Source organism: Sulfurovum sp. (assembly GCF_036568385.1).
Lineage (GTDB): Bacteria > Campylobacterota > Campylobacteria > Campylobacterales > Sulfurovaceae > Sulfurovum.
The window spans coordinates 1-57,671 of sequence record NZ_DATCSP010000064.1 but is presented as its reverse complement, the minus strand read 5'-3'; the positions used below and the strand labels follow the sequence as shown (position 1 = coordinate 57,671).

The 57,671-nt window shown below is 45.3% G+C and carries 58 protein-coding genes and 1 pseudogene (1 of these 59 running past the window's edge); 32 read left to right on the top strand and 27 right to left on the bottom strand.

The features are described from left to right. From proB to VIM88_RS07185, 3 genes are all read left to right on the top strand, one after another. A protein-coding gene (gene proB, locus VIM88_RS07195; RefSeq protein ID WP_331862210.1) for a glutamate 5-kinase crosses the window boundary here: on the top strand, positions 1-127 show its 3' end. Its footprint begins 647 nt before the window's first position; 127 of the gene's 774 nt are visible here — the last part of the coding sequence; its start codon lies beyond the left edge, outside the window; the stop codon is at positions 125-127. Between the two features lie 371 nt (positions 128-498). Beyond that, complete coding sequence (locus tag VIM88_RS07190) at positions 499-882, top strand: hypothetical protein (RefSeq protein WP_331862209.1); 384 nt, start codon at positions 499-501, stop codon at positions 880-882. Between the two features lie 38 nt (positions 883-920). Continuing rightward, positions 921-1,520: a trimeric intracellular cation channel family protein gene (locus VIM88_RS07185; RefSeq protein ID WP_331862208.1), complete on the top strand. Its 600-nt coding sequence runs from the start codon at positions 921-923 to the stop codon at positions 1,518-1,520. Positions 1,521-1,539: 19 nt separating this feature from the next. Here the strand turns inward: VIM88_RS07185 and VIM88_RS07180 are convergent, their stop codons facing one another. The 3 genes from VIM88_RS07180 to VIM88_RS07170 form a co-directional block, all read right to left on the bottom strand. Beyond that, positions 1,540-2,031, bottom strand: a complete 492-nt coding sequence (locus tag VIM88_RS07180) for a YcxB family protein (protein WP_331862207.1) — start codon at positions 2,029-2,031, stop codon at positions 1,540-1,542. Between the two features lie 108 nt (positions 2,032-2,139). Then, complete coding sequence (locus VIM88_RS07175) at positions 2,140-2,739, bottom strand: NAD(P)H-dependent oxidoreductase (RefSeq protein WP_331862206.1); 600 nt, start codon at positions 2,737-2,739, stop codon at positions 2,140-2,142. Between the two features lie 13 nt (positions 2,740-2,752). Beyond that, the gene (locus tag VIM88_RS07170; RefSeq protein ID WP_331862205.1) at positions 2,753-3,460 is read right to left on the bottom strand and encodes a DUF4412 domain-containing protein; all 708 of its coding nucleotides are present in this window, start codon (positions 3,458-3,460) and stop codon (positions 2,753-2,755) included. 127 nt (positions 3,461-3,587) lie between these two features. Between VIM88_RS07170 and VIM88_RS07165 the strand changes: the two genes are divergently transcribed. Together VIM88_RS07165 and katG are read left to right on the top strand one after the other, a co-directional pair. Then, positions 3,588-4,595 carry an NAD(P)/FAD-dependent oxidoreductase gene (locus VIM88_RS07165; RefSeq protein ID WP_331862204.1) on the top strand — a complete coding sequence of 336 codons (1,008 nt, stop codon included), beginning with the start codon at positions 3,588-3,590 and terminating at the stop codon, positions 4,593-4,595. A 298-nt stretch (positions 4,596-4,893) separates the two neighbouring features. After that, positions 4,894-7,071 (top strand): catalase/peroxidase HPI, encoded by a 2,178-nt coding sequence (gene katG, locus VIM88_RS07160; protein WP_331862203.1) that lies wholly within the window; start codon positions 4,894-4,896, stop codon positions 7,069-7,071. Between the two features lie 12 nt (positions 7,072-7,083). On the opposite strand, the gene VIM88_RS07155 is transcribed toward katG, so the two are convergent. Further along, positions 7,084-7,551 carry a leucine-rich repeat domain-containing protein gene (locus VIM88_RS07155; RefSeq protein WP_331862202.1) on the bottom strand — a complete coding sequence of 156 codons (468 nt, stop codon included), beginning with the start codon at positions 7,549-7,551 and terminating at the stop codon, positions 7,084-7,086. Between the two features lie 157 nt (positions 7,552-7,708). On the opposite strand from VIM88_RS07155, the gene VIM88_RS07150 reads away from it, so the two are divergent. Beyond that, complete coding sequence (locus VIM88_RS07150) at positions 7,709-7,885, top strand: DUF1289 domain-containing protein (RefSeq protein ID WP_331862201.1); 177 nt, start codon at positions 7,709-7,711, stop codon at positions 7,883-7,885. A 39-nt stretch (positions 7,886-7,924) separates the two neighbouring features. Here VIM88_RS07150 and VIM88_RS07145 read toward each other — a convergent pair whose 3' ends face one another. Next, positions 7,925-8,554, bottom strand: a complete 630-nt coding sequence (locus VIM88_RS07145) for a serine esterase (protein WP_331862200.1) — start codon at positions 8,552-8,554, stop codon at positions 7,925-7,927. Between the two features lie 102 nt (positions 8,555-8,656). On the opposite strand from VIM88_RS07145, the gene VIM88_RS07140 reads away from it, so the two are divergent. Then, positions 8,657-9,193 carry a YaeQ family protein gene (locus VIM88_RS07140; protein ID WP_331862199.1) on the top strand — a complete coding sequence of 179 codons (537 nt, stop codon included), beginning with the start codon at positions 8,657-8,659 and terminating at the stop codon, positions 9,191-9,193. Between the two features lie 65 nt (positions 9,194-9,258). On the opposite strand, the gene VIM88_RS07135 is transcribed toward VIM88_RS07140, so the two are convergent. The 6 genes from VIM88_RS07135 to VIM88_RS07110 form a co-directional block, all read right to left on the bottom strand. Further along, positions 9,259-10,404, bottom strand: coding sequence for a hypothetical protein (locus VIM88_RS07135; protein WP_331862198.1), 1,146 nt, complete (start codon positions 10,402-10,404; stop codon positions 9,259-9,261). Positions 10,405-10,413: 9 nt separating this feature from the next. After that, on the bottom strand, positions 10,414-11,559 hold the full coding sequence (locus VIM88_RS07130; RefSeq protein ID WP_331862197.1) for a hypothetical protein: 1,146 nt from the start codon (positions 11,557-11,559) through the stop codon (positions 10,414-10,416). A 176-nt stretch (positions 11,560-11,735) separates the two neighbouring features. After that, on the bottom strand, positions 11,736-12,476 hold the full coding sequence (locus VIM88_RS07125) for a metal ABC transporter permease (RefSeq protein ID WP_331862196.1): 741 nt from the start codon (positions 12,474-12,476) through the stop codon (positions 11,736-11,738). Beyond that, positions 12,467-13,345, bottom strand: coding sequence for a metal ABC transporter substrate-binding protein (locus tag VIM88_RS07120; RefSeq protein ID WP_331862195.1), 879 nt, complete (start codon positions 13,343-13,345; stop codon positions 12,467-12,469). The genes VIM88_RS07125 and VIM88_RS07120 overlap by 10 nt, the downstream gene beginning before the upstream one ends. Positions 13,346-13,353: 8 nt before the next feature. Next, the gene (locus VIM88_RS07115; protein ID WP_331862194.1) at positions 13,354-14,649 is read right to left on the bottom strand and encodes a hypothetical protein; all 1,296 of its coding nucleotides are present in this window, start codon (positions 14,647-14,649) and stop codon (positions 13,354-13,356) included. Between the two features lie 60 nt (positions 14,650-14,709). Further along, positions 14,710-15,036, bottom strand: coding sequence for a hypothetical protein (locus tag VIM88_RS07110; RefSeq protein WP_331862193.1), 327 nt, complete (start codon positions 15,034-15,036; stop codon positions 14,710-14,712). A gap of 176 nt (positions 15,037-15,212) precedes the next feature. On the opposite strand from VIM88_RS07110, the gene VIM88_RS07105 reads away from it, so the two are divergent. Next, positions 15,213-15,677: a YchJ family protein gene (locus tag VIM88_RS07105; RefSeq protein ID WP_331862192.1), complete on the top strand. Its 465-nt coding sequence runs from the start codon at positions 15,213-15,215 to the stop codon at positions 15,675-15,677. Positions 15,678-15,702: 25 nt separating this feature from the next. Here VIM88_RS07105 and VIM88_RS07100 read toward each other — a convergent pair whose 3' ends face one another. The 5 genes from VIM88_RS07100 to VIM88_RS07080 form a co-directional block, all read right to left on the bottom strand. Beyond that, on the bottom strand, positions 15,703-17,424 hold the full coding sequence (locus VIM88_RS07100) for a protein kinase domain-containing protein (protein WP_331862191.1): 1,722 nt from the start codon (positions 17,422-17,424) through the stop codon (positions 15,703-15,705). 31 nt (positions 17,425-17,455) lie between these two features. Further along, on the bottom strand, positions 17,456-17,896 hold the full coding sequence (gene cynS, locus VIM88_RS07095) for a cyanase (protein ID WP_331862190.1): 441 nt from the start codon (positions 17,894-17,896) through the stop codon (positions 17,456-17,458). Positions 17,897-17,935: 39 nt separating this feature from the next. Further along, positions 17,936-18,784, bottom strand: coding sequence for a formate/nitrite transporter family protein (locus tag VIM88_RS07090; RefSeq protein WP_331862189.1), 849 nt, complete (start codon positions 18,782-18,784; stop codon positions 17,936-17,938). A gap of 359 nt (positions 18,785-19,143) precedes the next feature. Then, positions 19,144-19,734 (bottom strand): flavin reductase family protein, encoded by a 591-nt coding sequence (locus VIM88_RS07085; protein WP_331862188.1) that lies wholly within the window; start codon positions 19,732-19,734, stop codon positions 19,144-19,146. Positions 19,735-19,739: 5 nt separating this feature from the next. Continuing rightward, positions 19,740-20,369, bottom strand: a complete 630-nt coding sequence (locus VIM88_RS07080; RefSeq protein WP_331862187.1) for an NAD(P)H-dependent oxidoreductase — start codon at positions 20,367-20,369, stop codon at positions 19,740-19,742. A 129-nt stretch (positions 20,370-20,498) separates the two neighbouring features. Here VIM88_RS07080 and VIM88_RS07075 point away from each other — a divergent pair, with 129 nt between their 5' ends. Further along, on the top strand, positions 20,499-21,029 hold the full coding sequence (locus VIM88_RS07075; protein WP_331862186.1) for a YbhB/YbcL family Raf kinase inhibitor-like protein: 531 nt from the start codon (positions 20,499-20,501) through the stop codon (positions 21,027-21,029). On the opposite strand, the gene cutA is transcribed toward VIM88_RS07075, so the two are convergent. Beyond that, the gene (cutA, locus tag VIM88_RS07070; RefSeq protein WP_331862185.1) at positions 21,026-21,349 is read right to left on the bottom strand and encodes a divalent-cation tolerance protein CutA; all 324 of its coding nucleotides are present in this window, start codon (positions 21,347-21,349) and stop codon (positions 21,026-21,028) included. The genes VIM88_RS07075 and cutA overlap by 4 nt on opposite strands. Next, positions 21,336-21,791, bottom strand: a complete 456-nt coding sequence (locus tag VIM88_RS07065) for a low molecular weight protein-tyrosine-phosphatase (protein WP_331862184.1) — start codon at positions 21,789-21,791, stop codon at positions 21,336-21,338. Before VIM88_RS07065 ends, cutA begins: the two co-directional genes overlap by 14 nt. Positions 21,792-21,871: 80 nt before the next feature. Between VIM88_RS07065 and mltB the strand changes: the two genes are divergently transcribed. The 5 genes from mltB to VIM88_RS07040 all read left to right on the top strand — a co-directional run bounded on the left by mltB (position 21,872) and on the right by VIM88_RS07040 (position 25,785). Beyond that, positions 21,872-22,879 (top strand): lytic murein transglycosylase B, encoded by a 1,008-nt coding sequence (mltB, locus tag VIM88_RS07060; RefSeq protein WP_331862183.1) that lies wholly within the window; start codon positions 21,872-21,874, stop codon positions 22,877-22,879. Positions 22,880-22,883: 4 nt separating this feature from the next. After that, a complete protein-coding gene (locus tag VIM88_RS07055; protein ID WP_331862182.1) occupies positions 22,884-23,345 on the top strand; it encodes a 23S rRNA (pseudouridine(1915)-N(3))-methyltransferase RlmH in 462 nt (153 codons plus the stop codon). 10 nt (positions 23,346-23,355) lie between these two features. Further along, the gene (dksA, locus tag VIM88_RS07050; RefSeq protein WP_331862181.1) at positions 23,356-23,712 is read left to right on the top strand and encodes an RNA polymerase-binding protein DksA; all 357 of its coding nucleotides are present in this window, start codon (positions 23,356-23,358) and stop codon (positions 23,710-23,712) included. Between the two features lie 9 nt (positions 23,713-23,721). Further along, a complete protein-coding gene (locus VIM88_RS07045; protein ID WP_331862180.1) occupies positions 23,722-24,753 on the top strand; it encodes a hypothetical protein in 1,032 nt (343 codons plus the stop codon). A gap of 75 nt (positions 24,754-24,828) precedes the next feature. Beyond that, a complete protein-coding gene (locus VIM88_RS07040; protein WP_331862179.1) occupies positions 24,829-25,785 on the top strand; it encodes a tRNA-dihydrouridine synthase in 957 nt (318 codons plus the stop codon). A gap of 27 nt (positions 25,786-25,812) precedes the next feature. On the opposite strand, the gene VIM88_RS07035 is transcribed toward VIM88_RS07040, so the two are convergent. Continuing rightward, positions 25,813-26,319 carry a restriction endonuclease gene (locus VIM88_RS07035; RefSeq protein WP_331862178.1) on the bottom strand — a complete coding sequence of 169 codons (507 nt, stop codon included), beginning with the start codon at positions 26,317-26,319 and terminating at the stop codon, positions 25,813-25,815. Positions 26,320-26,586: 267 nt separating this feature from the next. On the opposite strand from VIM88_RS07035, the gene VIM88_RS07030 reads away from it, so the two are divergent. The 5 genes from VIM88_RS07030 to ccsA all read left to right on the top strand — a co-directional run bounded on the left by VIM88_RS07030 (position 26,587) and on the right by ccsA (position 36,772). Next, entirely contained in the window at positions 26,587-27,327 is a 741-nt protein-coding gene (locus VIM88_RS07030; protein WP_331862177.1) for a sulfite exporter TauE/SafE family protein, read from the top strand. A 26-nt stretch (positions 27,328-27,353) separates the two neighbouring features. Then, positions 27,354-30,170: an excinuclease ABC subunit UvrA gene (gene uvrA, locus VIM88_RS07025; protein WP_331862213.1), complete on the top strand. Its 2,817-nt coding sequence runs from the start codon at positions 27,354-27,356 to the stop codon at positions 30,168-30,170. Next, positions 30,167-32,857 (top strand): DNA polymerase I, encoded by a 2,691-nt coding sequence (gene polA, locus VIM88_RS07020; RefSeq protein WP_331862176.1) that lies wholly within the window; start codon positions 30,167-30,169, stop codon positions 32,855-32,857. Before uvrA ends, polA begins: the two co-directional genes overlap by 4 nt. 1 nt (position 32,858) lies before the next feature. Continuing rightward, on the top strand, positions 32,859-33,554 hold the full coding sequence (locus VIM88_RS07015) for a formylglycine-generating enzyme family protein (RefSeq protein ID WP_331862175.1): 696 nt from the start codon (positions 32,859-32,861) through the stop codon (positions 33,552-33,554). Positions 33,555-33,682: 128 nt separating this feature from the next. Then, entirely contained in the window at positions 33,683-36,772 is a 3,090-nt protein-coding gene (ccsA, locus tag VIM88_RS07010; protein WP_331862174.1) for a cytochrome c biogenesis protein, read from the top strand. Between the two features lie 4 nt (positions 36,773-36,776). On the opposite strand, the gene VIM88_RS07005 is transcribed toward ccsA, so the two are convergent. Next, entirely contained in the window at positions 36,777-37,241 is a 465-nt protein-coding gene (locus VIM88_RS07005; RefSeq protein ID WP_331862173.1) for a secondary thiamine-phosphate synthase enzyme YjbQ, read from the bottom strand. A gap of 84 nt (positions 37,242-37,325) precedes the next feature. Here VIM88_RS07005 and mscL point away from each other — a divergent pair, with 84 nt between their 5' ends. The 3 genes from mscL (at position 37,326) to VIM88_RS06990 (ending at position 39,650) form a co-directional block, all read left to right on the top strand. Next, the gene (gene mscL / locus VIM88_RS07000) at positions 37,326-37,757 is read left to right on the top strand and encodes a large conductance mechanosensitive channel protein MscL (protein WP_331862172.1); all 432 of its coding nucleotides are present in this window, start codon (positions 37,326-37,328) and stop codon (positions 37,755-37,757) included. 200 nt (positions 37,758-37,957) lie between these two features. Continuing rightward, complete coding sequence (locus VIM88_RS06995; RefSeq protein ID WP_331862171.1) at positions 37,958-38,329, top strand: response regulator; 372 nt, start codon at positions 37,958-37,960, stop codon at positions 38,327-38,329. Beyond that, entirely contained in the window at positions 38,259-39,650 is a 1,392-nt protein-coding gene (locus VIM88_RS06990) for a bifunctional diguanylate cyclase/phosphodiesterase (protein WP_331862170.1), read from the top strand. The genes VIM88_RS06995 and VIM88_RS06990 overlap by 71 nt, the downstream gene beginning before the upstream one ends. A gap of 19 nt (positions 39,651-39,669) precedes the next feature. Here the strand turns inward: VIM88_RS06990 and VIM88_RS06985 are convergent, their stop codons facing one another. After that, positions 39,670-41,727, bottom strand: a complete 2,058-nt coding sequence (locus tag VIM88_RS06985; protein ID WP_331862169.1) for a GAF domain-containing hybrid sensor histidine kinase/response regulator — start codon at positions 41,725-41,727, stop codon at positions 39,670-39,672. Positions 41,728-41,872: 145 nt separating this feature from the next. On the opposite strand from VIM88_RS06985, the gene VIM88_RS06980 reads away from it, so the two are divergent. The 4 genes and pseudogenes from VIM88_RS06980 (at position 41,873) to VIM88_RS06965 (ending at position 43,392) form a co-directional block, all read left to right on the top strand. Beyond that, positions 41,873-42,397, top strand: a complete 525-nt coding sequence (locus tag VIM88_RS06980) for a PAS domain-containing protein (RefSeq protein WP_331862168.1) — start codon at positions 41,873-41,875, stop codon at positions 42,395-42,397. A gap of 33 nt (positions 42,398-42,430) precedes the next feature. Further along, positions 42,431-42,820 carry a hypothetical protein gene (locus VIM88_RS06975; RefSeq protein WP_331862167.1) on the top strand — a complete coding sequence of 130 codons (390 nt, stop codon included), beginning with the start codon at positions 42,431-42,433 and terminating at the stop codon, positions 42,818-42,820. Between the two features lie 32 nt (positions 42,821-42,852). Next, positions 42,853-43,059: pseudogene (locus VIM88_RS06970) on the top strand (SixA phosphatase family protein); the annotation flags it as partial. Between the two features lie 81 nt (positions 43,060-43,140). Beyond that, positions 43,141-43,392 carry a hypothetical protein gene (locus VIM88_RS06965; protein WP_331862166.1) on the top strand — a complete coding sequence of 84 codons (252 nt, stop codon included), beginning with the start codon at positions 43,141-43,143 and terminating at the stop codon, positions 43,390-43,392. A gap of 49 nt (positions 43,393-43,441) precedes the next feature. Here the strand turns inward: VIM88_RS06965 and VIM88_RS06960 are convergent, their stop codons facing one another. Together VIM88_RS06960 and VIM88_RS06955 are read right to left on the bottom strand one after the other, a co-directional pair. Beyond that, on the bottom strand, positions 43,442-45,658 hold the full coding sequence (locus VIM88_RS06960) for a PAS domain-containing hybrid sensor histidine kinase/response regulator (protein ID WP_331862165.1): 2,217 nt from the start codon (positions 45,656-45,658) through the stop codon (positions 43,442-43,444). A gap of 81 nt (positions 45,659-45,739) precedes the next feature. Continuing rightward, entirely contained in the window at positions 45,740-46,045 is a 306-nt protein-coding gene (locus tag VIM88_RS06955; RefSeq protein WP_331862164.1) for an Hpt domain-containing protein, read from the bottom strand. A gap of 277 nt (positions 46,046-46,322) precedes the next feature. Between VIM88_RS06955 and VIM88_RS06950 the strand changes: the two genes are divergently transcribed. Together VIM88_RS06950 and VIM88_RS06945 are read left to right on the top strand one after the other, a co-directional pair. Then, positions 46,323-47,972, top strand: coding sequence for a response regulator (locus tag VIM88_RS06950; protein ID WP_331862163.1), 1,650 nt, complete (start codon positions 46,323-46,325; stop codon positions 47,970-47,972). Between the two features lie 59 nt (positions 47,973-48,031). Beyond that, a complete protein-coding gene (locus VIM88_RS06945) occupies positions 48,032-51,754 on the top strand; it encodes a PAS domain-containing protein (RefSeq protein ID WP_331862162.1) in 3,723 nt (1,240 codons plus the stop codon). A 36-nt stretch (positions 51,755-51,790) separates the two neighbouring features. Here VIM88_RS06945 and VIM88_RS06940 read toward each other — a convergent pair whose 3' ends face one another. Further along, entirely contained in the window at positions 51,791-52,429 is a 639-nt protein-coding gene (locus tag VIM88_RS06940) for a response regulator transcription factor (protein ID WP_331862161.1), read from the bottom strand. A 234-nt stretch (positions 52,430-52,663) separates the two neighbouring features. Here VIM88_RS06940 and VIM88_RS06935 point away from each other — a divergent pair, with 234 nt between their 5' ends. Next, entirely contained in the window at positions 52,664-52,975 is a 312-nt protein-coding gene (locus tag VIM88_RS06935; protein ID WP_331862160.1) for a hypothetical protein, read from the top strand. A 107-nt stretch (positions 52,976-53,082) separates the two neighbouring features. On the opposite strand, the gene VIM88_RS06930 is transcribed toward VIM88_RS06935, so the two are convergent. From VIM88_RS06930 to surE, 3 genes are all read right to left on the bottom strand, one after another. Continuing rightward, entirely contained in the window at positions 53,083-53,532 is a 450-nt protein-coding gene (locus VIM88_RS06930; protein WP_331862159.1) for a hypothetical protein, read from the bottom strand. Between the two features lie 161 nt (positions 53,533-53,693). Next, positions 53,694-54,329: a tRNA threonylcarbamoyladenosine dehydratase gene (locus VIM88_RS06925; protein ID WP_331862212.1), complete on the bottom strand. Its 636-nt coding sequence runs from the start codon at positions 54,327-54,329 to the stop codon at positions 53,694-53,696. Next, positions 54,326-55,105 (bottom strand): 5'/3'-nucleotidase SurE, encoded by a 780-nt coding sequence (gene surE, locus VIM88_RS06920; RefSeq protein ID WP_331862158.1) that lies wholly within the window; start codon positions 55,103-55,105, stop codon positions 54,326-54,328. The genes VIM88_RS06925 and surE overlap by 4 nt, the downstream gene beginning before the upstream one ends. A 96-nt stretch (positions 55,106-55,201) precedes the next feature. Between surE and greA the strand changes: the two genes are divergently transcribed. From greA to VIM88_RS06905, 3 genes are all read left to right on the top strand, one after another. Further along, a complete protein-coding gene (greA, locus tag VIM88_RS06915) occupies positions 55,202-55,690 on the top strand; it encodes a transcription elongation factor GreA (RefSeq protein WP_331862157.1) in 489 nt (162 codons plus the stop codon). Between the two features lie 12 nt (positions 55,691-55,702). Beyond that, positions 55,703-56,710: an N-acetyl-gamma-glutamyl-phosphate reductase gene (gene argC / locus VIM88_RS06910; RefSeq protein ID WP_331862156.1), complete on the top strand. Its 1,008-nt coding sequence runs from the start codon at positions 55,703-55,705 to the stop codon at positions 56,708-56,710. A 134-nt stretch (positions 56,711-56,844) separates the two neighbouring features. Continuing rightward, positions 56,845-57,528 carry a metallophosphoesterase gene (locus VIM88_RS06905; protein WP_331862155.1) on the top strand — a complete coding sequence of 228 codons (684 nt, stop codon included), beginning with the start codon at positions 56,845-56,847 and terminating at the stop codon, positions 57,526-57,528. Positions 57,529-57,671: the final 143 nt, after the last annotated feature.

The following is a 57,671-nucleotide window of genomic DNA, read 5'->3' as shown; positions in this document are numbered from 1 at the left end:
GGCAGATTTCCTGATCGGAAAAGAGCGTGAAATGTTCCTGTGCAGCGGGTTCGACCTCACTACGGCCTATGAGTATCTGATGGATGGCATTCATACCAAAGGAACGCTTTTCAGAGCAAAAAAATAGCCGGATACGCAACCGTATCGGGCTCTTTTCTACCCGCACTTTGATAAAAAAATCAAACACTTCACACTTACTTCATACAATCCTATTATACTTGTAGTATGAATTCCAGGAAGGAACCTTATCCCTTTTTGATCCTTCCGGTTTTCTGGTAACTTTTTATTGAGATCGCATCATTCTTCCTTGTTTGCATGCTTCCTTTAACCTTGTCCAAAACGTAAAAAGTTACCTCCCCCTTGAACCCCCGTTAAGAGCCGCCTCATACTTCAGCAGGTACTTTTACTTCAAAATTCTATTTTTAATATATAATTTCACCATGCATTACAGTAAAATTGTATATTATAAAAAATAATCCAGTTGAAAAGGAAGGAACCATGAAACATATTGTAAAGATCTCTCTTCTGTTGGCGGCTTTTTTAGCGATGCAGGGGTGTGCGACACATCAGAAGTTCGTACAAAAGTATGACTCCTGGGTAGGCAAAGATATCAACCATCTGATACAGCAGATAGGGTACCCTGACAGCACCTATACGCTGCCGAACCAAAACAAGGTCTATGTCTATGCAAGATCCAGAATATACAGCTATCCTTCCATGTCGATGGGGTATGGGCACTGGCCGTACTATCATGGCCCTTACGGCACTTTCGGTTACGGTACTGATGTGGTGCAGAAGACCTGCAAACTCTTCCTTGAGACTAACCAAAAAGGCATCATTGTCAAATGGGGTTCCTCCGGTAACGCCTGTGTCTCTGAATAGTACAGCGTTTTTGAAGATGAGGGGCAGGGCAGTATCGTATGTTTGAGATCGCAGAGTACATTGGCATCATCGCATTTGCTAGTTCCGGTTTTTTTGTCGCGGCACGGAACAAACTGGATTTCCTGGGGACACTGATCTCCGTATTTCTCACAGCACTGGGCGGCGGGCTGATACGGGATATCGCGGTGGATAGAACACCCTATACGTTCACGCATAATGCGCCTGCGCTCACCATACTGATCGTTATGGTCCTGCTGGTGCTTTTCCGGTTTAACAAACGGGACAGCATAGAGAACAAACCCTTTTTTATACTCAGTGACTCCATAGGGCTGATCTCTTTCAGTATTACAGGTTCACTGATCGCGATAGAAGCGGGGCTGAACCTGACAGGGGTACTGGCTCTGGCCTTCGTCACGGCAGTCGGAGGGGGTATCATCAGGGATGTGATCATCAATGAGATCCCTTTTGTGCTCAAAACAGGATTTTACGGAACCATTGCACTGCTGATAGGCTTAACCCTCTATGTGCTGGACATGTACGGGCTTATCAGCTTTTTCACAACGAGTATGGTCTTTGCGGCAGGTATCGCACTGAGGATCGTGGCCTACTACAAAAAATGGGCCATACCTATGGTATAGCCAAGCTTTGTGGTATAGCTCACCCCTGCGGGATATATTTCTCCAGGTAGGCATCAAACGCTTTCTTTTCTGATTCGCTCATCACCCGTGCAGGAATGACATTGAACTGGCGGGGCGTTGTGTAGATCAGGTAAAATCTCTCGTTTTTTTTCCATTTGCTGAACGCGCTCCACGGGATGGAAGGCGCATCGGGTCTTGTTTTTATCCTTATACCTTTTCCGGAGATGTGCAGTGTGGTTTCATACGGCAGTACGGCACTCTTCTGATAGATGCTTTTGGCCTGATAGGCAGAGATCATGCGCACAAAGAGCATATAGAACGCGATCGAGAAGAAAGCAGCCAGCATATTGGTGATGACCTCCCGGGTATTTGAAAAGTCCGTCCCTACTGCAACGATGACAGCAGCCACCATCACGTATATAGCGAGAAAGAGCACTCTTTGGCCCCTCTTGTGGTGCAGGTTGACAGCCTGCTGGTATTCTTCTTCGGTGAGTTGGTAGGTGATGTTCATGGTGTGCCTTATTGGTAAAACCGTATTATACACGGTTTACCTATAGACCGCACAGGTTACTGGAAAATAGATGCCCCATACCTGGCAGGCAAGGGGAGAGGAGTATCTCTATTTGCCGGAGAGGAAATTTCTTTCCAGTGTAGCTTTAAAGCGTTTCAGCTCGCTCTCTATGTCCAGATCGGCCTTAAAGATGTCGTGTATCGCATAGGTCTCCAGCGGTTCTGCCCCGCAGAACTGGAAGAGCTTATGGGTCGCCACATTGGCCTCATCCAGGCTGAGTCCGTCAAAGAACCCTTCCTTGTTGTCAAATTCTGACTCCGGGCAGTTGTAGGTCAGGCTCAGCATATATTTTTTACCCTGCATCAGTCCGCCGCTGCCGTATTTTTTCGACGCATCCTCTCTGCTTCTCCCGTCACTGGCGTAGGTGACGGTATTCATGCCTCCTGAGAATATCTCGTCGATGTACTTCTTTGTGATCCAGGGCACGCCCATCCAGTAGACAGGGTATTGAAATACGATGTAATCCGCCCAGGCAAGCTTGTCAAGCTCCTCCTGGAGGCTATAGTCGCTTTCCACTACACTGTGTTTGACATTGAACCCGTGTGCAGTAAAAAAGTCGCTGGCGGTGTCTATAAAGAGTTTGGTGAGCTTCCCCTCTGCGATCTGTTCATATCTCTGGTGTCCGTTGATGATAAGTACGTTTTTCATTGTGCTTCTCCTTTTATTTCTGTGTAAAGTTTTTCATAATCTCTTGCATCTGCTGTATCTGTTCAGGTGTCATCTGGGGCATATCGCCATGGTCGTTCTTCCTATGCTCTTCCATGGTGCGGATCGGAAAGTCAGGCAGTTGAAGGGCTTCATCCGATACCGCTCTGTCCAGGTGAACGGCAGTTGCCTCTGTGGTATGTACGATACCCATGACCTTGACTTCGGATCTGAGCATGATGCCTTTGTGCAGCCAAAGTTTCATTTGCGGTGTTTCCCATACTTCGCACTCATATCCCTTTATCTTCTCTTCACCGGTTTTTGTTCCGCCCTTGGAAAGCATCATCTCTTGGGCACTTTTGGCAAGGTCTTTATACATGGACTGCTGCAGCGCAGCCGGATCATACTCTATAATGGCCTTTTGCTCATAGTCCACTATATACACTTTTCCATGGTCGATCTTTGTGGTTTGGCGCGTATGTTCCTCTCTGCCCATGATGACCGATGTGGTTGTATCGTCACGCAGCTCTACATTTCCCCATTCTTTGAAAAGCATTTTGCTCTTTCCTTCTATTTTGGTCTGCATTCCCATCATATTCCCACTGCTGCTGAGAGCATATTCAACCATGCCTGACCTGACCTGATAACGCTTTTCTTCGGCATGAAGCGTAGAAAGGGTCAGCATAAAGGCCAATAGCATACCCCATAGTTTCATCTGATACATCGGAACTCCTTTTTTTTTATTATAACTTGTTTTATATAATTTGGAAAATGAAACCATAGCGTAGAAGAATGCAATCTGTTTCGGTGCATTTTATCTATCTTATAGGAGCATTGGCTACAATGACGGCATGGAAAAAAAGAAACTACTGATCATCGGTGCAGGGCTTAGCGGGCTTTACAGTGCGGTGCTGCTTCAGGAGCGTTATGAGGTGACGGTCCTGGAGGCACGTGGACGTACAGGCGGACGCGTCATGGCCATGGGCGGACATGATATGGGCCCCTCCTGGGTCTGGGGACATCAAAAAAACATTCTGCAGCTTATAGAGAGCCTGGGCTTGGCGCTTTTCCCGCAATATACCCACGGTGCTGCCCTCTATGACGCTCCGGAGGGTGTACAGCGGTTTCACCCCTCTTCCGGCGTACCTTCCTACCGTGTCAAAGGCGGGATCGTCCAGATAGCGGCTGCTTTGGAAAAGCGGCTTCACAAAGCGGTGCACCTGAATGAAAAAGTACTCTCCCTGACAGAGTCAGGTGAAAAGATCGTGGTGAAAACGGCAACCGGTACCTATGAAGCGGACAGGGTGATCGTTACACTCCCTCCGCGTTTGGCAGCAGAGAGCCTGGCATACGCTCCTGCGCTTCCTTCGGCACTTCAGAGACAGCTGCAGGAGATACCTACCTGGATGGGGTACGCAGCCAAGTGTGTCATAGAGTACCCGGAGGCATTTTGGAGGGAAGAGGGCTTAAGCGGTTTTGCCGTTTCTCACCTGGGACCTCTGAGCGAGATACATGATGCCTGCACCGAAAATAAAGCAGCGCTTTTCGGTTTTGTGCATACGCGTGCGAACCGTGCGAACAATGAAGCGCTGGAAGCGCAGATCATCACGCAGCTGAAACGGCTTTACGGCATCAAAGCAGGGGAGCCCTCCAGGATCTATCTTGTCGACTGGAAAAAAGAGGACTGTACGTCAACACCTCTCGATGCCATGCCGCTGAGCGCACATCCTGCCTACGGATTTGCCGCAACGCATTTCAATGACAGGCTCCTGTTCTCTGGTACAGAGAGCGCTTTCAGCGAAGGCGGATATCTCGAGGGGGCCGTCGTGTCTGCGGTGCAGGCAGCCCGATCCCTTTAACTCCTTTACATTCTACAAATTTATAAGATCATATTACAATAGACACAAAAGGATAAACTTTTTCCCTTGATTAAGTTTCATGTACTACAATATAATAGATCAACGTATGAATGAAAAAGGAACAAGAGGGTCGAAGCGGTATCAGTGTAATAAAGATAGTAACATGAGGCTTGCATCAAGTCCGCGCAGTACGTTTCACAGGCGTAGCTGAAGCGTTTGATACCTGTAGCAGACGACCTGGCAGCGGGATGCCTTTCCCGGCATCTTCAATCGATAGATTATCACGAAGGAGAATGTTATGGCAGAGACTCAAAAGACGATGAAACACACTTCAGGCACCGGTAAGAGTAACAAAGACTGGTGGCCTGATCAGCTCGACCTGGATATACTACACCAACACTCTTCTCTCTCCAATCCCATGGGTGAGGGTTTCAACTACGCGGAAGCGTTCAGATCACTTGACTACGATGCGCTCAAAAAGGACCTTACGGCACTGATGACCGATTCGCAGGACTGGTGGCCGGCGGACTGGGGGCATTACGGCGGTCTCTTCATCCGTATGGCATGGCACAGTGCAGGGACCTACCGTATGGGAGACGGCCGAGGGGGCGGAGGCACCGGGAACCAGCGTTTTGCGCCCCTGAACAGCTGGCCCGATAATGCCAATCTCGACAAAGCACGACGCCTGCTCTGGCCCATCAAACAGAAATATGGCAGCAAGATATCCTGGGCTGACCTGATGATCCTGGCAGGGAATGTCGCGCTGGAGTCTATGGGGTTCAAGACCATTGGTTTCGGTGGCGGACGCGAGGATATCTGGGAGCCTGAAAGGGATGTCTACTGGGGGAGCGAAAGCGAATGGCTCGGCGATAAGCGCTACAGCGGTGAACGTGATCTGGAAAACCCGCTTGCCGCGGTGCAGATGGGACTGATCTATGTGAACCCGGAAGGACCCAACGGTGAACCCAACGCCCTTGCTTCTGGGATAGATATCCGTGAAACCTTTGCCCGTATGGCGATGAACGATGAAGAGACCGTGGCCTTGATCGCCGGCGGTCATACCTTCGGGAAATGTCACGGGGCAGGGGATGCAGCGAAAGTGGGGCCTGAGCCTGAAGCTGCAGGCCTTGAAGAGCAGGGGCTCGGCTGGAAAAGCAGCCATGGCAGCGGCAAGGGCGGAGATACGATCACCAGCGGCATCGAAGGGGCCTGGACGCCAAACCCTACAAAGTGGGATGACGGCTACTTCAAAATGCTCTTCGGGCAGGACTGGAACCTTGAGAAGAGCCCTGCAGGCGCATGGCAGTGGGCCCCTGCGAATCCGTCGGAAAAAGATCTCGCACCCGCCGCACATGATCCGTCGAAACGTGTCAAGACGATGATGACGACCGCGGATATGGCACTGCGTATGGACCCTGTCTATGGCCCTATCTCGAAACGCTTCCAGGAGAACCCTCAAGAGTTTGCAGAGGTGTTCGCACGTGCCTGGTTCAAACTGACCCATCGTGACATGGGACCGCGTGCACGGTATCTGGGGCCCGAAGTTCCGGATGAGGAGTTTCTCTGGCAGGACCCGGTGCCGGAAGTGGACCATGCACTGATCGATGAGGAGGATATAGCGGCGCTGAAGGCACAGATACTCGATTCCGGGCTGAGCGTCTCTCAGCTTGTCTCCACGGCATGGGCTTCGGCATCGACCTACAGGGGGTCGGATATGCGCGGCGGTGCGAACGGTGCACGTATCCGTCTTGCCCCGCAGAAGGAGTGGGAGGTCAACCAGCCGCTTGAACTGATGCCTGTATTGGAGAAGCTGGAAAGCATACAGCAGGCATTCAACAGTGCCCAATCCGGCGGGAAAAAAGTCTCCCTTGCCGACCTGATCGTCCTTGGCGGCTGTGCCGGCGTGGAGCAGGCTGCACGCAATGCCGGATTTGAGGTCTCTGTACCGTTTTCACCGGGACGTACGGACGCCTCTGAGGAGCAGACGGATGTGGTGGCCTTCAGGGTACTGGAACCTGCGGCTGACGGATTTAGGAACTATCAAAAAAGAAGCATCGATGCCAGAGCAGAGGAAATGCTTATCGACCGTGCCCAGCTGCTGACACTGACGGCACCGGAGATGACGGTACTGTTAGGAGGTATGCGTGTACTGGAGACGAACTTCGGACAGACAAAACACGGTGTCTTCACCGATCGACCCGGGTCTCTGACCAACGACTTCTTTGTGAATCTGGTGGATATGTCTACAGAATGGAAGCCCGCCAATGAAGAAGCAGAGCTTTTTGAGGGCCGGGACAGGAAAAGCGGGGAGCTCAAGTGGACGGCAACCCGTGTGGATCTCATCTTCGGATCGAACTCGAGGCTGCGTGCGCTGGCTGAGGTCTATGCACAGGATGATGCGAAAGAGAAGTTCGTCAAAGATTTTGCAGCAGCGTGGAGCAAAGTCATGCACCTGGACCGGTTTGACCTGGCATAGTGCTGGGTGAAGTTATACTTGAAGCACTTTGAGCGTACGCAGCGCCTTGAGTGTTTGCAGATCTGATACAGGGTTGTCTCTCAGGTCCAGGTAGACAAGCTTAGGCAGCAAAGCAAGCGGTTGGATGTTCTCTATCTTATTGTTGTATGCGGATATCTTTTTGAGTGTGGAGAGCCGGCTTAAGGGTGTGATGTCAGAGACGGCATTATCGTATATAAAGAGAAATTTGAGATTTTCATAGGAAGAGAGTGGCGTAAGGTCGGAGATCTGATTGTGCGAGAGCGAGAGCTTGTGTATCTTTTTCAGAGAGGCAAGCGGAGTGATGTCCGAGATGCGGTTATGGGAAAGCGAAAGGCGTTCAAGCCAGACCAGTGTAGCGACCTCAGGCGGGATCTCTGTGAGCCCTTGATGGCTGAGGTCGAGGTAGGGAAGCTGTGCTTCTTTGCAGTGTGCTATCATCTCTTGAACTTCTTTTGTCATCATCGTTCCTTGCAGTTTAGTCGGGACATCATAACATATTATGGTGAAATAAAGGCGGCGAACCTTCCTTTAGCCAAACCAAAGCCTCGATAAAGTACTATCCCAACCAAGTCATACCAGAACCTATACCTAAAGTGTATATGAAGAGGAGGATCAAATGTCAGATATCAACAGACCGTGCATCAGAAGGTGTTCTCTGAACGAAGAGGAGATCTGCCTAGGATGTTTCCGTACTTTTGACGATATGCTTCGGTGGAACAAAGCTAGTGTGGAAGAGAAACAGGAGATGCTGAACATCGCAGAGAGAAGAAAAATGGAGCACGCGAAGAAATAGGCATGCTCCGGGCGATCAGCAAATAAAATGGAGACGCCGTTATCTGCTCTTGATCCATTCCTCAAACATCTTCAATTCATCTTCCGCGATCGTGTGTACTTTATCGTAGCTCCTGAAATCTATCTCAAATCCGCCTTCCTGCAAGGTTTCTACCTGATCCTTTGAGATCTCATAGGGCAGCACTTCATCATAGGTGCCGTGCGTACAGAGCCAGTGTGAACTTTTTACATCCGGATTCATCTCTTCTAACAGTCTCTCTGCATCATAGATGTATCCGCTGACGGCAATGTAGCCGGCAAGTACTTTGCCGTACCGTGCACCGAATTCAAAGGTGAGCAGTGAACCCTGTGAAAAGCCGAACAGAAAACTTTCATGGGCATTGAACTCCTCTTCAAAGAGCCTGTCCAGGGTCTCTGTCAGCAACGCGCGAGAGTGGAGGATCCCTTCCAGCTGATTGGGCGGCAGGTCATACCAGGAGAACCCGTCATAATAGTCATAGGGGGCATCCAGCAGGATATAGTTCATCTCCTCCATATCGAGGTAGGGCGGCAGAAAGGAAAACCCGGTAGAGGAGTCTCCACGGCCGTGCAGTACGACCATCAGCTTTTTTGAGGGTACCTTGGAAGGGATGAATATATGGCTGAGGGGTATGTCTTTACGGTTTGGCATGTATCTTTTCCTGTGTGTGATCGTTTATTTTGGGCATGGGGTAGTATACTGGATTTATATTTAGAACCGATATACTTTCACAGATAAAAGAGAAGGAACACCATGGCAGCCAAAGCAACCATATACAAAGCGTTACTCAATATAGCAAATATGGACAGTCATTATTATGCGGACCATAATTTAACGATGGCGAAACATCCTTCCGAAACGGACTTGCGTCTTATGGTACGATTGGTTGCATTTATACTTAATGCGGATGAAGACCTTGAGTTCTGTAAAGGCATATCCCAGGATGATGAGCCAGACCTTTGGAAAAAGTCTTTAGGCGGTGAGATCGAACTTTGGATCGATCTCGGACAACCTGATGAAAAGCGCATCAAAAAAGCGTGTGGACGTTCTAAAAAAGTGATCATCTATACGTATCAGGAAGGTATGGCTGCTTCCTGGTGGAAACAGATAAAGACATCGCTCACACGCTTTTCGAACCTTCAGGTGAAACATCTTCATATCGATGGAGATATAGAACTTCTTGCAAAACGTGCCATGTCACTGCAGGCAAATATCTCTGATAATGAACTCACATTGATCGATGGCGAACATAGTGTAGTGATAAGAGAAGAGTCTTGGATGGATAGATAGAACGGATCGCAACATCAAGGCTTATGTCAAAAGACAAAAGCCTGTAAAGGAGAGGATGATCGCAGCTAGTTGCTTGCCGCGATGATCCCGAGCGCAAGCTGCTGCGCTGCCAATATAGAGGTCTGGGTTGCAGCGATATTGGTATTCTGCAACTGCTGCGTCAGAAGGATCTGGTCTGCCTGCATACCGATATTGTCAGACATCACAAGAATCTGGTCCGCCATCTCCAAAATGCTGTTGGACATCTTTCCGATATCTGCAGAAAGGATCAGCATACTGTTCATAGCATCAAGAAGGGTGGCCTCTCTGGTGATGTTCTTGGACGCTTCGATCGCGATACCATAGCTATCTATCACCGTTCCCAGTGAAGTCATGATCAGAGAGAGGTTGACCAGGGCATTAAGTGACTCTGCATTGACGGTCATGGTACTCTGCAGACTGTCGCTGTTCAGGATCGTTTGGAATGCCTGTACTTGTACCAGATAGGCATTGACATCCTCTTTGACATCTTGAAGTTCACTTGACATATTCCAGGGGTTCAGAGCCACCAGTGACATTTTTGCAACCAGGCTGTTCCCATCGGTGATAAGCGATTCCAAAGTGAGGTCATAGCTTGCACTTTCCACTACAGAAACGAGTGTCAGTATATTGGTCTGTGTGGTAAGAATCGTGTTCTGTGTCAGCGCGATATTTTGATTCTGGATCACCTGCGTCTCCAGGATACGGTCTGCCATCAGACCGATATTGTCTGACATGATCAGGATCTTGTCAGCCATCTCACCTATACGGTCCGCCATTTCTCCGATATCGCTTGAAAGCTGTAGCATCGCAGTAATGCCGTCTTTGAGGGTCAGGGCACTGGTCGCTGTCTGGAGCAGGGCGATCTCTGTAGATAGCACAGAAGAAGCATTGGAAAGTGCTGCCACATTGACAAAAAGCTCTTCGGTCAATACCAGGGTTTCATTGTCCAGGGTCAAAGGTGCTGTGATATTCTCATTGGCAGCGGAGAGTGCGGCCACGATATCTTTTGCCTGCTGGTTCAGCGCTATCAACGGCGCACAGATAGAATCTGCTGTCAGCTTGGTGTCGGTGATAGTGCTGTTTAGTTCAACCATACTCTGGTTGAGGTTGGTCAGGTCCGTTTTAAGGTCCGCGTGTACTGCTGAAAATGTCAGTATAAAAAGTGCGATAAGTTTCATCATAGTTTTCATTTTTGCTCCCTATAGCCCGAAATTCTTGATCACATTGATCATGATCGACTGCGATGTCAACAAAGAGGCCTCTGTAAGCAGCACATTTGTTGTCTGGATATCCTGCGTTGCAACGATGTTGTCAGCCATCAGTCCGATGTTGTCAGCCATGATATAGATCTTGTCTGTCATCTCCATGATGCGGTCAGACATGACACCGATATCTTTTGTCAGCTGCAGCATCGATGCTGTGGCGTCTGAGAGTACAGGGGTTTCTGTCAACGGTGCCATCTGCTCGATGGTACGGGCATAGGTTTCCAACGAGAGGGCCAAGGCTTTATGTATGGCTGTCAGGTCACCCAGCATCGTCAAGGTGTCCGAATTAATGTAGTGGCTCATGTTTTGACTGTTCTCTACGACCAAGAGCAGCAGGTTTGTGGTTTTGTTCAATAGGGCAGTGGTCTGTGTTTCCAGTGAGGCAAGTTCGCTGTCCATGTTGCTGCTGTCAAGGTTCATGGCATTTAAAGCCCCTGAGAGCGTATCTGTATCATTGACGATCTGCCCGAGCGTAAGATTATAGGCGATGGTTGAAAGCGAATCACTCAAGAGTACCATATTCTGCTGTGTGGTTAAGATGGAAGCCTGTGTCAAAGCGATATTGGTGTTTTGGATCTGCTGCGTGATCATGATGCGCTCTGCCATGATCCCGATGTTGTCAGCCATGATCAGGATACGGTCTGCCATCTCCAGTATACGGTCAGCCATCGTGCCGATGTCTTTGGAGAGCTGCAGCATTGCACTGAGGCCTGCACGGTACTCAAAGAGTTCCGCAACATCTTCGATACTGTTCAGTTCAGCCGTTAGACGCAGTGACTCTGCCCCCATATTTTTAGCGATAGCAGAAAGGTCATCTAGCACTGCCAGGTCCGCTTCTGTCACAGAAAATGCGGTCATGGACTCTGTCGTGCTTTTTAGCGCGGCTGTATAGGCCTCAATGGAGCGGTTCAATGTCCCCAGTTTCATACATGAGCTTTCCTGGCTGAAAGTAAATGCAGAAAGTTCCGTGTTGAGTGTCTCACCCTGGGTTGACAGATCCTGTAGGTCCGTGTGTATATCTGCACGCAGCGTGATGCTGAGTAACAGTATTCCGATAAAAAACTTCATAAGGTTTTTCAAAATAGTTTCCTTTATAACTTTTAGTTTATTTTAAAATAATTCGGGATTATAACAATTGAACATAAAATTAATATTAAGTGGATCAAAAGAGTTGGCGCAGGATAGGTAAAACGGGACAGAAGAATTAGACGATAAAGAGGAGTGCAGGATGGTTCTAGATAAAAAAGTGCCTTGGCCTAGCCTTTGAAGACCAGAGCACTGGAGACACCTGCGAGTGAAGCGATGAACACGATGGTATAGCCCGTAGGCAGGTCAAAGTAGTAAGAAACGACCATGGCGGCGATGATGATCATCGAACCCAGGACCCATGCAAAAGGCAGTTTGGAAAAACGGCCCTGCAGGAGTGCCACAAAGGCAGGTACGATCAGCAGTACGAACACGACCAGGATCCCTGCCAGCTGTACCGAAGAGGTGACCGTCAGTGCCAGCAGTCCGAAAAAGAGCGCCTCTCTATAAAACCCTGTGAGCCTGTGGTGGAAAAGGAAAAAGAGCAGGCCCACCGCACTGTAAAGTACCAGAGGTTCCCAGAGATCGGAGGCTGAGGTAAAGAGTATGTCCGTTGCCTGGAGTTTCGAGAAAAGTTCGGTCCCCTGTCCGGTATTGGCAAGGAGTATCATAATGCTGCTCGCACCCAAAGCATAGAGCATCCCGATGAAAGCCTCTATATGCTTGACACGGTAGGTTGCCAGGGTGATCAGCAATGCACCGATCAGGGCAAAAAGAAAGGTCAGCAGAAAGATATAGTGCCCCTCGAACAGCAGCAGGCTCACCGCCACACCGACCGCGGCGAATTGTCCGATGGCAAGATCGGTAAAGATGACACCTCTTTTGATGATCTCCAGGCCGAAAATGGCATGGACAAATACCAAAAGGATGGCAAGGATAAAAGCGGGGTAGAGCAGGGTAATCATCTGCATACGGTGTTGACCAACGTAGTATAGAATGCTTCCAGTGTCCCTGTGCCTTTCATGGCACCTACATCATGAGGGAGCTGAACCACTTTCGCACCGGTCTTATCCGCTATGAAATGGGCCGTTCTATGCTCATGGTAGACATCCTGCAGTATCAGTTTGATGTTCTTCCGTTTGATCGTATTGATGAGCTCCAGGGTATGCTTGGAGTTCGGGGATACCCCTGCGAGCGGTTCAATGTTGTCTACAGAGTTGATGCCGTAACGTCTCAGAAAGTAGTTGAAGAGCTCATGGTACTGTATCACGTTCATACCTCTGCATGCTTCCATCTTTTTATCGAAGGAGACCAGTTTCTTTTCCCACGCAGCTTTGAAAGCTTCGAAGTTCTTTTGATAGAATCCCTGGTTTGCAGGATCCAGCAAAGAGAGTTTCAGAGAGATCACTTTGGCCAGCTTGATGACGTTGTGCGGGTCCAGTATGAAGTGCGGATTCCCCTCTGCATGGACATGCCCCATGGACCGGTTGACATTTTTCGGAATATCCTGCAGATCCATATAGTCACTTAGTTCAAGATACCCTTTGGCATTCTCCTGGATGTTTGGGTTGTTCGCACTGTCCAATAGCGGTGAAAGCCATCCTGCCTCCAGTGAGGCTCCGTTGAGTATCAGCAGGTCACTGTTACGCAGGTGCGCGATCAAAGAGGGTTTTGGCACCACAAAATGGGGATCCCAGTTTCCCTGTGAAAGGAGGGTGATCGCTACCTTGTCCTGACCGATCTCTTTTGTCAGCTCTTTGATATAGGGGTAGGCTGCCGCCACATTGAGCTTAGCAGAGAGCGTAGAGGCTGCCAGTAATAGTATAAACAGTATTTTCATCTTATCTCCTAAAATGGATGTGCGCCGTGTGCGCCGATCGCATAGGTAAATTGTACTATGAACTCATCTTTATTGTTCTTAAGGTCCTCTTCCGTGTAGAGCGAAGCATCATGATTGTACTGCACCCTTATACGCGAAAACTCACTGAAGTTGTATTCTGCCATGGCCGATACGATATAGATATCATCTGTTACAGGCACCGGTGAAGCATTGGCTGTGATATCGTTTTGGGTGATCCCACTGTATCTTACCCCTGTTTTGATATTTCTGTCATGCTGATAGACCAGCTGGGTATAGAATCCTGCCTGTTTTTTGTTAAGCGCGGAACTTCCCCATACCCCTTCTTCCACTTCACTGTACTTTGTACCGTCCATCTCTCTGTAGAGATATTCGCTCTGCCAGGTGATGGAGCGCGTCGCCGAAAAGTAGTTCTTATAGACCAGGTCCGCCCCGTAGATGGTCGTATCTCCCGAAAATGCATGTGCTCCTTCTTCCTCTTCTTCATGGTCCGCATGTACATCCCCCAGGTGGTTCATCCTGCTGTCACCTTTGGCGATGCTCACACCACCCAGGATGGTACTGCCGCCTAGGTCAAAAGAGGTTTTGAGATATCCGACGACCAAAGAGGGCTGTGATACATCCTCGACCTCAGTTAGATCAGGAGTCGTAAACCCCTCTACACCGAAGCTCTGTTCATTTTCACCGCGAAGCAGTTCTACCCCTGCCATCGTATAGATATTGGTAGGGAAGACATACTGAAGCTGTACCCCTTCTTCGTTGATCGCATGGTCTCCCAGAAGTGCGTTATAGATAAGCGGCAGTTTCTGGAAACTGTAGGCGTGCTCATGCTTGTTGCTGAGGTACCCGAAGTCACTTCTGAATTTACCGATCTTGGCCCTGAGGTGATAAGGCAAAGAGGTGGTCACCACATACCCTTCTTCTATCTCGATATCATCTTCTGTCATGTGAAACACACCCATAAGGTCAAAATAGTTATCCACAGAGGCTGACATCACGAGTTCGGCATAATTGAAATTAAACCCGTCATTGCCGACCAGCGGCGTGTGTGCATGTTCATCATCTGAGCCGCCTTCAACGAATGACGGTATCTCCACATGCTCGGTGTCGATGTCCAGTGATTCATTGATATAGCTGGCATCGAGTATCAGAGAGATATTGGGCATATAGTCATCTTGTGTGGAAGCCGGTGCTGTTTTTTGACTTGCGAGCTCTTCTTCCAGGCTCATTTCCTGAGCATAGATCAGTGTAGCCGTGATGGCACTGATCATCCATATTTTTTTCATACATATATCCTTGTATTATGATTGGTTTTTATAGTAATTTTAGCTGTTTGTGATTTTGGTTCAGGACAAGGAAAAAGGGGGTGCGTGAGAGAGGTATCCCAGGGGAGTAAAGGGTGAGCAATACGCGTGCAGCCCTGAAAGATCTACAGATTCCCGTGCCGGTGTCTGAATGATCTTGCGAATATCCGGTCTGCAGATCTTCTGCCTGACAACACTGTTCTCTACGATACTTTCACTGAGATGTATCGCCAGAACATGGGATATTTCATGCAGTACATTGTCTGTGTGTTCTTCCGAGACACAGGTATGACAGTCATCGTTTTTTTCGAGGAGATGCTCAAAGTGCAGGGTATTGGACTGGTATGCCAATAGTACGAATGCTATCAATAGGTAATGAAATAGTCTTGTCTGCCGCACTTTTTCTCTTTTTTGGGATTTTTGAATCGGATTATACTTTAATAAATTGTAAATAGGATTAAGCGGAGAAAACACTTTTTGAAACATCAAAACAGTTTATGGTATGATGCGTGCAGATTTGAAACCAACAGATAGAGAATAGAGAGATGAATGTGGATAAATGTTATTGTAAAAGCGGATTGAATTTTTCTGAGTGCTGCGAACCCATTTTGAGAGTGCTGGAGGTAGCACCCGATGCCCTCAGCCTGATGCGTTCACGCTACAGTGCCTACTGCTTGGGCGACGTGAACTACCTTCATGCCACCACCCATGACCATACATGGAGTGATGAAGAGCTCAAGTTCATACAGGACTGGGCGGACAACAGCATCTGGCAACATTTGGAGATCATTGACCACAATGAGGAGATGGTCGAATTCAAAGCCTACTATATCTTTGACGGCAAGCAGCACATGCACCATGAAAAGTCTGTATTTTTAAAGGTCAATGATATGTGGAAGTATGTCGACGGAGAGATCTACGAAGACAAGGTCTCTTTTCTACGCAATGAACCATGCATCTGCGGCAGCGGCTTGAAATACAAAAGATGCTGTTTTAAAAAGCTGGCATAGCAGTACGAGTAAAGATTTCACCCTTTCATCTGCTTAACAGCAGGACAATGATGCCGGCTAAGATGAAAGAAACGGTTTTCCATAGAAGCAGGGGATTACGTTCTAAAAGTGGCGGTTTGGACTTGTTTATATATGCCTGATTGGGATGCCGCAGATCATATAGAAATTCGGAGAGTTCTCCGTACCGTTTATAGGGGTCTGGTTCCAGTGCTTTTTTCAGGGTTTCATCGATCCAGTCCGGTATACCCTGTGCATCGGGGTTTAAGTGTTTATATTTCAATTTTTTTTGTGCCGCCCTGGTGGTCGATCTGGCCACTTTAGTGCCATAGGGAAAATCACCGGAGATCATTTGATAGACAATCACCGCCAGTGAAAAGAGGTCTGAACGTGCTGAGCCGGTGTTCCCTAGAAAATACTCCGGTGCAGAGTAGAGTGCTGTTCCGAGCAGATGTTCCTGTTCGATATAGGCATTGGTTTCGACGATTCCCTCTATTCTGGTTGAACCAAAGTCAATGATCTTCACGGTACCTGTGCTGTCGATCATGATATTCTCTGGCCTCAGGTCTTGATGGATCATTTCCTGCCGATGCAGTGCGAGCAGTCCTCTGGCTATCTGTTCTGTTATTTCACGTACGGTTTCTATAGTTGGCGCAGGGTTGTCTATCATCCACTGTGTCAGGGTCTGTCCATCAATATATTCTGTCACCGTATAGATATAATTGCGTTTGCGTGTGGGCAAATAAGACTTTAGCAAATGGGCATGATCCATACGTATAGCGATCCATTCTTCCAGCAAGAACCGTTCAAGATATGCTTTGTTCTCACGTAGATCAATGGAGGGCGTTTTCAGAACGACACGCGTCTCTGTTTCCGTATCGACAGCCAGATAGACATGACTTCTGCTGCTCGCACTTAACTCACGTATGATCTCATATCCGTCAAAGAGCATACGTGCCTCAAGTATCGGCGGGAAAGGCTTTTCACTCAGTTGTTTCTGAATCTCATTGGCCTCTTTGTCGGGAAGGGCATCCACATGTATCAGTTGAATGGTCAGGTTGTCATCACTGCCTTTATCGTACGCCGTATCGGCAAGGTATTTCGCTGCGGCATTCAGGTCATGACCATATGTTTCTATCGTGCTGATGATCATACCGGCGTTCACATATTCATAGATGCCGTCCGTCATAAAGACAAAAATGTCGTTTACTTCTACCTGTAAAGTATCATAATCAATTTTGAGGTCTGTATCAACACCCAGGGCACGGCTAAGATAACTCTTCTCCTGAGAGATCCACATCCGATGATCCTCCGTCAACTGTTCGAGCACATGGTTTCTCAACCGATAGATACGGGTATCGCCTACATGAAAGATATGGGCTGTGGTGGACCTGAGGATCATGGCACTAAAGGTACAGACATACCCTTTATTCGCATCGTAATAGTACTGGCTCTGTTTGGTTTGTGCGTAGAGCCAGGAGTTGGTCGCATTCATCACGCGCTGTGCTGACTTTTGTACAGACCAGGATTCCGGAGTACTGAAGTAATCGATCAAAAAAGAGGTGACAGATGTTTTACTGGCTGTTTGACTGACCTCGCTGCTGCTGATCCCGTCAGCCAAAGCTATGGCGATCCCTTTGTGTGTCAATTGGGGTTCTTCAGGTATACAGATATCATGAAAATCCTGATTGATCTCTTTTCGGCCTCTATCTGAGTATTCGCCTATAGAGATTTGTAATTGTTTGTCCATCGTGTTCAGTAACCTTATCCTGTCTGCAACACTACCATGATTTATACGGCAAGAATTTACCATTCATGGTGATCACCACCCTGTTTCCCAAGGGGTTTTCTTCTTTGTCTATATCCAAAGAGAAATCAATGGCACTCATAATGCCATCCCCGAACTTTTCACCCACGATCTCTTTGATCGTTTCCCCATAGACACCGACCACTTCATAGAGACGATAGATGAGAGGGTCCTGAGGTATCGTAAAGTCCCAGGTTTTGTTGGGATATTCCTGTAAAGCGATAGCCACTTCCCCTTCTAAACCCAGTACTTCACACAGTTTTTCTGCAGGCTCTTGTTTGAGGCTGTTCATCCCCAGACACGCTGAAGTAAGGAAAGTGGCTGATAGACCAACTTTCTCAGCCAACGTTTCCCAGCTCATTTTGGCATTTTTCCTTGCCAGTACGATCGCTTCTGTCATCTCGATTTTTTTCATAGTATAGATCCTTTTTGATAGTGTTTTCCAGACTCCAGCTTATGCAACTGAAGGCTTTTTTGATTGGTAAGAAGCATTGTTCAGTTGACGTTTTGCTCCGGTCCTTACGTGTGTTGCGTAAAGCGTCAGACCTGTGAAGAGAAGACCGCCCGCCAGGTTACCCAGTGCAACCGGTACCTCATTCCAAAGCAGGTAATCCACTACTGTAAAGTCACCGCCCATGATCAAAGAGAACGGGAAAAGGAACATATTCACGATCGAGTGTTCAAACCCCATGAAGAAGAACAGCATGATCGGCATCCACATAGCGATCGCTTTTCCACTGACTGTTGTTGAGATCATCGCACCGACCACACCCATTGCCACCATCCAGTTACAGAGCATTCCACGGATGAATACCGTAAACCAACCAGAGATACCGTGTGCTTGATACCCCAGTGTTCTTGCTTCACCGATACCCGAAACCTTTTGGGCGATCGCACCGCCATCCGTATCAAAACCGTAGGTAAAGACAAATGCCATCATAAAGGCTACCGTTAACGCACCAAGAAGGTTCCCAAGTCCCACCAGACCCCAGTTTCTAAATATCTGACCGACGGTCACTCCCGGCCGTTTATCGATCCAAGCCAATGGCACCAATACAAATACCCCTGTCAATAGATCAAAGCTCATTAGATAGAGCATGATAAACCCGACTGGGAAGAACGCTGCACCTATAAGACCTGAACCTGTTTGCATCGCAACAGTAATTGCAAATACAGCCGCAAGTGCTAAAATTGCTCCTGCCATGTAAGCACGTATCAGAGTATCTTTTGTAGACATATATACCTTTGATTCACCAGAATCGACCATTTTTTTAACAAATTCCTGAGGGACTAAATAAGACATGGTTCACTCCATGTGTGTATAAGCAGTTTTAACATTTTTATTCCTTTTTTCTTAATTATCATTTATATAGACAAACACTTGTCTATACGCTGATTGAATATGGATGATCTCTACCACCACCTTGTGTCCAGTCGGATATACGGTTTCCCTTTTCAAGTACGTTGTATCCTCAGGAAAAGTATAAGATAGGATTGTTCTAATATTATTCAAATTATTGTATAAAAAATAATCAATTAAATATGTTTGACTTGAATTAGGATAAGGAAGGATAAAGAGGAAGCAATGGTAAGGTGATGAAAATAGTATGACTTTCATCACCTCAAAATGTGAAAAGGGGATGGTGCAAATAAACTGTATATTTACGGTATCTCGGGTGCGGGGATGATCTTGTCTATACGTGAATAGCTGCGCCCGACCCTGGCAATAGCGGAAAACTCCAGACCGATCTGCGCTTTGTCGGAGATGATCGCATCATCAAGATAGAGATGCTGTATCTCTACGATGACGGGAATGGTTTTGCTTCCTTTGAGATCAACCTCCTGCAGGTATTCGCAAAGAAATGCCACTTTGATGCCCGCCGGCATCGGTGGGAACCCTTCGAGGGAGCCCTGTACAGGGATATCAAAGACTTCGAGTTCGCTTTCTGATGCCTCGAGACCTTTGGAGCTGCGGTGCATCGCTTCAAAATGCTCCCCATCCACGATGCAGACCACGCACTTCCTGCTTTCCCTCAGGTTTCTCAGCGTGTCTTTCGGTCTACCGTCAGGCCGGTGCCCGATGGAGATCATCAGTGTGGCAGGGTCTGAAGAGAGCGGGGTGAAGTAGGAAAAAGGTGCGATGTTCAGTACTTCACCTTCCGTGACCACCCACGCTATGGGACGCGGGACGACGGTATTGGCCATAAGATGATACCGTTCGCTCGTGCTGCTTTCTTCGAAATCGATGAACATACTGCTTACTTTATGAATTCGACGACTTCATCAAAGGGGAGTCTCTGTTGTGCCGGCTGCTCGTTGACTCTGTAACCGAAAGGCAGGATCACGGCCACCTGGTATTTTGTGGTGTCCAGCCCCAATACCTCTTCGACATTTTCTTTTTCAAATCCTTCGATCGGGCAGGAGTCTATGCCTATGAAAGCGGCAGCGGTCATCATATTTCCCAGTGCGATGTAGCTCTGTTTGGATGTCCATGCATAGATATTTTCATCCGTGCTGAGCGTGTGTTCCAGGTGTTTGGCATAAATGTCCATATAAAAATCCAATTTTTCCTGCGGCATCTCACGTCGCATGAATCTTTTCTTGGGGATACCGCTCTCCACTTTGACATTATCTATACCGGCAAGTACCACCACCAGATGAGAACAGGAAGTGATCTGGACCTGGTCCCAGCAAAAAGGTCTGAGCTTTGCTTTGAGTTCCTCATTGGTGATCACCAGGAACTTCCATGCTTCCATACCGAAAGAGGAGGGGGACTTTCTTCCCGCTTCCAAAATGTAATGCATCTCTTCCTCATTGATCTTTTTGTTTTCATCAAATAGCTTGCAGGCATGCCTGAAATCCATCGCTTTGGTAAAATCGTTTTGCATTGTCTATCCTTTGGGAGTATTTTGCCCTGGATGGGCTTTGTCCGGTATGATATCAAGATTTATCTTGAAAGTATAAATAGTCTTCTAATGTAAATTATTCTATGATACATAAAAAACTAGGAGGAACGTATGCGAACTATGTGGATAATGATGTTGATAGGCTCGTTTTTGGCCGCGGAGAGCTTTACCCTGGAAAGTGCGACGCTCAGGGGACAGATGAGCAAAGCCCAGGAGTTTAGCGGCTTTGGATGTTCGGGAGAGAACATATCGCCGGAGCTTCACTGGAGCCATGCACCCAAAGGTACCAAAAGCTTTGCTGTCACCGTGTATGATCCGGATGCACCGACAGGCAGCGGATGGTGGCACTGGCTGATCGTGAATATCCCTGCGGATACCCATAAGATAGAGGCCGGTGCTTCCGCGAAAAAAACATTGCCAAAAGGTGCATTGGAAACCGTGACCGATTATGGCATTGCCGGCTTCGGCGGTGCCTGTCCTCCCCAGGGAGACAAAGCCCATCGTTACGTATTTACCGTCCATGCCCTGGATGTGGAGAGTCTACCCGTCAAGGCTGAGACCAACAGTGCCGTGGTGGGCTTTATGATCAACCAGCATACGATCCAAAAAGCATCCCTGATCTCTTATTACCAAAGAGACTAAGGGTTGATGCTCTCTTCCAACCATTCAAGATAGCCTCTGTTCGCAGCAGCCAGTGGCACCATGAGTATCTCCGGCACCTCATAGGCATGGAGGTGTTCAATTTCGGCCATGACTTTCTCAAAGAGCGCTCTTTTTGTTTTCATTTGAAGCAGTATCTCTTCCGAGGCTGTGATCTTGCCTTCCCAATGGTAGGCACTTTGTACAGGGAAGGACTGTACACAGGCGACAAGTTTTTTCTCTAAAAGCTGCTGCGTGATCGCTTCAGCATTCTGCTTCGAGTCTGTGGTCGTGGTGATGATACAATACTCAGAGGCTTCCATGCTCTACCTTTGCCAAGAGATCTTCGACACAGAGTGAGATCATCCGGTAGACCTTTTCAAACCCTTCAAAGCCGCTAAAAAAGTAGGGATCTGGCACATCTTCTCCCTGAAAATCCGCATAATCTCCCAAAAGATGGACATTGGAAAAGCCAAAGGCTTCCATATCTGCTTTGTTCTGTCTGTCCATCGCCACGACATGCGTAAAAGAGGTGATATCCTCTCTGGTGATAGGACGGGAGCGCTGCTTGCTGATATCGATCGCATATTGCTGGGCGACCTTGATAGAATTGTCACAAGGTGCTTCCCCGGCGTGCCAGTCACTGGTACCTGCAGAATCCACGTAAAGTTCCAGTTTGTTCGTACGGGCCAGGTGTTCTGCCACGCCGTGCGCCAAGGGACTGCGGCAGATGTTCCCCAAACAGACGAATAAAATACGATGCATGATTCTCCTTTTATTTCTATAGTGTACAATACCAAAAATATAGTACCGAATTGATTAAATACGGCGATCAGGATCATGGGATGAAAAGAGCAATAACATTACTAATCACACTGACCTTGATGTTATCTGCCAAGGATTATACGAAACACGGAGATACGGTCGCCTTTATCAACGCATTGGTCAAGAAGCATGACTTTAAAAGAGAGGATGTTGAAAAACTCTTCTCCAAGGTAGAGGTACAGCACTCGGCACTCCGAGCCTTTCTTCCCAAAGATAGGACAACACTGACAGCGGAACAGATCGAGGCTTTGCAAGAACGCTATCCCAAATATGGGGCCTGGGATCGCTATGTAGAACATAAAGTAACTCCTGCCCGTGTGAAGCAGGGGGTGGACTTTATCAGGCGCAATCTCAAAACGTTTCAGAAAGTAGAACAAAGGTATGGCGTTCCCATGGAGTATGTGGCTGCGATCATAGGTATCGAGAGTGTCTATGGGGCGAATGTAGGCAAGTATCCGGTATTTGACACCCTTGTAACTCTCGCTTTTGAAAAGAACAGGAGAAACGGTTTTTTCAAAAAAGAACTTCTGGCATTCCTGCAACTTGCCAAAAGAGAAAAGATCAATCCGAAGAACGTCTATGGTTCCTATGCCGGTGCCATCGGTCTGGGACAGTTCATGCCAAGCAATTACGAACCCTATGGTGTGGATTTCAATGGAGATGGGCATGTCACACTGCAAAGGCCGGAAGATGCGATCGCGAGCATTGCAAATTATCTTGAACAGAACGGATGGCGCAAAGGGGAACCTGTCGCTACCAGGGTAGGATATCAAGGGATGCGGTTCACTGCCTACAAGACAGGCTATGGGACAACCTACAACAGGTCTGAACTGAAAGGTATCGCACCCAAAGAAACATGGGACTATTGGGAGAGGGTGCGTCTCATCAAGCTCAATAGAGAGAAATACGATGAATTGTGGTACGGTGCCAAAAACTTTTTTGTCATCACACGCTATAACCATAGTGCCTACTATGCGATGTCCGTACATCAACTGGCGACCAGGATCGCAGCAAAACTGAAAGAGTGAAACGATGAAGATCAATGTTATTATTATCGATAAAAAGGGAAAAGACAATTTATATGCCGGTTTGATAGAGCATTACAAAAAGATAGCCAAACCTTTTGCCAGGGTCGAGGTCATTGAAGTGTTCGACAAAGAGATAGCCAAAGCGCAGGAGATCTCTCCCGAAGCGGCCCAAAAGTCATACACAAAGGCACTGGAAAAGTATCTGGGGTCGGGTATGAACATAGCACTGGACCCCTCTTCGAAGGAAGTGGACAGTCATGAATTCGCAGATCTGCTTAAGGATAGCGTTCAGGTGAATCTCTTCATAGGCGGTGCATACGGCTTTGAAAGGGATTTCTTAACCAAATGTAATAATGTAATATCATTTGGTAAAATTACGCTTTCACATAAGCTTGTGAAAGTGGTGTTGATGGAACAGATCTTCCGAGGGCTGACCATCAATCATAATCATCCATATCATAAATAGGAAAACACTGATGTTAACAGAAATAGAGTTAAATGAGTTTCAAAACAAATTATTGGACAGAAGAGTACAGATAGAAAAAAATCTTAGAGGTACTACGCTTGAACTAGAGGAAATGAGAGAGCTTGAGCTGCATGATGAGGGAGATTTTGCCGCAGCTTCTGCAGAAACGATCGTAGACAGTGCTATTTTGATCCAGCAGCGCAAAGAATTAAACGAAATTGAACTTGCTTTAGATAAAATAAAGAAAGGAACTTTTGGTATATGTGAAATGTGTGAGGAACCTATCGGTTTGGCGCGTCTCAAAGTGAAGAACTTTGCACGTTTTTGTATTACATGTCGGGAGATCAATGAAAAAAAACTAAAGTAAGGAGATAAAATGAGACTTGGGCTATATATTTTTGCTACTTTGCTATTGATGGCGATCGTTGCTGCGGTGACATATACAATCAATTCAGGCCATTACGCAATAGAAATGATGGGGATCAATTTCAGTTTCCCGGTAGCTGCCTGGATAGTCTTTCCTATGTTTATTTTGTTTCTCTTTACCTTGATACATATGTTCTTTTACGGCTTGAAAAATTATTTTATGCTGAAAAAATGGCAGAAAGATACAAATACGTTGGAAGATGCACTCTACTGGTCGCTGGTGAATGAACCCAAAGAGCAAAAATATGCCATAGACTCATTTAGAAACTCTGCCTTACTTCTGGGAAAAGCCTCCCTGGAAGTCTCTGAAAGTGTCGAAGGTGTGACACCAAGACTTTCGCGTGTGGTCAGCATCATACAAAAGATCAAAAAGGGTGACTACGTTGACCTCAAAGAAGAGAAAATGTCCAAGGTCTTCCATGCAAAGAATCCGATACTGGTCCAGAACAACCTGAACCGCCTCCACAGTGATGACAAGTTCGTCGAAGAGGTGATGAGGTCCACGAAGGAGTATTCGGATGAGGTGCATGCAAAAGCACTGGAGATCTTTGCAAGCAAAGCGAAGTTCGAAAAAGCACGCAAATATGCGAAGGTCTTTGATGTAAAGAACTTTTTGGTGATGCTCAAAAGAGTGAGCCCGGAAGATACACTGGAACTACACCCTGAGATCATCAGCGAATTCGTGGATGCCCTCAACTTAAGCTGTGAGGACTATCTTGCTATCGCTACGGTCACTAAAAAATATTTTCAGCCGGAAGAGAATCTGGCACTTTTCAGCACTTTTCAATCCCAAACAGAGAAAGCGCAGAATGCCTATCTCTATCTTTTGTTCGAATATGAACTTTTAGATCAGGTCGCCAGGTATCTAGAAGAGCAGGATGAAGATGACTTCATAAAGTTCAGAGCACTCTATGAGCTGAAAAAAGAACATCATAAATATCAGCTAAAAGATATCATTGATATAGGTTTTATCTGTAAATAAGCCAGGTTGTATGTTCAGAAACATTTTTATATACACTGAAAGAGTCACATGCATGTATGCGGAAGGGTGCCGCTGATGGCAACACTTGATTTTTCCAAACCCCTGTATGCACTGGCACCGCTTGCAGGCTTTACCGACCTTCCTTTCCGTTCTGTCGTAAAGAAGTTCGGTGTGGACCTGACCGTTTCAGAAATGATCAGCTCGAACGCCCTGGTGCACCACTCCAAGAAGACCTACCGTATGCTCGAAAAGAGCCCTGTCGAAGATCCCTACGCCATACAGATCGCTGGTTCGGACCTTGATGTCATCAGACGTGCCGTCGAGATCATCAACGAAAGAGATGATGTGACAGCCATAGACCTGAACTGCGGCTGTCCCGCACCCAAGGTGGTCAACAACCTTCAGGGCTCCTCTCTGCTTACCGATCTGCCCCAAATGGGCAAGGTGATAGAGACGATCAAAAAATACTCCAATAAAGAGTATACCTCCGTCAAGTTCCGTTTGGGTTTCAACGAAAAGAACCATCGGGAGATCGCACGCATCTGTCAAGAGTCTGGTGCGGACTATATAGCGGTACACGGAAGAACCAGAGCCGGAAGGTACAAGGCAGCCGTGGACTATGATGCCATCGCCGAGATCAAACAGATGGTATCGATACCGGTACTTGCCAACGGCGATATAGACTCTCCGGCGAAGGTGAAAAAGGTACTGGAGCATACCGGTGCGGATGGTGTGATGATCGGGCGCGCAGCAGTCGGAAAACCGTGGATATTCAAGCAGATCAAAGAGGGGATGGATGAGCCGAGCCCTGCACTGATCAAAGCCGTGGTCCTGGAACATTTCGACCAGATGATCGCCCACTACGACAGGTACGGAGCGATACTCTTCAGAAAAAACCTCCACTCCTATTCGAAGGTGGGGTATCAGGGAGCCTCCGCATTCAGAAATGAGGTCAACCGCATCGAAGACCCCAAAGAGATGAGAGCAGCGATAGAGGCCTTCTTTTCTCAGCCCCTCCTCGGCGAGTCCTGACAGTTATTTCGATAATTTGGACGTACGCTACCCGTATTTCTGTATCAGTTTGAGCAAAGACTCTCCGTCGATCAGTGTGATCTTCTTCTCTTCTGTAAACGGGTGGCACTCTTTGGTAAAACGGCTCGTGGTGACGATGTAGACCTCGTCAGCCTCATACTCATGCATGAGTCCGTACATTTCCCTGATGACCTTGATGGTCACGAGTGCATCATCATAGCGTTTGCACTGGACAATGGCTGAAACCCTTCTTTTGGTAAAAGAGCTCTTTTGCATCCATAGGTCGACACCGCCATCCGCACCTTTTTTTTCATTGCCAAGTACCTTCCACCCCATATGTGAAAAAAGTTCCATCGTTAAAAGTTCAAAATCGTCCCAGGGAAGACGTTTGAGCTTTTTTAGGGTTCTGTTGCGTTTAAGCAGACTTTTGCTCCTGAAGCGTCTCAATACCCCGTTCGTTTTGTAAAGAAACAGCAGCGAAAAGAGTATCAGTAGTGCCAGCGAATGGATCTGCAGGGTCGTGTAATGTATCATAGCGGTATTATAGTCAGAATCGGGAAAAAGAAGCAATAATATGTCCAATTGACATATTTTGGCACAGCTTAGAGGTGCAGGATAGGATAAAAAAGCATCGCAAGGCTGCACAGACGTACGATCTCCTCTCTCACTACGGTCCTTTCCCGCAATTTTCGGGCGCATTTCTTTGATCCTGGCTGTCTGCATTGTTGCCACTATGGTCAAATAACTGTAAAGGGGCAAGAAAAATGTTATACTTCCAACTTGATTTTTGGAGTAGTGTAAATGATGATAGAACTCATACCTGTCGGTATCTTTATCGGTGCCATGGCAGGCTTTTTCGGTATAGGCGGAGGTATGATACTCGTACCTATCCTTCTGGTGCTTGGTTTTGAGACGAAAGATGCCATCGGTATTTCCATTGTCCAAATGGTCTTCAGCTCTATTTACGGCTCATACCTGAACTTTAAAAAAGGCTCTCTTCATGTCGGCGAAGGGATCTTTGTGGGGTTTGGCGGCTTTGTGGGCGGCTACATCGGCGGGTATGTCACACAGTTCATTGCAGATGTGGTACTGCAGTTCCTCTTTTTGGGGGTGTTGCTCTTTGCACTCTTCAGACTTTTCTTCTCTCAGCCTCATGAGGGAGAGGGTAGGACCAGGACGCTCGGCAAGGGACTGCTCTTTGGTATAGGTCTGGGGATCGGTATCTTCTCTATTACGCTTGGGGTAGGCGGTTCTATCATCTTACTCCCGATTTTAGTCGGTTTATTGCAATATCCTATCAAGAAAGCGGTGAGCGCGGGACTCTTCTTTGTGGTGTTCTCGTCCGTCGCAGGGCTGATCAGCCGACTCAGTACCGGTACGATAGATTTTGGCAACGGATTGGTTGTGGCGGTTGCCTCACTTGTGGGAGTGGCATTCGGGATATGGCTGAAAGACCATGTGACTTCAAAAAATCACAAGATGGCACTTTTAGCGCTTTATATGCTTGCATTGGGTATGTTAGTAAAGAAAATATGGTTTTAAAAAGAGGATAAAGAGTGAAGAAAGATATGATACACGTTTACGGGGCAAGAGAGAATAATTTAAAAAATATCAATATAAGCATCCCCAAGAACCAATTGGTGGTCGTAACCGGAATTTCGGGAAGCGGTAAGTCCACTTTGGCTTTTTCGACCCTGTATGCGGAAGGGCAGAGACGTTACATAGAGTCTCTCTCTTCCTATGCGAGACAGTTTCTGGGACGTGTGGGCAAACCCGATGTGGATAAGATAGAAGGGCTGACCCCTGCCATCGCCATAGACCAGAAAACCACCTCCAAGAACCCGCGTTCTACGGTAGGTACGATCACAGAGATCTATGACTATCTCAGGCTGCTTTTCTCACGCATAGGAGTACAGCACTGCCATGAGTGTGGGAAGCCGATCTCTTCCATGTCTGCTGCGGACATCATTGAAGAGGTATTGAAACTGCCCGACGGTGCGAAACTGGTCATCATGGCACCACTGGTGAAAGAGAAGAAGGGTACCTTTACAGAGATGCTGGAGTCGCTGCGCCACAAAGGGTATGTCCGTGCGATGGTCGACGGTGTGATGGTGCGCCTGGATGACGAGATAGAACTTTCCAAGACCAAAAAACATACCATCAAGGTCGTTGTGGACAGGGTGGTGGTCAAAGAAGAGAGCCGCGACCGTATAGGACAGGATGTCGAAAAAGCGCTCAAAGAGAGCTACGGGGAAATGGAGATAGAAGTACTCAACTTCGAAGAGCTCGGTCTGGACAGACAGCATATTCACTACTCCGAACATCTGGCCTGTTTTGACTGTAAACTGAGCTTTGAACCTTTGGAACCTGTCAGCTTCTCTTTCAACTCTCCCAAGGGTGCCTGTCCTGCCTGTGACGGACTGGGGATCCGCTATGCGATAGATCTAAAGAAGGTGATAGACCCCGAGCTTTCCATAGACAAGGGTGCGGTCAAGATCATGTATGGGTTCAACAAGAGTTACTACACCAAATTCCTGAATGCCTTCTGTGAACAGAACGACATCGATATCCATATGCCTTACGGGGAACTTGAATCCCATCAGCAAAAAGCGATACTTTATGGTAACGGCACATCGGTGGAATTTCTATGGAAACGTCATAAGCTCAAACGTGAGTGGCCGGGTGTCGTGAAGTTCGCCCATGACATGTTCAAAGAGGAGAAAGACCTTTCTGAATATATGACCGAGAAGGTGTGTGACAAGTGTAACGGACACCGACTGAGACCGCGCTCTCTGGCCGTCAAGATCGAAGGGAAGAATATCGCAGATATCATCGATATGCCGATCGAAAGATCCTATGCCTATTTTTCGGACAAAGAAAGCTTTTCGCACTTGAACGAACAGCAGAAAATGATCGCGGAATCGATACTGAAAGAGCTTTATGAAAGACTCTACTTCCTGTATGATGTAGGACTGGGATATCTTACGCTGAGCCGTGATGCAAGAAGTATATCCGGCGGCGAGGCACAGCGTATACGTATCGCATCACAGATCGGTTCCGGGCTTACGGGCGTCATGTACGTACTGGACGAACCGAGCATAGGGCTCCATGAACGTGATACGATGAAACTGATACGCACGCTCAACTCTCTGCGTGACAAAGGAAATTCGGTCATCGTGGTGGAGCATGACAAGGAGACCATTCTGGCCGCTGACTACATCATAGACATCGGTCCCGGTGCAGGGGAGTTCGGCGGAGAAGTGGTCTTTTCAGGCGACGCGAGCAAGCTCAAGAAAGCAAGAACACAGACCGCCGAGTACATGTACGGCAAGAAGACGATCTCCTACCCGCATGACAAGCCGCAAAAAGAGTGGATAGAGGTCAAAAATGTGACACTAAACAACATTCAGGACCTTGATGCGAAGATCCCTCTTCAGAACTTTGTCTGTGTGACAGGGGTGAGCGGCAGCGGAAAGAGCTCACTGATCCTTCAGACCCTGCTACCGGTAGCGAGAGAGATACTCAACCATGCCAAGAAGGTCAACAAGGTGGATGGTGTGGAGATCACAGGGCTTGACAAGCTTGACAAAGTGATCTATCTTGATCAGAGTCCCATAGGACGTACACCGCGTTCGAACCCTGCGACCTATACGGGTATCATGGATGAGATACGTAAACTCTTTGCACAGACCAAAGAGGCAGAACTGAGGGGCTACAAGATAGGACGTTTCTCCTTCAATGTCAAAGGCGGACGCTGCGAGAAGTGTCAGGGGGAAGGGCAGATCAAGATAGAGATGCATTTCCTTCCCGATGTGCTGGTAAGCTGTGATGCCTGTGACGGTACCCGCTACAATGCACAGACACGCGAAGTGTTGTATAAAGGGAAGTCGATCTCGGATGTACTGGGCATGAGTGTCGGTGAAGCACTGGCGTTCTTCAAAGCGATCCCTGCTATCGCGGTGAAGCTTAAGACATTGAAGGATGTCGGACTGGATTACATCACACTGGGGCAAAATGCCACCACCCTTTCCGGAGGTGAGGCGCAGCGTATCAAGCTCAGTAAAGAGCTGAGCCGTAAAGATACGGGGCAGACGCTCTATATCCTGGATGAGCCTACCACAGGACTGCACTTTGCGGATGTGGACAGGCTGACAGGGGTTCTGCACCACCTGGTGGAACTGGGTAACTCCGTCGTGGTCATCGAACACAATCTCGATATGATCAAGAATGCAGACTACATCATAGATATGGGACCCGAAGGCGGAAACAAGGGCGGACTCATCATCGCTACAGGCTCACCTGAAAAAGTGGCAGCAGAGTATAAAGAGACAGGCTCCTATACCGGCGAGTACCTGGCCAAAGAGTTGAAAGGGGTCAGCCAATGAAAACGATCACGATCATAGACACATTCGGTTTCTTTTTCCGCTCCTATTTCGCGCTTCCGCCTTTGCGCAATTCCGAAGGGTTCCCTACCGGCCTGCTGACAGGGTTTGCCAACCTGGTGGACTCTCTGCACCGCGACCACAGTACGGACTATCTGGTCTTTGCCCTGGATGCCAAAGGCAGGACCTTCCGTAATGATCTCTATCCCGAATATAAAGCCCACCGCGAGGCAGCGCCGGATGACCTGATCAAACAGCTTCCCGTAGCGATAGAGTGGATAGAACAGATGGGGTTTGCCAATCTTTCGCGTGAAGGATTTGAAGCAGATGATGTCATCACGACCGTGACCAGGTTCGCCAGAGAAAAAGGGTTGAAGGTACGCATCGTCTCGCATGACAAGGACCTCTACCAGATGATCGATGACGGCGTGGTGGTCATGTATGATTCCGTCAAAAAACAGGAAGTGGACGAACAGGCCTGTGTGGAGAAGTTCGGGGTCCGGCCCAAAGACTTTATCAACTTTCAAGCCCTGCTGGGGGACAGTTCAGACAACATACCCGGTGTCAAAGGGATAGGAAAGGTAGGGGCGGCGAAACTGATCAATCAGTACCATACGCTCGAAGCGATCTATGACGATATAGAGAACTGCGGGACTCCCCGTATACAGAAACTGCTTTTGGAAGGCAAAGAACAGGCATTCCTGTCGCGTGAACTGGTCACCATGAGCTCGGAGGTCTTTGCGGACCTGGATGTGGAAAGTTTTGTCTTCGAGGACAAGAACTATCTCTCCTGCCTCATCGATGAGTTTGAAAAATATGAGATGAAACAGGCCATCAAAAAAGCAAAGGTCGGGCTTGAAGAGACAGATTGCCCCGTAGTGGAAAAACCAAAAGTACAGGCACTCAGTTTTGAAGCAGTGACCCTGGACAGCAAAGAGAAGTTGAACAGCGTACTCGAGAGCATAGAGAAAGATGCCATAGTCGCTTTTGACACGGAGACCACAGGACTGGATACCAGGAGTGACAATATGGTGGGGTTCAGCTTCTGTTTTGACAGTCAAAAAGCCTACTATGTACCCGTGGGGCATAATTACCTGGGTGTAGAAGAGCAGGTGGGACTGGATGATGCGCTCGAGGCACTCAAAAAACTGCTGACCTTCCAGATCGTGGGGCAGAACCTCAAATTCGACCTATCCCTGCTCTATAACCAGTTTGGGTTGGAACCGGTCATCCCGCATGCCGATACGATGATCATGGCATGGCTTTCCAACCCCGGAACGAAAGTAGGGCTCGATACCCTGGCCAAGACATTTTTCGACTACGAAATGAAGCCTTTTAAGGAGATGGTCAAAAAGGGAGAAGACTTTTCAGCCGTTTCCATAGAAGATGCCACCTTTTATGCGGCAGAAGATGCCTGGATGACCTATCTGCTCTATGGTTCGATCAAAAAGAAGATGGAGCTCTCCTCTCTGACGCACCTTTTGAAGGAAGCCAAGAATGTAGAGTACCCCTTTATCAATGTACTGATACGTATGGAAAGTTTAGGCATCAAGATCGATCCTGCCAAACTGCAGACACTGCAAAAAACCTTAAGCAATGACCTCTCCACGCTCACTTCAGAGATCTATGAACTCAGCGGGTCTGAATTCAACATCAAGTCTACCCAGCAGCTGGGTGCGGTGCTCTTCCAACAGCTCGGACTCAAAGGCGGAAAGAAGACCAAGACCGGATACAGTACCAATGAAGCCGTGTTAAGTTCGCTCGTGGGAGAGCATCCGATCATAGAGAAGATCCTGGAGTACCGTGAGTACCAGAAGATACTCTCGACCTATGTGGAGCCCCTGTTGAAATTGGCAAAGTCTGACGAGGATTCCCGTATCTATACCTCTTTTGTCCAGACAGGTACCGCCACAGGACGTTTGAGCTCCCGTGATCCAAACCTGCAGAACATCCCGGTACGCTCCGCATTGGGGCGCTCTGTAAGAGAGGCCTTTGTGGCTAAAGAGGGGTATAAGCTGGTAAGTATCGACTACTCCCAGATCGAGCTGCGTCTGCTTGCACACTTCTCACAGGATACGGCTTTGATGGAGGCATTCAACAAGGGAGCGGATATCCACCTGGCGACGGCGATCAAGCTTTTTGGTGAAGAAGAGGCCCAGCAAAAACGTAATCTGGCTAAATCGGTGAATTTCGGGCTCCTCTACGGTATGGGACCGAAAAAACTCTCTGAAGATGTGGGTATCTCACAGTCAGAGGCCAAAGAGATCATCAAGAACTACTTTGCCTCATTTCCTACGGTCAAACGTTTCCTTGAAGAGATCCAGGAACGGGTCAAGATAGACGGATATGTGGAGACGATACTGAAAAGAAGACGTATCTTTGATTACGAGAATGCCAACGGCATGCAGAAAGCAGCCTACATGCGTGAATCGGTCAATACCGTCTTCCAGGGAAGTGCTGCGGACCTTATCAAACTCTCTATGAACCAGATAGACACGATGATACGCGAAGAGAACCTCGATGCTTTTATGCTGCTGCAGATACACGATGAACTGATCTTTGAAGTGAAAGAGGAAAAGGTGGAAGAGATCTCCAAGCGTTTTGTGCACACGATGGAGAATATTTTAGCATTGAATGTGCCATTGGAGTGTTCCGTAAGCATAGGCGACAGCTGGGGAGAGTTGAAGTAATATGATCAATGATAATTTTGTACAACTTCCCCGCGGAAGCTTCCTGATGGGATCCGATGACCCGCTTGCAAGAGAGAGGGAGAAGCCTCTGCATGAGGTACATATAGCGTACGATATAGCGATGTGCAAGTTCCCTGTGACGGTAGAGGAGTATATGCTTTTTGCACAGGCCACGGGAGCGGAGGTGCCTGAAGAGAAACACGAGCACCTTGGCTTTGATGTGCCGGTACGGCGTGTGCGTTTCCATGATGCCAAGGCTTACTGTGAGTGGAAGAGCCAGAGAGAAGGGAAAACGTTCAGACTGCCCACCGAAGCGGAATGGGAATATGCCTGCAGGGCGGGAAGTACCGGAAACTACTGTTTCGGTAATGATGAAACACTATTGGGTGATCATGCCTGGTACAAAGAGAATTCAGAAGGTGTGACACATAACGTAGGTATGAAAAAACCCAATGCATGGGGACTCTATGACATGCACGGAAATGTATGGGAGTGGTGTTTGGACTGGTACAGCGAAACCTATGCGCATACACCTACGGATGGTACGGCGTATAATGTCCCCAATGAAAAGGGGAGGGTGCTGCGCGGGGGTTCATGGAACGGCAGTGCAGAGAACAGCCGCTGCTCATCCCGGATCAATCTGGGGTCCGGAGGGCGCAACTACTTTGTCGGCTTTCGGGTCGTGATGGAACTGTAGCGTAAGCGTCCATAGGTAACAGTTGTCATCTAACGCCCATACAATAGGCGTTAAATCCCTTGGATTAACGTTCGGTTAGCAAACATCCGTTATAATCGTTTACTCAATCGATTAAGGGGATATAAAGGATGAAGTATATTTTTTCCATGAAAATGGCGGTGTTTATGTTGTTTGCTTTTGGCGCACTGGTGGGTGCGGCTACGTTTATAGAAAACGACTACGGTACCCAGACGGCAAGAGCACTGATCTACAAAGCGCAATGGTTTGAAGTCTTTCTGGCCTATTTTGTGGCTATCCTTGTTTACAACATCATCAAGTACAAATCCTACAAAACCAAACCTGCAGTTTTTCTTTTCCACTTCTCTTTCCTTGTCATTGCACTGGGTGCGCTGGTCACACGCTACGTAGGGTATGAGGGGATCATGCACATACGTGAGGGAGCGGTGAGCAATACCATGGTCTCGGATGTGAACATGCTGCAGATACATGCTGCAGAGGGTGACAAAAGCGCCTCCTATGAAAAAGAACTTTATCTGTCCAGCATGACGGGAAATCATTTGACACAGACGCTTCAGGTAGGAGAGAAAGAGGTCAAGATAGAGCTGCTCAAATACTTGCCGACCGCCCAGGAGAAAGCGGTACCGTCACCGGAAGGGAAAAAACTTCTGGAATTGAAGATCTCCACAGGGCAAAAAGGTGAAAACTACTACATAGGCAAAGGCGAACGAAAAGATTTCGGTAATTTCTATCTGGGCTATGAGGTCGAACCTACGACAGATAAACCGACGTTCCTGATCAAAGAAGAGGGTGAGGGATATAAGGTAGATTTCCCTTTTGCCCTTCAGACACTCAATATGAACGATAGAAGCTCTGCCGAGTTGCAGGCAGGTGAAAATGCATTCAAGAACAGAATGCTGTACCGTTTTGGAGCCAATGCGATCGTCTTGAAAGAGGTGCATGAAAAAGCGATCGTCACGCTGGAGTCTGATGAGATCAAACCCCAGAAAGGACAGAACGAGTATATAGAATGGAAAGTGAGTGTGGGGGATGAGAGCAAGGTCATCACCACACGCCCTTACAGTGGAAGAGTAGGCAAGGTACATCGAATGGAACTGGACGGGGTGAAGGTCGATATGCGCGTAGGTGCCAAAGTGATCGAGCTTCCTTTTTCGATCAAACTTGAAGATTTCGAGTTGGAACGCTATCCGGGTTCTATGACACCGGCATCCTACTCCAGCGATGTCGTACTGATAGACAAGGAACAGGGAATCACTATGCCCTACAAGATCTATATGAACCATATCCTGGACCATCGAAATTACCGTTTCTTCCAGTCTTCCTATGACCAGGATGAAAAAGGGACCGTACTGTCTGTCAACCATGATCCCGGAACGCTCCCTACCTATATCGGGTATATCCTTCTGACGATCGGAATGATCTGGTCCCTGTTCATACCTGGCGGCAGGTTCCAGAAACTGCTTCAAGGGGCAAGAAAACTGCAGGGTTCTGCCATGGTTGCAGCGATGGTTGCATTCCTGGCACTTGCACCACAGGATATGCATGCGGCATCACCGGCCATCGATGATGCAATGCTCAAAGCCATGCAGTCTTACGATAAAGAGCATGCAAGAAACTTCGGAAAGCTTGCGGTACAGGACCATCAGGGACGTATGAAACCTATGGATACCGTGGCACATGAAGTGATCGCCAAGATCACGGGAAGATCGCTGCTTTTCGACCTCGACCCCACACAGATGTTCCTGGGTATGCTGATGCAGCCTGAAATGTATCAAAACGTACCGATGATCAAAGTGGGTCACAAAAAGATAGCAGTGACACTGGGGCTTCCCGAAGATACGAAATATGCAAGATTCACAGACTTTTTTTCGGAAAAGGATAAGAGCTACAAGATCTTCTCCGCTGTGACAGCAGCGAGCCAGAAAAAGCCGTTGGAACAAACACAATACGACAAAGAGCTCATCAAGATAGATGAAAGGGTCAATGTGGCTTTTATGGGGTACCAGGGTTCTCTTCTGCGTATCTATCCGAAGCCCGATGATGCCAATAACAAATGGATGGCGCCGATGGATGCGATCAAAGTGTTTCCCAAAGAGCAGGCGGAGTTTGTAAGCACAAGTCTCTCTGCCTATTTCCAAATGGTAGCCGAGGGACTCAAGACAGGCAACTGGGCAAATGCCAATATCGCACTCAGAGGCATACAGAAATACCAGAAAGAATTTGGTTCAGACGTGATGCCAAGTGAAACACATATTGAGATGGAGATCAAATACAATCAGTTCGGGCTCTTTGGCAAACTTGTCCCGCTCTATCTTTTATTGGGTGTGGTACTTCTCATCTTTGCATTTATCAATGTGCTGAAACCTGCATTTGGCATGAAGTGGATCATGCGTATTGCACTGGGCGTACTGATCATCGGATTTGCTCTGCATATTGTGGGACTGGGTGTTCGCTGGTATATATCAGGACATGCACCGTGGTCCAATGCCTATGAATCCATTGTATTCATTGCCGCTTCTACGGTACTGGCAGGAGTGATCCTGGCAAGACGTACACCGTTCGCCCTTGCCGGCACGGCCATATTGGCAGGGGTGACCATGGCGGTGGCGCATATGAGCTTCATCAACCCGGAGATCACCAACCTTGTACCTGTGCTCAAGTCCTACTGGCTGATGATACATGTTGCAACGATCATTTCCGGTGACGGTTTCCTTGGTCTGGGTTCTATTCTGTCGCTTCTGGTACTGATCCTGTATATCATCAGAGGGAAGAACGGTACGGAGAATATCGACCGTTCGATCAAAGAGCTGACCAACCTTTCTGAAATGGGACTGATCATCGGTCTTTTCCTGCTGACGATAGGGAACTTCCTTGGCGGTGTCTGGGCGAACGAGAGCTGGGGACGTTACTGGGGCTGGGATGCAAAAGAGACCTGGGCTGCAGTGACCATACTGATCTATGCGATGGTACTGCACCTGAGATTCGTACCGGCACTGAAGTCGAACTTTATCTACAATGTCGCTTCCACATGGGCATACTCGACCGTACTGATGACCTACTTTGGCGTAAACTACTATCTCTCAGGGCTGCACTCCTATGCAGCGGGAGATCCTGTGCCTATCCCTATGTGGGTCTACTATGCCGTGGCAGGATTATTCGTTCTGACGCTCCTGGCTGCAAGAAACAGAAAGTTAAACTAGGTACTCAACCATAGTATGTCATCACAATGCGGCGGTTCCCGCCGCCATCTCTGTGTTCCCCGAGATAGATCCCCTGCCAGGTACCAAGATCCATCCTGCCATTGGCAATAGGAATGGTCAGTGCGTTCCCGAGCATGGAAGCTTTAATGTGTGCCGGCATATCATCTGCCCCTTCGTAGGTATGGATATAGTAGGGCTTCCCATCGGCGAGTTCGGTAAAAAAGTTCTCCATATCCTCGCGTACGGTAGGGTCGGCATTTTCATTGATGCTCAGAGAAGCGCTGGTGTGTTTGATAAAAAGGTGTAAGATCCCCGTCTCAATGGAGGGCATCGAAAGCAGCGCTTTTTCTATCTCTGCGGTAATGAGATGAAACCCTCTGGACCTGGGTGACAGTGTGATCGTCTCTTGATGTATGGCCATAGCGATGTATCCTGTATCGAACTCTTTTTTCTCCTGATACCATACCATGAAAGTGCTTACTGATATGTTTAAGAGGTATTCTTTTTCTTTTGTATTATAATCTATTGGTATATTACATAAAAAAGGATCGAAATGTTGGAAGAGTTCAAAAAGTTTCTCATCAAGGGAAATATGGTAGATATGGCAGTGGGTTTCATTTTCGGCGGTGCGTTTGCAACGGTCATAAAGTCGATGGTGGCCAATGTGATCATGCCTCCGATAGGATTGCTGATGGGAAGAGTGGATTTCTCACAGCTTTTCATCGCCCTTGATGGTAACAGCTATGAAAGCATGGCTGCCCTGGACAAAGCAGGAGCACCTGCGATCAAGTACGGTATGTTCATCAATGACGTGATCTCTTTTGCGATCCTTGGATTTGTTGTATTTATGTTCATCAGATCGTATAATAAACTGAAAGAACCGGAACCGGAAAAAGCACCTACGACCAAGGTATGCAGCGAATGTGCCGAGACCATACCTCTGGCAGCCAAAAAATGCGGACACTGTGGCAATACAGACGTTTGATAATTGATCTATCTTGCAGAGAGGTATAGGCTTCACCTGTATCTTTCTGGGATCTGTAATAGGATACTCCTGTCATCTTTGCATCAATGTGTAAAGCATTGGTATCTTTTCATGATCTGGGATTTTGTATGAAATTCCCTACATACAGCGTATGATGTAAAATGATAGAATACAAAAAAGTTTAGAAGGTACAGTCTTATATGAGTAAAAGAATCCTGATCGTAGATGATATTGATTTCATTGTTGAATTCGAAGAGAAAGTGATTGATTCACTTAGTAAAGATCTCTCTATAAAGATACAAGTGGATAAGTCGAACAGCGTGAAAGATGCACTTGCCAATATTGACAAACACCATTATGATGCGATGGTAATTGATATCAATCTTCCAGATGGTTCGGGAATAGATATTGCCAAAAAAGCTCAGGACAAGAGTAAAGATACGCGTATTGCGGTATTAACGATCTATCCCAAAGAATATGAAGAGCATAATGCTTATTTTGATGCTTTTTTTAAAAAACCTATTTTACCCACTTCATATAAACAGCATATTCGTAAGCTTCTTCATATTTAGTCTTTTAGGTCACTATAAGATGGAGAAGGTCTCTTTGCAGGCAACACAGACCGATTTACTTACAAACCTTCCTAACCGCAGTTATATGATCGAATTACTTGAAAAAAAGCTCTCTTCTTCCAAAAAAGAAGATCAAAAACGTACTTCGTTAATCTTCATTGAGTTTGATGACCTTTCCCGCTTTAATGAAACCTTCGGTTTTGATATTGATGATAAGTTGATCGTGCAGCTCAGCCACAAGATCGCATCACTTTTGGAAACAAATGATATTTTGGCGAGAGTGGGAAATGAGCAATTTGCTATCATGTCACAGAACTTTCACACAGAGGAGAGTGCTGAAATATTTGCAAAACGCATTATCGCTGCACTTTATGAGCCGTTCTTCATTGATCCCAATATGTTCTATGTCAGTGCATCTATCGGTATCAGCCTCTCTTCTGCTGATGAAAATAATGGATACAGACTGTTTAAAGCAGCTGAAAATACGATGCGAAAGGTACAAAAAGACGGTAAGAACCATATAGCGTTTACCCGTCAGAAAGATAAATCTTATCTGGAAAAAAGTATACGCCTTATGGAGGACCTCCCGGCTGCCATTGAGAACGGAGACATTTATTTTGTCTATCAAGGGCAATATTCCCATGATAAACACCGTTTTGAAGGTGCAGAACTTCTTTCGAGGTGGGAGCACCCTAAATATGGAGAAATATCGCCAGAAACCTTTATTCTGATCGCAGAGCAGAGCGGTATGATAGGACCCCTGACCATTAAGGCACTTATAGAGGCATCAAAAATGTTTGTCCATCTGGAAGCTGCAGGTATTAAAGACTTTTCTATTTCTATCAATATTTCATCTGTTGTCCTAATGGCCAGTGATTTTATCGAAACAGTTCAATTTATGCGGTCTAATTATAATTTAGTCGGGAAAAAGTTGAATTTTGAAATCATGGAAGAAACATTGATCCAGAATACAGACCATCTCGTTCATGTACTTGAGAAAATTAGAGAAATGGACATCGGTATTGAGTTAGATGACTATGGTACCGGTTATGCCTCATTGAAATACCTTGCACTTTTACCTATTAGTGCACTAAAGATAGACAAGTCTTATGTGAGGGACCTTAATAGGGACATAAAACGTCAGGCACTCTTTCAGGCTATTATCGATATGTCACGGGCCTTGGATATTGAAGTGATCGTTGAAGGTGTAGAAAGTGTGTTAGAAGATGATATTGTTAAAAAAATCGGAGGGATAAAAGTACAGGGGTATTTATATAGTGAACCTGTCAAGTCTGATATTTTCCTGAATACGTTAGAATGACCGACAGGTAAAGTATACATTAGTTTCTGTTCATAGCCTGCTTGAGCGTCTCTTTGATCTCTTTTTTGTTAAAGGGTTTGCCTACATACATATCAAAATGCTTGTTTTTTTGCTTTTCTTCGATCATGTCACCTGAAATAGAAACGGCAAAAACAGGGTTTGCACTCTCAGTCTTTTCAAAGGTACGGAATTCATTGATCACTTCAGTTCCAGAGAGTTTAGGCATATGTTTATCAAGATACACCAGGGAATAAGGCTCTTCCTCTTTCAAGCTCGATTTCAACATGCTCAGTGCAACTTCTCCATCCATGGCGGTTTCGATCTGACAGAACTCTTCTTCAAGCATTGCCCTGATCAATTGGACATTGATACGGTCATCATCGACGATCAGTACTTTCATCTGCGCATTGTTTGAAAGAAAGGAGTGTAAGGTATTGGCATAATAGCCATATTGAGAAATGATAGTGAAATTATTTTTATCTTTATCTTTGATAAGTGATAAAAATGACTCTTCAACGACAAGCAGCTCTATATTCTTGTCTTGGGTGAATGTGACAACATCATCATTGAGCTGCGTTTGAAAGCAGATGAGATGTGTCATTTTTTTAGGTGCTTTAGAGACATTCTTGATCGGAGTGATATTCTCATCATCGATCCCCATACTTAGAAGATAGTGTTTCAGGTTTTTCCCAGTGAAAACATTATCGTTGTTCATTAACATTCCGATATGTATATGTTTGTTTTTCATAGGCTTGAATGTTTCTGTTTTATTGATGACTTTGACCGGGATGTTAAAATAGAAGGTGCTTCCTACATCCAGTTCACTCTTGAGCTTCAACTCTCCACCAAGATCATGAACATACTGTGCACTGATCGAAAGACCAAGACCGGTGCCTCCATAATTCACACTTGTAGCATCTTCAGCTTGTGAAAATGCCTTAAATATTTCATCCTGTTTCTCTTTCGCGATCCCTATCCCTGTATCTTTGACAGAAACGAGGAGACGCTGGGATGATGCTTCATATTGCACAGAGAAGAGAATCGTTTTTTTGCTTGGCGTAAATTTATAGGCGTTACTGATCAGGTTCATGATCACCCGTTTAAGCATAATATCCTCTATAATGATCTCTTTGGGGAGCAAAGGATCGATATAGATATTGAAAGTAATATTTTTATTAAACATATTGGCAGAGAAGATCTCAGCAATATCCGCGAAGAATTTCGTTGGACTTACCTGAACCGGTTTTGCCTGTGTACGTTCTCTTTGGCTGGAAACCCTATCCAAGATAGAAGTGGTCAGGTCATTGATGAACTGGGCACTTTCCTTTGCGTTATGAATGTACTGTAATAATCGTGGATTGTCGATCTGGTCTTCAAGAAGTTCTAAAAATCCATAGAGTGTGTTTGCCGGTGTTCTGATATCGTGTACGGTATTGGATAAAAAGGTCAATGTGGTATCAGGTGTTTCTGTGGTTTTTTGCGTCTCCTTGATCTCTTCGACCTTCTTCGCCACACTGTCAGATTCTTGGTTCAGACGCTCACCGATATAGACTCTCTCGGGATCATCTGCTTTCATTTCAGGATGCATACGATAGATCACATTGATCATGAATGGTGCCATTGCTTGAAGGATCTCCATATCGTCTTCATCGAAATTTTTGATCTTCTGGACAGAAGAGTAGGCAGTAAGCATCCCCACAAGGCGATCGTCATCCAGCAAAGGGATAATGATCTTAGATTTCATTCTTATCTGATCGGGATTGTCTGTTTCAGGACGATACTCTTTTTCACTGGCAATATAATTATATATACCTCCACTGAGGGTTAAAAAACATTTAGCCAGTACTCCCCGCTGATCAAGCATAGAGATCTCACGAACACTCTCATCGCCTCGTTCCCGTAAAAGCAGTGCTTTTGATTCGTTAAAAGCCCATAGGGAAGCAAACTCTGAATCCATAGCCGAGACGATGAGGTTCTCGACAATCGTATTTATCGCAATATTATCCTCAGCCGATTTCATTTTTCGTGTGGCATCATTGAGCAGATCTTTTAATTCATCAGCGTCTATTCTTTCCATTTTAAAGCTCTCTCTTCTTTATAGATGATTTGTAGATGGTTAATTATAATGGAAAAAATAGTTTTTGGATGTAAGAGAAATCCTACATACATCAAAGTATGTTATCTGTTATTATACTACCATCAAATACAAAAGGAGAGAGAAAATGGAGAGACCAACACCGACTGATGTTGAACATGAAGTAACGAATATAGATATGATCGTATCTAAATCGGATGAGGCGGGAAATATTACCTATACAAACCCTATTTTTATGAAGATCTCAGGCTACTCACAAGGGGAGCTGCTTGATCAGCCGCACTCGCTGCTTCGTCATCCGGATATGCCAAAAGTGATTTTTAAATACCTGTGGGACAATCTTAAAGAGGGAAAAGATGTTACCGCATTTGTGAAAAATCTTTGTAAAGATGGCGGATTCTACTGGGTACTTGCACAGGTAAGAGTGGCAAAGAATCCGGATGGTTCGTTCAGAAACTATGTTTCAACCCGTAAAAAAATATCAGATAGTGCAAAAGAGGCCATTGGTGCATTGTACGCCAAACTGCTGGAGATAGAGAAGAGTGAGGGCATTGAAGCTTCCGAGAAAGCGTTGATGGACTTCCTGGCAGAAAACGGCCAAAGTACCGAAACATTTAACGATTACATGACGCAGCTTAATCAAGCAGCATAATACATATATTATAAAACGAAAAGGATAAATACTATGATCGACTTTGATAAATCTATGAAAAGGCTTCGTGCAGTAAATGGCTACCTTGGCTCTGCTGTATTAAACTACTCGGGAGAAACACTCTATCTTGATAATGATAACACGGGTACGGACATTGCTTACTCGGCGAGTATCTTCAACGATGCCTATCGTATGGTTTCCGAATCTTCTCTGGACGTCGGTTTCAGCGAAGCATCTTCTCTTGAAGCAAAAACACTTGACGGACATGTGTTTCTTATCAACAGTGCCGGAGCAACCTCTAAAGACAATTTCACAAAACTGAATGTTTTCGCTATTTTCCGTGATGATGGAAATGTGGCATTGGCAAAAATGATCATGGACAAAGCGTCTGATTCTATGTCGCAAGAGCTAGGACGCATGTAGTCCCATTCAGATACTTAAATAAATGAAAAGGTATTCACATCAAAACTATCTACCTTATAAAACACGCAAAGTCAGACTGGCAGGATCCCGAAACAAGCGATTTTGAGCGGGGTCTTACCAACAAAGGCCGTAAAGACATTGATACAATCGGTTCTTATCTCAAGCTGCGCGGTATTTTACCGGACCTGATCATTTCCAGTTGTTCTATCAGAACACAGGAAACAGCAGACGGGCTTGCAGATAAACTTGAATTTGAAGGACCTAGATATTATCTTCAGGAACTTTATCTCACGCAGCCAAAAACGCTCAAAGAGACATTGATGATGCAGGAGAACCACTTTAACAGTATTTTTGTTGTGGGACATAATCCTCAAGTAACGGAATTTGCGAAAATGATGACAGGGGGGGCTGTATCGAAAATTCCTGCTTTGGGTGTTGTTGCTATCAATCTTGATATTGAGGAGTGGAATGCACTTGAAGAGGCACAAGGCGAGGTCGATTTTTTCATCTACCCTAAACAGTTTAAATACTATATGCCCAAGCAGATCAGAGCAGCCTTAGAGCTAAGCTGATCTCTGATGATCGTTTTGTTCGATCTATTGACTGTTGTTGATGCATTACCTAACAGTGTCTATACTTTTTGAGTAATTTATCTATGTTTGTGATCTCCAGTGGTTTGGCCACATAGTCATTCATACCAATGTTTATAAACTTCTCTTTATCCCCTTCAAGGGCATTAGCTGTCAAAGCAATGATCGGTATATCAAGTTTTAACTCTTCTCTGATGATCACAGTCGCATCGCACCCGTTCATGACCGGCATGTTGATATCCATTAAAATGATGTCATAGGGATTGGTTTTTACCATGTGGATGGCCTCTTTTCCGTTTCTGGCAAAGTCATACGTGATTTTATTATAATTGTTCAGCAGCATCCCCATGAACATTCGGTTGACTTCATAGTCCTCAGCGATCAAAATGCTGAAGGGTTTATCTTCTTTTGGATCGGAGGCAGGTTCTGTCATCAAAGAGATGGGTTTGGCATCCAATACCTTTTTTTCGTATCTCTGCTTTCGAGGCAGACTGCAGATGGTTGTGTCAAGTTCAAAGGAAAATGTACTGCCTTTACCTTCTGTACTGACGATATGCATCTCGCCTCCCAGGAGCTCGATGAGAGACTTGCTGATGCTCAGTCCTAGTCCGGTGCCTCCGAATTTCCTTGTAGTACTTGAGTCTGCCTGGGAAAAAGGCTGCATAATGGTCTCCAATTTGTTCTCCGGGATCCCGATGCCGGTATCTTTTACACTGATTCTAATGCGCTGTGTATCGTTTTGTATGGAGACCAGATCAACATAGAGAGCAACAGAGCCATATTCTGGTGTGAACTTCAGAGCATTGTTAATAAAGTTTTGAAGGATCTGTCGGGTATGCTGTTCATCGATTTTCAAGGATGCATGAATGCCCGGGTCAATTTCTAATGTATAGATGATCTTTTTATGCTCTGCCACAGGCAGAAAGATCTCATATATGGATTCAAGCAGAAGATGGAGATCCGTCTCGATACTGTTTTTTTGAATTTTACCACTTTCTATTTTAGAAAAATCAAGCACATTATTGATCACATCGATCAATGTCCCCATAGAGTTTTGTGCAATATGAACATACTCTTTTTGTGTATGGTCAAGCTCTGTCGCATCCAGAAGCTGTAAGAAGCCAAAGATACCATTAAGGGGCGTTCTGATCTCATGACTCATGTTCGCTAGAAATTCCGATTTGGCCTGTTGTGCCTCTTCTGCTTTTACACGGAGTCTTTCAGATTCGGAGATATCTGTAAAAGTGGATAATATTGATTGTTCACCATCGAGATCAATATATCTAGAATTGACTTTGAATGTACGTGTTTCACCTTTTTGGTCGAGAATGAGTGCACGATGAAGTTGATCCGGGTTTTCAAGAACCTCTTCAGCCCAGTAGCGTTCAGGAGTATTTTGTTTAAGATATCCTTCCTCCTCGAGGAACAGTTCACATATACACGAATGATTTTTTTGAAAGTCTTCCAGATCTTTAAAACCAAAGGTGGTATAGAATGATTGGTTTACTTTGATCAGGTTTCGTTTTTTATTGGTGATGATGACGGCGTTCTCTTGATGGTTGAAGATGATCGAAGTTCTCTTTTGCTCTGCCTGAAGTTTCTGTTGTACAAGGACCTTTGACGTTATATCTTCTTGTATAGAAACATATCGGTTTATCTCACCATCGGTATCATAGAAGGGGATGATGTTTATACTTACATAATAGCTGCTGCCATCCTTTTTCCGATTACGCATCGTGCTTTTCCATATTTTCTTGTTTTTAATGGCTTTCCATAGCTGTTTATAGAGGTCCGGACTGGTGCTGGGGTGACGAATTAGATTATGGGAATGGTTGACCGCTTCTTCCAGTGAGTAGCCGCTTATTTTACAAAAATTGTCGTTGACGTAAGTAATCATACCTTTGGGATCGGTCATGGTCACGATAAGTGTGTTGTCTATGGCTTCTCTGTATTGGCTGAGAAGATTATATGCCTTATTTGTCTCTTCAGTTTGGAGTGCAAGGTCCTCTGAACGTCTTCTGAGAAGGTTATAAAGGTCATTGTTCCTTTCTATCACATTTTTGTTTGATTCGCTCAGTTCTTTATAGAAACTATCTAGAGTACGGTCAAGCAGAACATTCCTGCGTGTAAGATCTGAGTATGATGCTTCTACTTGTGAGATGAAATTTTTAAGTTCATTGCTACAATCATCTTTACGAAAGTCTTCTCCAAAGCTTTGCTTTAATTGTTGTGTCAATAGCTCATTCATGGCATGTACTTCTTAGAGACAAGGTGATTTTTTATCGGGGTTACGCTTAAATTCATTGAACGGTTTTTGCTTATATTGAAATTATATGGAGTCAATCAGTATTTTTAACTGCTCATAGAAGAGATGGTAATCGGCATTTTCATTTTTTTTTGCAGACAACTCTATGCGCATGGCAAATTCATAAATATCATTGAGTTGAATATTACCTGCACCTCCTCCAATCGCATGTGCCGCATCGGCAATACCCTGCATGTCTTTTTTATCTATCGCATGTTTCATCTCTTCTAGAGAACTCGTTGCATTTTGGTTGAACATAACAAGCAGCATATCGAAATCTCTTCGAGTAAACCCAAGTCTTGAGGCTATTTCATCCTTGTCTATGTGCATAGGTACTCCTTCTTTAAGTGTAATAGTATGAAAAGTTTTTCATTTAGGCAAGAGTCCTAATACTTACATCGTGTAGGATTTTTCCTACATAAAAAAGAAAGATAATTGGGTATAGTGAACATCTATTAAAAGGGAAGTTATCATATAATAAAACCAGAGTTCATAGATCAAAATAGAAATGGGTGGATCTATACGAACACCTATCGTAATGATTCGAATACAGCTAACGATAAAATACCAGTATTAAAGTGCTGACAAGGTATGAATCTATAATACAATGGCAGAAAGAGAGAGGCATTTGAGTAAAAAACCTAAAGAATTTTTGGAAATCGGTAAAACGTTAAAGGTTCTTTATGTGGAAGACAGCGAGATAGTACGTGAAAGTACCAGCGATATACTGTATCAGTATTTTGATACGTTCGATATAGCGATCAACGGTGAAGAGGGCTTTCAGAAGTACAAGCAGTTTCATGAAGCACATCATACTTTCTACGATATTGTCATTACGGATATCAACATGCCAAAAATGAACGGCATAGAAATGATAGAACTGATACTTGCAATGGATCAGGAGGCAAATATCATTATCATGTCGGCTCATAATGAGTCAGACTATCTCTTGCAACTGATCAACCTCGGGGTATCCAACTTTGTCTTAAAACCAGTAAATATGACGCTGTTCCAGACAATACTGTTACGCACTATTGAAACGGTCATCAAGCAAAAGCAATTAAAGCATTATCACAAAAAAATGGAAGAAATTAATCTTACGTTGCGTAAAGCGAAAGAGGATGCTGAAAATGCTTCGATACAAAAGAGCCAATTTCTTGCGAACATGTCTCATGAGATACGCACACCACTGAATGCGATCACAGGATTTATCTCTCTTTTAAACAAAAAAGAGACAGACCCTGAGAAGTTGAAATATCTTCAGATCATTAAAAACTCATCCGATTCACTTTTACATATCATCAGTGATATTCTGGACATTAGTAAGATAGAGAACAATATGTTGGATATTGAGCCGGTGAATTTTGATCCGTACGAGGAATTGATTGCGGTTGCAGAGCTATTTCAGGTCAAAGCAGCAGAAAAAGGTATCGTTTTGAGCGTTCATTTCAATGCCAAGATGCCAAAAAACCTTTACTCTGATGTGCTCAGAATTAAACAGATATTCTACAATCTTCTCTCCAATGCTATCAAGTTCACACCTGAAGGTTCAAAGATAAAATCTATTATCTGCTATTCTAAAGGAACATTGAATGTACGTGTCAAAGATTACGGTATAGGTATTCCTGAAGAGAAACATGAATCTATCTTCAACTCTTTTTATCAAATAGAAGGTACGACAAACAGATATGGCGGTACTGGCCTTGGTCTATCGATCAGCAGGCAGTTGGCAAGAATGCTTGGGGGTGAACTTACACTGCAAAGCAGGGAAGGGAAAGGCAGTACTTTCAAACTCTCTATCGCCATGCAAAAAGGAGAAAAAGCCCAAAAAACGTTGCAATCACTGTATGAAGCGCAAGATCCGTTCCATGGACATGTACTGCTGGTTGAGGATTATGAGGCTAATCGCATGTTTATCGGTATTATTCTTGACAATGCAGGTATCACATATGAAACTGCAAATAACGGCATAGAAGCCATAGAAAAATTTAAAAAGGGAACCTATGATCTGATATTAATGGACGAAAACATGCCAGAACTTGGAGGTATAGGCGCAACCAAAGCGATTAGGGCAGTGGAGAAGGAAACAGGACAGAAGCATACGCCTATCATATCATTGACGGCCAATGCGCTCAAGGGTGACCGTGAGCGTTTTTTACAAGCCGGTATGGATGACTATATCAGCAAACCAGTAGAGCCGGATAATCTTCTAATCATCATTCGCAAATACATAACACCCGACCTTGAAACATCATAAATTCAGAATATAAAAGGGTTGGATCATTGACGTGGAAAAATAGTTTTTACAGGACAAATGTGAGATATTTTATTTTCATGGTACTGCTGGTAAGCAACCTTTGTTCATCACAAGTTCCTGAGAAAGTAACGCTGCAGCTACACTGGTATCATCAGTTCCAATTTGCAGGTTATTATATGGCAAAAGAGAAAGGCTTTTATCATGAAGTTGGCATCGATGTCGAGATCAAAGAAGGTACTTTATCACAAAACACTACAGAAAATATCATTCAAAAGGAAGCGGACTATGCAACAGGAGATACCTCTCTGATCGTTGATAGGTCAGAGGGGAAAAAGGTTGTTGTCCTAGCTGCGGTCCTTCAAGCCTCTCCTACACTTATCGTAACAAAACAGCGTCCTGATATTCAGTCCATCATGGACCTTTCTGGAAAACACATTGATGTTTCAGGAACCAGAATCGATGCAGTCTCCATTCGTGGTCTCTTAAATGAAAAGAATATTGTAGTAGACGCATTAGAGCATAGCCATTTGGTATTGGACATAAAAAAAAGTCTGATGGAGGGACATTCGGACGCTATTGTGGTTTACAATACGGATCAAATTTATAATCTGAAGGAAGATGATTTTAAGTACCAGTTATTTTATCCCAAGGATTACGGCTTAAATTTTTATAGTGATTTTCTTTTCAGCAGTGAAGATGAAATTACACAGCATCCTGATAGAGCGTTTAACTTGAAAAAGGCATCTCTAAAAGGGTGGGAATATGCTTTTTCTCACATTGATGAAACGGTAGATCTGATTCTGGACAAATACAATACCCAGGGAAAAACAAGGGAAGAGCTTATCTATGAAGCACAAACCCTTAAATCCTTAGCCTACTATAAAACCGACACCATAGGATATATCAGCCGAACAAAAATGCTGGAACTCTATCACTCATATAAAAAGATCGGGTTGATAAAAAAAGATATTGACCTGGATACGTTTATTTTTAAATATAATGACTCTATCCATAAACGGTTTACAAAAAAAGAAAGATCCTATCTCAAAGAAAAAAAAGAGATAACTGTCTGTGGACAAAGTCATTGGCGGCCATATATAGATTTTACGGGTGCTACACCTGAGGGGATCATGGTAGACGTTGCCAAAGAATACCAGAAGATCATAGGTATTCCTCTTAGATTCATCCGTACGGACAACTGGGCCGAGTGTGTAGCACAGACTCAAGCGAAAGAGATAGATATTGCCGTACCGATCTTAACAAACCCCAATCATCACCAAGACCTGATACCAACAAAAGCGATCGCCAAGGATCATCTGGTCCTAGTTTCAAAAGTAGAAAAACCTTTTTTATCCGATATATCAGATGCAGGTCCTTTAAAGGTCTCTATCTGCAAAGGCAATGATAGTTATATACACTATATCAGATCGAAATATCCAAATCTGGAACCGGTATTTGTCAATGATCTTCATAAGGGTTTGGAAAGCGTTGCACAAGGCAGAGTCGATGCCTATCTTGGAACCTTGCAACCTATTACATTTGAAATCAGCCAGTATTATCCAAAAGAGCTAAAGATCAATGGACAGTTTACAGAGCTGGACATCACCGGAAGCATCGGTGTACATAAAAGTGAGACGGTCCTACTTGGTATTTTAAATAAGACCATTGATGCGCTTGACCCGAAAATAAAGAGAGAGATATTTAATCATTGGCTCAGTACCAAATTGGAGCAAGAGACTGATTATAGCCTTATATTGGAAATCATTGCTGTCGCTTTTTTACTGCTTTTGATACTTTACTATCGTCAGAAACTTTTAAAAAAGGAGCATGATAAGTTACAAGTTGCCTATGATAAGATACATAGTCAGCAGATAAAACTAAAAGAGCAGAAGACGATTTATGAGCTTGTTTTCGATAGTGTCACAGATGGTATACTCATGCTGGAAGACGGCAAGATCATAGACTGTAACCAGGCTATACTAAAGATGTTGCATTATGAAAAAAAAGAGGATCTGCTAAACCTTACACCTGAAGAACTCTCTCCCATATATCAACCTGACGGCAGACTCTCCTCTAAAAAATTTGATGAAATGCTGACAGCAGCTTTCAATCATGGTGTCCACCGTTTTGAATGGATACACACAAAAGCGACCGGCGAAGACTTTTGGACAGAAATTACGCTTACACCCATTGTCAAAGATAATAAAAATCTTCTTCATGTGGTTTGGAGAGATATTTCAAAACAAAAAAAACTTGAGTATGATAATGTCCGTCTTAGAGAACGGATGGAATTGGCATTCAGGGCGAGCCGTGACGGTATTTGGGACTGGGATATTAAAAATAACACGTATTACTTCTCCCCTCGTTGGAAAGAGATGTTGGGTTACAGGGATGATGAGCTCGAAAACGACCTGGAAACCTGGCAGGCGTTGGTACATCCTGATGATCTCAAAGAAGCGGATAAAGAGATCCAGCGGAACCTTGAAGGCAAGACAGATACCTATGAGCATAAACATCGGCTTCGCCATAAAGATGGCCACTGGATATGGGTCTATGATCGTGGGATCACGCAATTTGATGATATTGGCAATGCCATCCGTATGATAGGCACCCATACGGACCTCACAAATGAAATGAATTTATCCAATAAACTCAGTGAACTGAACCATAAGCTGGAAACAACTATAGAACTTGCTATTTCTGATCTTAAAAAAGCGCAGACTCAGGCAAAACTTGGATCATGGAAACTCGACCTTGTGCATGATATATTGACATGGAGCGATGAGACCTATAATATATTCGAGATACCCAGAACCATGGAACTGATCACCTATAAGCATTTCATTAATGCCATCCACCCTGAAGACAAGGAGAAGGTTGAGACTGCCTATTACAACAGTCTTAAAACACAGAAACCCTATGAGGTAATACATAGACTTCTCATGCCTGATGGACGTGTCAAGTATGTGAGGGAGAATTGTGAAACTGTCTTTGATAGCAACGGAGAGCCATTGATATCTACAGGTACCATTCAAGATATCACGACTGAACATGAAGCGGTAGAAGAGTTGCGACGTAAAGACAAGATCATGTTCAGACAATCCAGAATGGCTCAAATGGGTGAGATGATAAATATGATAGCCCATCAGTGGAGACAGCCGTTAAATGCCATTACAATGACAACTTCTGCACTAGAACTGAAAATGGACAAGGATACCTATGATAGATCATTTTTTCAAAGCAGACTCGGCAGAATAGCCAACTATGTGCAGTACCTCTCCTCCACCATTGAAGATTTCAGGGAATTTTTCAAACCTGAAAAGATGAAACAGGAGACTAACTTTTGTCACGTGATGGATGATACGTTAGAACTTGTACGTGCAGGGATAGAAAGCAAAAATATTACCATAATCAAAGAATATGATTGTACAACCAACATGGTGAGTTATAAAAATGAACTGATCCAGGTCGCTATGAACCTGATTAAAAACGCAGAAGATGCACTTATGGAGAACAAAATCAAAGACCCTACGATCAATATAAAATGTTATTCAGATGCAGACAAATCTGTATTGGAGATCGGTGATAATGCAGGGGGTATCGATAGAGCTACTATGGAAAAGATCTTTGATCCCTATTTCACTACAAAAGAAGAGCACAATGGGACTGGACTGGGTCTTTATATGTCAAAGATGATCGTAGAAGAACATTGTAAAGGTACACTCAGTGTACATAACAGCAGTGAAGGGGCAGTATTTAAGATAGAGATCAAACATGCTTAAGCGTTTCAGACTGATGAGATAGTCTATTCCAAAAGATCAGTAGCTTGATATATTGTTCTCATAGGCAAAACGCAGAAGTTGTGCCGTACTGGTAAGATTTAGTTTCTCTAAAATGCGTGTACGATAGGTCGATACGGTTTTAGGGCTGAGGTCAAGTTTAGTGGCAATATCTTTATAGGTTTGTCCCGATGCGATAAGTGACAAAACCTCATATTCACGTTTTGAAAGTAGCTCGATAGGGTCTTTTTCGCTTTTTTCAAGACTGAACCCATATGCCAGGTTTTCGGCAAGAGATTCACTGATATATTTTTTACCTGATGTTATTTTGTGGATCGCTTTGATCAATTCTGAAGAGATGACTGTCTTATTGAGATATCCGGATGCTCCCGCTTTGAAGGTTTGTATGGCATAAGGCTCTTCCGGATACATACTCAAGACCAGTATCGGCAGTGCAGGAAAAAGATTACTGACATTTTCAATGGATTCAATACCATTCTTGTCACCCAGGTTCAGATCCAGTATTAAGAGATCGGCACTCTCTTTTTTGAGTTTGGAAATAAGCTCTGTGAAGGATGAAGCTTCTACGTGTACTTCCATGTCTTTTTCCTGGTCAATGAGCATTATCAGCCCGTTACGCACAATTTCATGATCATCAGCTATAGCAACACGAATCATTTAAAAACCTTGTTTCCGTTATATTATTATATTATCTAATTTCTATGCTTTATATACTACACATATTTTAATAAGATAAGGTTTTTTTATGATGTAACAAAGACTCTCAAAAACAATTACCTGCATCTATTCTCATCAGGTTTAGGATAGATCTCAGACATAACCTTATATAGTCATGGATACTATTTAATAAAACTATCACATAGGACTTAGAAGAATATGCAGGAATTATGGATGGATGACCTTATCAATGAAACAGTGGAAATTTCCCGTGAATACTTTAAAGGGTTTGCTTTTGAAGATGAGCAGATAGCATCACTTCTTGAATCAGGAAAGCGGGACCTGCAAAAAGAGTTGGCCAAATTACAAACATTATTTGAGAGTGAACGTATCGATATGGATGCGGTCAACCTCTCTATTCATGCACTGAAAGGATTGTTTTTAACCATGGGAAACACCTCAATGGGAGAACAACTAAGTGAATTGAGACAAGAGAATGAAACTGAGCGCATGATCACTGAAACTAAGAAATTATTAGGTTGTTAGTATGCGGTCAAAAGTGTAGCTTTCTTTTTCTCTTGTCGAAATAGTTCAATAACTCATAAGAAATGGATAGGGTGTGCAGAGTATTATGGGGAGAGCAAAGAGGCTTGTCAGTCTCTCTTTTCTCTTCTTCTCTCTTCTCCATCGTAGTTTACGGAGGAGAGGTCCTGGAAGTCTTGGGTCAAGCTGACACCTGCCATTTCTTCAAACTCTTCGAAGTCATCACGAAAAACAGTAAATGCGAGCTCGGTCACATGCACCATGTGCCAGTTTTCTGCATAGACCTCTTTCTGAAATGCGACATAGGCAGAAACAGGTGCATGCTTGTCAGTTCGGGCAGGATCATAGGAAAATCTTACAAACTTGGGTTTAAGTTCCAGCTCTTTGATCTGCTCTATTTTTTCTTTTTTCGCTTCAGCGATCGTGATAGCATCTGCATTCTTATTTTCACAACCAAAATACCTTCCGGTCAAAACCCTATTAAATGTCCTGCCAGGAGGGCTTGAGACATACTCCTCTTCTTTATTTGTTTTAAATAGGTTTTTTAATGTTCTTATCATGTAGTTATCTCCCGTTCATTGCATTATACACACTAAATCCATAAAAGAAAAACAGAATAGGAGTATATTTATCAGTTATTATAAAATAGTTCGCATTTTTAACATAATCGAAACAAATAGGTATCCATGAAAGAACAGATAGCCCTCTGTTCTTCGTTCTCTTAATTGAGTATTCTTTTGATCGCTTCAGAGCAAACCGTCAAGCCTACAGCACCGGTTACCGCTACACAGGATCCTTTTTCCGTACATTTGTCCTCTTCCGGCGAAAAGACCACCGTAAAGTTCCTGTCAAATTTGGCTTTTTTAAGTTCGTTGCGTATTTTGCGGGCAAGTGCGTCCCCATGGGTCTTCCAGATCGAGGCTACTTCTATTTTATTGGTATCGTACCGCTTGGCCGCACCCAGCGCCATAATGAGCTTTTTGTAGCATTTTTTGGCTACCTCTATCTTGATCTTGGTGGTATCCGCCGCATCGATGACGATGTCATAGGGTTCGAAATCAAATTCTTGTACCCAAGCCATGGTCATATGCTGATGGATCGTTTTGATACCCGGATAGAGATCTTTCAGGCGCTCCACTTTGATCATCCCGACAGCTTCCGACCCTATCTGCCTGTTCTGGTTGCTCTCATCATAGACATCATAGTCCAAAATGGTAATATCACTGACCCCTGAACGGTAAAGACAGTCCAGTGCATACGAACCCACCCCGCCAACACCCAGTATCAGGATCCTGGCATTTTGAAGCTTTTCAAAGTTCTCATCTCCGAAGAGCATACGGCAACGCTGGAATCTCATAGCCATGCATCCAAAGCGCTGATATCGTCATAACTAGTCATATCAAGATGTACCGGTGTGATAGAGACATATCCGTCATTGATCGCTTCAAAATCGGTCACATGTCCGGTGGTTTCCATCCAGCCCAGAACAGGAAGTCCTATCCAGTAGTACTCTTTGCCGCGCGGATTGTGGTGGACTTCAGCATGGTGACCATAGAGGCGGTTCCCTGCGCGTGTCACTTTGAACCCTTTACACTCCGAGCTTGGGATAGGCGGAATATTGACATTTAAAAATCGACGCGAGGGCAGGGGGAATTCCTTGGCAAATATCTTTTCTACCAGGGTGACGATGCTCTCTTTTGCGAGCTCATACCCGAGTGTATCGATGCTTTTTCCCTGGTCTTTGTAAACCTGCGAAATGGCAATGGCGGGAATACCCTGCAGCACAGCCTCCATTGCCCCCGATGCAGTACCGGAGTAGGTGATGTCCTCACCCATGTTCGAACCGATATTGATACCGGAGATGACAATGTCCGGCCTGTTCTCCTCGGTGAAGAGTTTATTGAGAGCGAGAAAAATACAGTCTGTAGGGGTGCCGTCATCCAATTTATAGAAATCTTTCTCTATCTCTACAAAATTGAGCGGCCTCGTCAAGGTCAACGAGTGTCCGCAGGCTGACTTTTCTGTCGTCGGTGCTACCACAGAAACATGACCCAGGGGCTTGAGTGCTTCTACGAGTGCTTCCAGTCCTTCAGAGTCAAAACCATCGTCGTTCGTCACTAATATTTGCTTCATTCTCTATACTTTATGGATTATTTTGACCGCTATTATAACCTTTTTGGTATAATACATACGAATGAGAGATCAATTCATTATTTAAAAGGACCTATCGTGCAAAAAGAGCCGATGTTAAAAGAGACATACAACAAACTGTCAGCAGAACTTGAACAGCTAAAATCCGTAGAGAGAGCGAATATAGCCAAAGTGATAGATGAAGCAAGAGAGCTGGGCGATCTTAAAGAGAATGCAGAGTATCATGCGGCAAAGGATAAACAGGGTCTTATGGAAGCACGTATCAACGAACTCACGGACCTTATAGGACGTGCGCAGGTGGTCGACCCTTCTAAGCTGGCACATACCAGGGTGAGTTTTGGTTCAACCGTACACCTGACGGATCAAGAAACCGATGAAGAGATCCGTTACACGATCGTGGGAGGCCAGGAGTCAAACCCTGCGAAGGGACTGATCTCTATTCAGTCACCTATGGCCAGGGTACTGATAGGGAAAGAAGAGGGTGACGAGGTCTCATTGACCCTTCCGAGCGGTAAAAAAACATATGACATCGAAGAGGTCTCTTACGAAGAGATCATACTGGGTTAAAAAAGGTTGGAGATGGTAAAAGCAGGGGTTGTCGGAGCCAGCGGATATACGGGGCTTGAACTGGTTAAAATGCTGGTATCACATGGCGGGTTCGAGTTGACCTATCTCGCTACGACGCAGGGCGATACGATGATAGAACAACTGCATCCTTCACTGACAGGTGTGATCAGTCTGCCTGTCGAAAAAGCGGACCCTGCTTCAGTCGCAGAGCGCTGTGAGATCGTGTTTCTTGCACTCCCTCACAAAGCATCGATGGGCTTTGCCAAAGCGCTTTTGGACCAAGGGGTGAAAGTAGTGGACCTCTCTGCAGATTACCGTCTGGACCTTGACACGTATGAAGCGCACTATTGTGCACATGAAGACAAAAATCATCTGGATGATGCTACCTATGCATTGATAGAGTATTACAGGGAAGCGTTGAAAGAGACAAGGCTTGCTGCCGGTCCCGGGTGCTATCCAACGGCAACACTGCTCGGGATCCTACCGTTCATACCATACCTTGATACTTCTGCCCCTCTTTTTGTAGATGCAAAGTCCGGTGTGAGCGGGGCAGGGAAGAAGCTGAGCGAGACGACACACTTTGTCACGATCAATGACAATATCTTTGCCTATAATCCGCTGAAGCACCGTCATGCACCTGAGATAGCAGAGAAGATAGAAAAAGTGCACGGTGTTAAAATGCATGTGAACTTTGTCCCCCATCTGATCCCTGCGACACGCGGTGAACTGGTATCGGTATACGCGACACTAAAAGAGGATATCGACCCTCTGGAAATTCTGAAGAAACACTATGCCAAGGACCCCTTCATACGTATTCGTGAAACGCCGGTAGATATCAAGAGCACGGCCGGTACACACTTCTGTGACATCTTTGCAGCCAAGAACGGAAATGCCCTTTTTGTCTCTTCTGCCATAGACAACCTTTTGAGAGGGGCAAGTTCACAGGCACTTGCAGCGGCAAACCTGATGTGCGGATATGATGAGGGTATGGGTATCCCGACCATAGCCTATATGCCTTAAAAATTCATCTTTTATCATAGTTTAGGTTTCTTTTCTACTTTCCGGAAAAGTAGTCAAAAGTCGTCACGGTTCTCGAATCGCTTCGCTTACAAGGGCGTTCACCGTGACAAGAAAGAGCGATTAATGGAGTATATATGTTTGAGATCCAAGAAAATGCTGTCTTCATTGCTGACTCGCATTATCCTCACCATGGAGATGCTTTTCTAAGCCTGCTGAAAAGGATCGATAGTGGAGAGATACGCACGCCTCAGCTCTTTTTAATGGGCGATAACTTCGATCTGCTCTTCGGATATAACGACTACATCCAAACCTTTTCAAAGGAAGCCATCACACTGCTGCAAAGACTTTCAAAAAAACTGGAGATCCACTACTTTGAAGGAAACCACGATTTTTGTTTGGAAGAGCTGTTCCCTGATATACAGGTATACAGCAGGGAGCAGCAGCCTGTGATGTTCCGGGCAGATAAGACAAAAGTGGCTATTTCGCACGGTGACAAGTATGCAACAGGTTTCGGTTACGATCTCTACTGCAAGCTCCTTCGGAACAAAACGACACTGACACTGCTCAAACCTTTCGAAAAAGCCATTATCGATCACCGTATGAAGAAACTGTCACAAAAACATATCTGCTTCACCTTTCACGGCTTTGAAAAAAGGGTAGAAGAGATACTGGAAAACTATAGGGATGCAGATATGGTGATAGAAGGCCACTTCCATCAGTGTAAAACGCTGGGTAAATACATCTCTCTCCCCTCGCTGGCATGCCAGGGCATGGTAGGTGTCATGGAAGAGGGTGCAATGCACTTTAAGACGCTTTAATGGTCTATCTCACCCTCTTTACGGTCGCCTTCCTCTCCGCGACGCTTCTGCCCATGGGCAGCGAAGCACTGCTTGTGTATGATGTATCCCAGAACCATTCACTGCTGTTATTGTGGAGTGTTGCGACAGTGGGGAATACACTG

Coding starts and splice junctions, on each gene's coding strand:
- VIM88_RS07190 (WP_331862209.1), top strand. CDS start 499: ATGAAACATATTGTAAAGATCTCTCTTCTGTTGGCGGCTTTTTTAGCG.
- VIM88_RS07185 (WP_331862208.1), top strand. CDS start 921: ATGTTTGAGATCGCAGAGTACATTGGCATCATCGCATTTGCTAGTTCC.
- VIM88_RS07180 (WP_331862207.1), bottom strand. CDS start 2,031: ATGAACATCACCTACCAACTCACCGAAGAAGAATACCAGCAGGCTGTC.
- VIM88_RS07175 (WP_331862206.1), bottom strand. CDS start 2,739: ATGAAAAACGTACTTATCATCAACGGACACCAGAGATATGAACAGATC.
- VIM88_RS07170 (WP_331862205.1), bottom strand. CDS start 3,460: ATGTATCAGATGAAACTATGGGGTATGCTATTGGCCTTTATGCTGACC.
- VIM88_RS07165 (WP_331862204.1), top strand. CDS start 3,588: ATGGAAAAAAAGAAACTACTGATCATCGGTGCAGGGCTTAGCGGGCTT.
- katG (WP_331862203.1), top strand. CDS start 4,894: ATGGCAGAGACTCAAAAGACGATGAAACACACTTCAGGCACCGGTAAG.
- VIM88_RS07155 (WP_331862202.1), bottom strand. CDS start 7,551: ATGACAAAAGAAGTTCAAGAGATGATAGCACACTGCAAAGAAGCACAG.
- VIM88_RS07150 (WP_331862201.1), top strand. CDS start 7,709: ATGTCAGATATCAACAGACCGTGCATCAGAAGGTGTTCTCTGAACGAA.
- VIM88_RS07145 (WP_331862200.1), bottom strand. CDS start 8,554: ATGCCAAACCGTAAAGACATACCCCTCAGCCATATATTCATCCCTTCC.
- VIM88_RS07140 (WP_331862199.1), top strand. CDS start 8,657: ATGGCAGCCAAAGCAACCATATACAAAGCGTTACTCAATATAGCAAAT.
- VIM88_RS07135 (WP_331862198.1), bottom strand. CDS start 10,404: ATGAAAACTATGATGAAACTTATCGCACTTTTTATACTGACATTTTCA.
- VIM88_RS07125 (WP_331862196.1), bottom strand. CDS start 12,476: ATGCAGATGATTACCCTGCTCTACCCCGCTTTTATCCTTGCCATCCTT.
- VIM88_RS07120 (WP_331862195.1), bottom strand. CDS start 13,345: ATGAAAATACTGTTTATACTATTACTGGCAGCCTCTACGCTCTCTGCT.
- VIM88_RS07115 (WP_331862194.1), bottom strand. CDS start 14,649: ATGAAAAAAATATGGATGATCAGTGCCATCACGGCTACACTGATCTAT.
- VIM88_RS07105 (WP_331862192.1), top strand. CDS start 15,213: ATGAATGTGGATAAATGTTATTGTAAAAGCGGATTGAATTTTTCTGAG.
- VIM88_RS07100 (WP_331862191.1), bottom strand. CDS start 17,424: ATGGACAAACAATTACAAATCTCTATAGGCGAATACTCAGATAGAGGC.
- cynS (WP_331862190.1), bottom strand. CDS start 17,896: ATGAAAAAAATCGAGATGACAGAAGCGATCGTACTGGCAAGGAAAAAT.
- VIM88_RS07090 (WP_331862189.1), bottom strand. CDS start 18,784: ATGTCTTATTTAGTCCCTCAGGAATTTGTTAAAAAAATGGTCGATTCT.
- VIM88_RS07085 (WP_331862188.1), bottom strand. CDS start 19,734: ATGTTCATCGATTTCGAAGAAAGCAGCACGAGCGAACGGTATCATCTT.
- VIM88_RS07080 (WP_331862187.1), bottom strand. CDS start 20,369: ATGCAAAACGATTTTACCAAAGCGATGGATTTCAGGCATGCCTGCAAG.
- VIM88_RS07075 (WP_331862186.1), top strand. CDS start 20,499: ATGCGAACTATGTGGATAATGATGTTGATAGGCTCGTTTTTGGCCGCG.
- cutA (WP_331862185.1), bottom strand. CDS start 21,349: ATGGAAGCCTCTGAGTATTGTATCATCACCACGACCACAGACTCGAAG.
- VIM88_RS07065 (WP_331862184.1), bottom strand. CDS start 21,791: ATGCATCGTATTTTATTCGTCTGTTTGGGGAACATCTGCCGCAGTCCC.
- mltB (WP_331862183.1), top strand. CDS start 21,872: ATGAAAAGAGCAATAACATTACTAATCACACTGACCTTGATGTTATCT.
- VIM88_RS07055 (WP_331862182.1), top strand. CDS start 22,884: ATGAAGATCAATGTTATTATTATCGATAAAAAGGGAAAAGACAATTTA.
- dksA (WP_331862181.1), top strand. CDS start 23,356: ATGTTAACAGAAATAGAGTTAAATGAGTTTCAAAACAAATTATTGGAC.
- VIM88_RS07045 (WP_331862180.1), top strand. CDS start 23,722: ATGAGACTTGGGCTATATATTTTTGCTACTTTGCTATTGATGGCGATC.
- VIM88_RS07040 (WP_331862179.1), top strand. CDS start 24,829: ATGGCAACACTTGATTTTTCCAAACCCCTGTATGCACTGGCACCGCTT.
- VIM88_RS07035 (WP_331862178.1), bottom strand. CDS start 26,319: ATGATACATTACACGACCCTGCAGATCCATTCGCTGGCACTACTGATA.
- VIM88_RS07030 (WP_331862177.1), top strand. CDS start 26,587: ATGATGATAGAACTCATACCTGTCGGTATCTTTATCGGTGCCATGGCA.
- uvrA (WP_331862213.1), top strand. CDS start 27,354: ATGATACACGTTTACGGGGCAAGAGAGAATAATTTAAAAAATATCAAT.
- polA (WP_331862176.1), top strand. CDS start 30,167: ATGAAAACGATCACGATCATAGACACATTCGGTTTCTTTTTCCGCTCC.
- VIM88_RS07015 (WP_331862175.1), top strand. CDS start 32,859: ATGATCAATGATAATTTTGTACAACTTCCCCGCGGAAGCTTCCTGATG.
- ccsA (WP_331862174.1), top strand. CDS start 33,683: ATGAAGTATATTTTTTCCATGAAAATGGCGGTGTTTATGTTGTTTGCT.
- VIM88_RS07005 (WP_331862173.1), bottom strand. CDS start 37,241: ATGGTATGGTATCAGGAGAAAAAAGAGTTCGATACAGGATACATCGCT.
- mscL (WP_331862172.1), top strand. CDS start 37,326: ATGTTGGAAGAGTTCAAAAAGTTTCTCATCAAGGGAAATATGGTAGAT.
- VIM88_RS06995 (WP_331862171.1), top strand. CDS start 37,958: ATGAGTAAAAGAATCCTGATCGTAGATGATATTGATTTCATTGTTGAA.
- VIM88_RS06990 (WP_331862170.1), top strand. CDS start 38,259: ATGCTTTTTTTAAAAAACCTATTTTACCCACTTCATATAAACAGCATA.
- VIM88_RS06985 (WP_331862169.1), bottom strand. CDS start 41,727: ATGGAAAGAATAGACGCTGATGAATTAAAAGATCTGCTCAATGATGCC.
- VIM88_RS06980 (WP_331862168.1), top strand. CDS start 41,873: ATGGAGAGACCAACACCGACTGATGTTGAACATGAAGTAACGAATATA.
- VIM88_RS06975 (WP_331862167.1), top strand. CDS start 42,431: ATGATCGACTTTGATAAATCTATGAAAAGGCTTCGTGCAGTAAATGGC.
- VIM88_RS06965 (WP_331862166.1), top strand. CDS start 43,141: ATGATGCAGGAGAACCACTTTAACAGTATTTTTGTTGTGGGACATAAT.
- VIM88_RS06960 (WP_331862165.1), bottom strand. CDS start 45,658: ATGAATGAGCTATTGACACAACAATTAAAGCAAAGCTTTGGAGAAGAC.
- VIM88_RS06955 (WP_331862164.1), bottom strand. CDS start 46,045: ATGCACATAGACAAGGATGAAATAGCCTCAAGACTTGGGTTTACTCGA.
- VIM88_RS06950 (WP_331862163.1), top strand. CDS start 46,323: ATGGCAGAAAGAGAGAGGCATTTGAGTAAAAAACCTAAAGAATTTTTG.
- VIM88_RS06940 (WP_331862161.1), bottom strand. CDS start 52,429: ATGATTCGTGTTGCTATAGCTGATGATCATGAAATTGTGCGTAACGGG.
- VIM88_RS06935 (WP_331862160.1), top strand. CDS start 52,664: ATGGATGACCTTATCAATGAAACAGTGGAAATTTCCCGTGAATACTTT.
- VIM88_RS06930 (WP_331862159.1), bottom strand. CDS start 53,532: ATGATAAGAACATTAAAAAACCTATTTAAAACAAATAAAGAAGAGGAG.
- VIM88_RS06925 (WP_331862212.1), bottom strand. CDS start 54,329: ATGAGATTCCAGCGTTGCCGTATGCTCTTCGGAGATGAGAACTTTGAA.
- surE (WP_331862158.1), bottom strand. CDS start 55,105: ATGAAGCAAATATTAGTGACGAACGACGATGGTTTTGACTCTGAAGGA.
- argC (WP_331862156.1), top strand. CDS start 55,703: ATGGTAAAAGCAGGGGTTGTCGGAGCCAGCGGATATACGGGGCTTGAA.
- VIM88_RS06905 (WP_331862155.1), top strand. CDS start 56,845: ATGTTTGAGATCCAAGAAAATGCTGTCTTCATTGCTGACTCGCATTAT.